The sequence below is a fragment of the Flavobacterium sp. N2270 genome (assembly GCF_025947225.1).
Classification (GTDB): domain Bacteria; phylum Bacteroidota; class Bacteroidia; order Flavobacteriales; family Flavobacteriaceae; genus Flavobacterium.
Genome location: NZ_CP110005.1, coordinates 922,744 through 980,414, shown reverse-complemented (window position 1 = coordinate 980,414; position 57,671 = coordinate 922,744). Strand labels below are relative to the sequence as shown.

General features: G+C 30.4%; 54 protein-coding genes and 1 pseudogene (2 of these 55 only partly in view). 31 read left to right on the top strand and 24 right to left on the bottom strand.

Annotated features, from left to right (window positions below):
* On the top strand, positions 1 to 209 hold the 3' end of the coding sequence (locus OLM55_RS04495; RefSeq protein ID WP_264560223.1) for a UDP-2,3-diacylglucosamine diphosphatase. Its footprint begins 610 nt before the window's first position; the window shows 209 of its 819 coding nt (coding positions 611-819); its start codon lies beyond the left edge, outside the window; it ends in the stop codon at positions 207 to 209.
* Positions 210 to 230: 21 nt separating this feature from the next.
* Positions 231 to 1,274 carry a glycosyltransferase gene (locus tag OLM55_RS04490; protein WP_264560222.1) on the top strand — a complete coding sequence of 348 codons (1,044 nt, stop codon included), beginning with the start codon at positions 231 to 233 and terminating at the stop codon, positions 1,272 to 1,274.
* On the opposite strand, the gene OLM55_RS04485 is transcribed toward OLM55_RS04490, so the two are convergent.
* Both OLM55_RS04485 and OLM55_RS04480 read right to left on the bottom strand, forming a co-directional pair.
* The gene (locus OLM55_RS04485) at positions 1,257 to 2,300 is read right to left on the bottom strand and encodes a sensor histidine kinase (protein WP_264560221.1); all 1,044 of its coding nucleotides are present in this window, start codon (positions 2,298 to 2,300) and stop codon (positions 1,257 to 1,259) included. The two genes, OLM55_RS04490 and OLM55_RS04485, sit on opposite strands and share 18 nt — an antisense overlap.
* Positions 2,300 to 2,983, bottom strand: coding sequence for a response regulator transcription factor (locus OLM55_RS04480; RefSeq protein ID WP_264560220.1), 684 nt, complete (start codon positions 2,981 to 2,983; stop codon positions 2,300 to 2,302). Before OLM55_RS04480 ends, OLM55_RS04485 begins: the two co-directional genes overlap by 1 nt.
* A gap of 178 nt (positions 2,984 to 3,161) precedes the next feature.
* Here OLM55_RS04480 and OLM55_RS04475 point away from each other — a divergent pair, with 178 nt between their 5' ends.
* From OLM55_RS04475 to OLM55_RS04455, 5 genes are all read left to right on the top strand, one after another.
* Positions 3,162 to 5,921, top strand: coding sequence for a TonB-dependent receptor (locus tag OLM55_RS04475; protein ID WP_264560219.1), 2,760 nt, complete (start codon positions 3,162 to 3,164; stop codon positions 5,919 to 5,921).
* A 27-nt stretch (positions 5,922 to 5,948) separates the two neighbouring features.
* Complete coding sequence (locus tag OLM55_RS04470) at positions 5,949 to 7,109, top strand: hypothetical protein (RefSeq protein ID WP_264560218.1); 1,161 nt, start codon at positions 5,949 to 5,951, stop codon at positions 7,107 to 7,109.
* A gap of 112 nt (positions 7,110 to 7,221) precedes the next feature.
* A complete protein-coding gene (locus tag OLM55_RS04465; protein WP_264560217.1) occupies positions 7,222 to 7,545 on the top strand; it encodes a T9SS type A sorting domain-containing protein in 324 nt (107 codons plus the stop codon).
* A 103-nt stretch (positions 7,546 to 7,648) separates the two neighbouring features.
* Complete coding sequence (locus tag OLM55_RS04460) at positions 7,649 to 9,538, top strand: T9SS type A sorting domain-containing protein (RefSeq protein ID WP_264560216.1); 1,890 nt, start codon at positions 7,649 to 7,651, stop codon at positions 9,536 to 9,538.
* A gap of 102 nt (positions 9,539 to 9,640) precedes the next feature.
* Positions 9,641 to 10,621, top strand: coding sequence for an acyl transferase (locus OLM55_RS04455; protein ID WP_264560215.1), 981 nt, complete (start codon positions 9,641 to 9,643; stop codon positions 10,619 to 10,621).
* On the opposite strand, the gene tyrS is transcribed toward OLM55_RS04455, so the two are convergent.
* A complete protein-coding gene (tyrS, locus tag OLM55_RS04450) occupies positions 10,622 to 11,929 on the bottom strand; it encodes a tyrosine--tRNA ligase (protein ID WP_264560214.1) in 1,308 nt (435 codons plus the stop codon). It lies immediately after the preceding gene.
* Between the two features lie 106 nt (positions 11,930 to 12,035).
* Here tyrS and OLM55_RS04445 point away from each other — a divergent pair, with 106 nt between their 5' ends.
* On the top strand, positions 12,036 to 13,034 hold the full coding sequence (locus OLM55_RS04445) for an NAD-dependent epimerase/dehydratase family protein (protein WP_264560213.1): 999 nt from the start codon (positions 12,036 to 12,038) through the stop codon (positions 13,032 to 13,034).
* On the opposite strand, the gene OLM55_RS04440 is transcribed toward OLM55_RS04445, so the two are convergent.
* From OLM55_RS04440 to OLM55_RS04430, 3 genes are read right to left on the bottom strand one after another with little or no spacing between them, the layout of a single operon-like run.
* The gene (locus tag OLM55_RS04440) at positions 13,006 to 13,404 is read right to left on the bottom strand and encodes a DUF4296 domain-containing protein (protein WP_264560212.1); all 399 of its coding nucleotides are present in this window, start codon (positions 13,402 to 13,404) and stop codon (positions 13,006 to 13,008) included. The genes OLM55_RS04445 and OLM55_RS04440 overlap by 29 nt on opposite strands.
* A 23-nt stretch (positions 13,405 to 13,427) precedes the next feature.
* Positions 13,428 to 14,771 (bottom strand): dihydroorotase, encoded by a 1,344-nt coding sequence (locus OLM55_RS04435; RefSeq protein WP_264560211.1) that lies wholly within the window; start codon positions 14,769 to 14,771, stop codon positions 13,428 to 13,430.
* On the bottom strand, positions 14,771 to 15,493 hold the full coding sequence (locus OLM55_RS04430) for a polyprenol monophosphomannose synthase (RefSeq protein ID WP_264560210.1): 723 nt from the start codon (positions 15,491 to 15,493) through the stop codon (positions 14,771 to 14,773). Before OLM55_RS04430 ends, OLM55_RS04435 begins: the two co-directional genes overlap by 1 nt.
* Before the next feature lie 107 nt (positions 15,494 to 15,600).
* Here OLM55_RS04430 and OLM55_RS04425 point away from each other — a divergent pair, with 107 nt between their 5' ends.
* Positions 15,601 to 16,263: a DUF4271 domain-containing protein gene (locus OLM55_RS04425; RefSeq protein ID WP_264560209.1), complete on the top strand. Its 663-nt coding sequence runs from the start codon at positions 15,601 to 15,603 to the stop codon at positions 16,261 to 16,263.
* An 18-nt stretch (positions 16,264 to 16,281) separates the two neighbouring features.
* Positions 16,282 to 17,031 carry a uroporphyrinogen-III synthase gene (locus OLM55_RS04420; RefSeq protein ID WP_264560591.1) on the top strand — a complete coding sequence of 250 codons (750 nt, stop codon included), beginning with the start codon at positions 16,282 to 16,284 and terminating at the stop codon, positions 17,029 to 17,031.
* Positions 17,032 to 17,104: 73 nt separating this feature from the next.
* Here OLM55_RS04420 and pckA read toward each other — a convergent pair whose 3' ends face one another.
* Positions 17,105 to 18,730 carry a phosphoenolpyruvate carboxykinase (ATP) gene (gene pckA / locus OLM55_RS04415; RefSeq protein ID WP_264560208.1) on the bottom strand — a complete coding sequence of 542 codons (1,626 nt, stop codon included), beginning with the start codon at positions 18,728 to 18,730 and terminating at the stop codon, positions 17,105 to 17,107.
* Between the two features lie 69 nt (positions 18,731 to 18,799).
* Positions 18,800 to 19,189, bottom strand: coding sequence for a DUF423 domain-containing protein (locus OLM55_RS04410; RefSeq protein ID WP_264560207.1), 390 nt, complete (start codon positions 19,187 to 19,189; stop codon positions 18,800 to 18,802).
* A gap of 123 nt (positions 19,190 to 19,312) precedes the next feature.
* On the opposite strand from OLM55_RS04410, the gene OLM55_RS04405 reads away from it, so the two are divergent.
* Positions 19,313 to 20,683: a saccharopine dehydrogenase family protein gene (locus OLM55_RS04405; protein WP_264560206.1), complete on the top strand. Its 1,371-nt coding sequence runs from the start codon at positions 19,313 to 19,315 to the stop codon at positions 20,681 to 20,683.
* 97 nt (positions 20,684 to 20,780) lie between these two features.
* Positions 20,781 to 21,251 (top strand): Lrp/AsnC family transcriptional regulator, encoded by a 471-nt coding sequence (locus OLM55_RS04400; RefSeq protein WP_264560205.1) that lies wholly within the window; start codon positions 20,781 to 20,783, stop codon positions 21,249 to 21,251.
* Between the two features lie 51 nt (positions 21,252 to 21,302).
* Here OLM55_RS04400 and OLM55_RS04395 read toward each other — a convergent pair whose 3' ends face one another.
* The 3 genes and pseudogenes from OLM55_RS04395 to OLM55_RS04385 all read right to left on the bottom strand — a co-directional run bounded on the left by OLM55_RS04395 (position 21,303) and on the right by OLM55_RS04385 (position 25,581).
* On the bottom strand, positions 21,303 to 21,983 hold the full coding sequence (locus tag OLM55_RS04395; RefSeq protein WP_264560204.1) for a zinc metallopeptidase: 681 nt from the start codon (positions 21,981 to 21,983) through the stop codon (positions 21,303 to 21,305).
* 81 nt (positions 21,984 to 22,064) lie between these two features.
* Positions 22,065 to 22,478, bottom strand: coding sequence for a hypothetical protein (locus tag OLM55_RS04390; RefSeq protein ID WP_264560203.1), 414 nt, complete (start codon positions 22,476 to 22,478; stop codon positions 22,065 to 22,067).
* Positions 22,479 to 22,591: 113 nt separating this feature from the next.
* Positions 22,592 to 25,581: pseudogene (locus OLM55_RS04385) on the bottom strand (leucine--tRNA ligase).
* A gap of 190 nt (positions 25,582 to 25,771) precedes the next feature.
* On the opposite strand from OLM55_RS04385, the gene OLM55_RS04380 reads away from it, so the two are divergent.
* Genes OLM55_RS04380 through OLM55_RS04360 form a run of 5 tightly spaced genes read left to right on the top strand, consistent with a single transcriptional unit; the run spans position 25,772 to position 29,034 of the window.
* A complete protein-coding gene (locus OLM55_RS04380; protein WP_264560202.1) occupies positions 25,772 to 26,647 on the top strand; it encodes a cell division protein FtsX in 876 nt (291 codons plus the stop codon).
* A 57-nt stretch (positions 26,648 to 26,704) separates the two neighbouring features.
* Positions 26,705 to 26,944 carry a DUF3098 domain-containing protein gene (locus OLM55_RS04375; RefSeq protein WP_264560201.1) on the top strand — a complete coding sequence of 80 codons (240 nt, stop codon included), beginning with the start codon at positions 26,705 to 26,707 and terminating at the stop codon, positions 26,942 to 26,944.
* Positions 26,944 to 27,729: an undecaprenyl-diphosphate phosphatase gene (locus tag OLM55_RS04370; RefSeq protein ID WP_264560200.1), complete on the top strand. Its 786-nt coding sequence runs from the start codon at positions 26,944 to 26,946 to the stop codon at positions 27,727 to 27,729. Before OLM55_RS04375 ends, OLM55_RS04370 begins: the two co-directional genes overlap by 1 nt.
* Complete coding sequence (gene truB / locus OLM55_RS04365) at positions 27,729 to 28,427, top strand: tRNA pseudouridine(55) synthase TruB (protein WP_264560199.1); 699 nt, start codon at positions 27,729 to 27,731, stop codon at positions 28,425 to 28,427. Before OLM55_RS04370 ends, truB begins: the two co-directional genes overlap by 1 nt.
* A complete protein-coding gene (locus tag OLM55_RS04360; protein ID WP_264560198.1) occupies positions 28,417 to 29,034 on the top strand; it encodes a YiiX/YebB-like N1pC/P60 family cysteine hydrolase in 618 nt (205 codons plus the stop codon). Before truB ends, OLM55_RS04360 begins: the two co-directional genes overlap by 11 nt.
* Here the strand turns inward: OLM55_RS04360 and OLM55_RS04355 are convergent.
* Positions 29,026 to 29,634 carry a thioredoxin family protein gene (locus OLM55_RS04355; RefSeq protein WP_319800104.1) on the bottom strand — a complete coding sequence of 203 codons (609 nt, stop codon included), beginning with the start codon at positions 29,632 to 29,634 and terminating at the stop codon, positions 29,026 to 29,028. The two genes, OLM55_RS04360 and OLM55_RS04355, sit on opposite strands and share 9 nt — an antisense overlap.
* Positions 29,635 to 29,711: 77 nt before the next feature.
* On the opposite strand from OLM55_RS04355, the gene OLM55_RS04350 reads away from it, so the two are divergent.
* The 8 genes from OLM55_RS04350 (at position 29,712) to OLM55_RS04315 (ending at position 40,625) form a co-directional block, all read left to right on the top strand.
* A complete protein-coding gene (locus OLM55_RS04350) occupies positions 29,712 to 30,491 on the top strand; it encodes a patatin-like phospholipase family protein (RefSeq protein WP_264560197.1) in 780 nt (259 codons plus the stop codon).
* Between the two features lie 65 nt (positions 30,492 to 30,556).
* Positions 30,557 to 31,264: a UMP kinase gene (pyrH, locus tag OLM55_RS04345; protein WP_264560196.1), complete on the top strand. Its 708-nt coding sequence runs from the start codon at positions 30,557 to 30,559 to the stop codon at positions 31,262 to 31,264.
* Between the two features lie 80 nt (positions 31,265 to 31,344).
* Complete coding sequence (frr, locus tag OLM55_RS04340; RefSeq protein WP_264560195.1) at positions 31,345 to 31,908, top strand: ribosome recycling factor; 564 nt, start codon at positions 31,345 to 31,347, stop codon at positions 31,906 to 31,908.
* Positions 31,909 to 31,980: 72 nt separating this feature from the next.
* Positions 31,981 to 34,464, top strand: a complete 2,484-nt coding sequence (locus tag OLM55_RS04335) for a DUF5686 family protein (RefSeq protein WP_264560194.1) — start codon at positions 31,981 to 31,983, stop codon at positions 34,462 to 34,464.
* A 73-nt stretch (positions 34,465 to 34,537) separates the two neighbouring features.
* The gene (locus OLM55_RS04330; RefSeq protein WP_264560193.1) at positions 34,538 to 36,943 is read left to right on the top strand and encodes an efflux RND transporter permease subunit; all 2,406 of its coding nucleotides are present in this window, start codon (positions 34,538 to 34,540) and stop codon (positions 36,941 to 36,943) included.
* Positions 36,944 to 37,009: 66 nt separating this feature from the next.
* On the top strand, positions 37,010 to 38,455 hold the full coding sequence (asnS, locus tag OLM55_RS04325) for an asparagine--tRNA ligase (protein ID WP_264560192.1): 1,446 nt from the start codon (positions 37,010 to 37,012) through the stop codon (positions 38,453 to 38,455).
* Between the two features lie 81 nt (positions 38,456 to 38,536).
* Positions 38,537 to 40,000, top strand: a complete 1,464-nt coding sequence (gene rpoN, locus OLM55_RS04320; protein ID WP_264560191.1) for an RNA polymerase factor sigma-54 — start codon at positions 38,537 to 38,539, stop codon at positions 39,998 to 40,000.
* A 1-nt stretch (position 40,001) separates the two neighbouring features.
* Positions 40,002 to 40,625: a hypothetical protein gene (locus OLM55_RS04315; protein ID WP_264560190.1), complete on the top strand. Its 624-nt coding sequence runs from the start codon at positions 40,002 to 40,004 to the stop codon at positions 40,623 to 40,625.
* On the opposite strand, the gene OLM55_RS04310 is transcribed toward OLM55_RS04315, so the two are convergent.
* The 8 genes from OLM55_RS04310 to OLM55_RS04275 form a co-directional block, all read right to left on the bottom strand.
* The gene (locus OLM55_RS04310) at positions 40,620 to 41,300 is read right to left on the bottom strand and encodes a porin family protein (RefSeq protein WP_264560189.1); all 681 of its coding nucleotides are present in this window, start codon (positions 41,298 to 41,300) and stop codon (positions 40,620 to 40,622) included. The genes OLM55_RS04315 and OLM55_RS04310 overlap by 6 nt on opposite strands.
* Positions 41,301 to 41,373: 73 nt before the next feature.
* Positions 41,374 to 41,847 carry an ExbD/TolR family protein gene (locus OLM55_RS04305; RefSeq protein ID WP_264560188.1) on the bottom strand — a complete coding sequence of 158 codons (474 nt, stop codon included), beginning with the start codon at positions 41,845 to 41,847 and terminating at the stop codon, positions 41,374 to 41,376.
* Positions 41,848 to 41,865: 18 nt separating this feature from the next.
* Entirely contained in the window at positions 41,866 to 42,480 is a 615-nt protein-coding gene (locus tag OLM55_RS04300; protein ID WP_264560187.1) for an ExbD/TolR family protein, read from the bottom strand.
* 2 nt (positions 42,481 to 42,482) lie between these two features.
* Positions 42,483 to 42,902, bottom strand: coding sequence for a hypothetical protein (locus OLM55_RS04295; RefSeq protein WP_264560186.1), 420 nt, complete (start codon positions 42,900 to 42,902; stop codon positions 42,483 to 42,485).
* Positions 42,903 to 42,927: 25 nt separating this feature from the next.
* Positions 42,928 to 43,719 (bottom strand): MotA/TolQ/ExbB proton channel family protein, encoded by a 792-nt coding sequence (locus OLM55_RS04290; RefSeq protein ID WP_264560185.1) that lies wholly within the window; start codon positions 43,717 to 43,719, stop codon positions 42,928 to 42,930.
* Between the two features lie 245 nt (positions 43,720 to 43,964).
* The gene (locus OLM55_RS04285) at positions 43,965 to 44,996 is read right to left on the bottom strand and encodes an asparaginase (protein WP_264560184.1); all 1,032 of its coding nucleotides are present in this window, start codon (positions 44,994 to 44,996) and stop codon (positions 43,965 to 43,967) included.
* The gene (locus OLM55_RS04280; protein ID WP_264560183.1) at positions 44,983 to 46,122 is read right to left on the bottom strand and encodes a 1-acyl-sn-glycerol-3-phosphate acyltransferase; all 1,140 of its coding nucleotides are present in this window, start codon (positions 46,120 to 46,122) and stop codon (positions 44,983 to 44,985) included. The genes OLM55_RS04285 and OLM55_RS04280 overlap by 14 nt, the downstream gene beginning before the upstream one ends.
* A gap of 65 nt (positions 46,123 to 46,187) precedes the next feature.
* Positions 46,188 to 46,967 (bottom strand): TatD family hydrolase, encoded by a 780-nt coding sequence (locus tag OLM55_RS04275; protein WP_264560182.1) that lies wholly within the window; start codon positions 46,965 to 46,967, stop codon positions 46,188 to 46,190.
* 72 nt (positions 46,968 to 47,039) lie between these two features.
* Between OLM55_RS04275 and OLM55_RS04270 the strand changes: the two genes are divergently transcribed.
* The gene (locus tag OLM55_RS04270; protein ID WP_264560181.1) at positions 47,040 to 47,477 is read left to right on the top strand and encodes a retropepsin-like aspartic protease; all 438 of its coding nucleotides are present in this window, start codon (positions 47,040 to 47,042) and stop codon (positions 47,475 to 47,477) included.
* A 212-nt stretch (positions 47,478 to 47,689) separates the two neighbouring features.
* Here OLM55_RS04270 and odhB read toward each other — a convergent pair whose 3' ends face one another.
* A complete protein-coding gene (odhB, locus tag OLM55_RS04265) occupies positions 47,690 to 48,904 on the bottom strand; it encodes a 2-oxoglutarate dehydrogenase complex dihydrolipoyllysine-residue succinyltransferase (RefSeq protein ID WP_264560180.1) in 1,215 nt (404 codons plus the stop codon).
* Positions 48,905 to 48,967: 63 nt separating this feature from the next.
* Entirely contained in the window at positions 48,968 to 51,739 is a 2,772-nt protein-coding gene (locus tag OLM55_RS04260; RefSeq protein WP_264560179.1) for a 2-oxoglutarate dehydrogenase E1 component, read from the bottom strand.
* 113 nt (positions 51,740 to 51,852) lie between these two features.
* Here OLM55_RS04260 and OLM55_RS04255 point away from each other — a divergent pair, with 113 nt between their 5' ends.
* A complete protein-coding gene (locus tag OLM55_RS04255) occupies positions 51,853 to 52,398 on the top strand; it encodes a hypothetical protein (RefSeq protein WP_264560178.1) in 546 nt (181 codons plus the stop codon).
* Here the strand turns inward: OLM55_RS04255 and OLM55_RS04250 are convergent.
* Together OLM55_RS04250 and OLM55_RS04245 are read right to left on the bottom strand one after the other, a co-directional pair.
* Positions 52,382 to 52,732, bottom strand: a complete 351-nt coding sequence (locus OLM55_RS04250; protein ID WP_264560177.1) for a hypothetical protein — start codon at positions 52,730 to 52,732, stop codon at positions 52,382 to 52,384. The genes OLM55_RS04255 and OLM55_RS04250 overlap by 17 nt on opposite strands.
* A complete protein-coding gene (locus OLM55_RS04245) occupies positions 52,725 to 53,699 on the bottom strand; it encodes a polyprenyl synthetase family protein (RefSeq protein ID WP_264560176.1) in 975 nt (324 codons plus the stop codon). Before OLM55_RS04245 ends, OLM55_RS04250 begins: the two co-directional genes overlap by 8 nt.
* A 177-nt stretch (positions 53,700 to 53,876) precedes the next feature.
* Between OLM55_RS04245 and OLM55_RS04240 the strand changes: the two genes are divergently transcribed.
* The 4 genes in view from OLM55_RS04240 to OLM55_RS04225 are tightly spaced (at most 16 nt apart) and all read left to right on the top strand, a layout consistent with a single transcriptional unit that may run on beyond the window.
* Positions 53,877 to 54,479, top strand: coding sequence for a TetR/AcrR family transcriptional regulator (locus OLM55_RS04240; RefSeq protein WP_264560175.1), 603 nt, complete (start codon positions 53,877 to 53,879; stop codon positions 54,477 to 54,479).
* Between the two features lie 3 nt (positions 54,480 to 54,482).
* Positions 54,483 to 55,826 (top strand): TolC family protein, encoded by a 1,344-nt coding sequence (locus tag OLM55_RS04235; RefSeq protein ID WP_264560174.1) that lies wholly within the window; start codon positions 54,483 to 54,485, stop codon positions 55,824 to 55,826.
* A 16-nt stretch (positions 55,827 to 55,842) separates the two neighbouring features.
* Complete coding sequence (locus tag OLM55_RS04230) at positions 55,843 to 57,009, top strand: efflux RND transporter periplasmic adaptor subunit (RefSeq protein ID WP_319800103.1); 1,167 nt, start codon at positions 55,843 to 55,845, stop codon at positions 57,007 to 57,009.
* Between the two features lie 8 nt (positions 57,010 to 57,017).
* Positions 57,018 to 57,671 carry the 5' end (the start) of an efflux RND transporter permease subunit gene (locus tag OLM55_RS04225; protein WP_264560173.1) on the top strand. Its footprint extends 2,826 nt past the window's final position, so the window shows 654 of its 3,480 coding nt (coding positions 1-654); it begins with the start codon at positions 57,018 to 57,020; its stop codon lies beyond the right edge, outside the window.

Here is a 57,671-nt window from a genome sequence, read left to right as displayed (position 1 = left end):
AACCAAAAATGGAAGTTGTAGAAAATGATAAAGGGAAAACATTATATTTAAATTCTGGTGACTGGATTGAAAATTTAACCGCCCTTGAATACAATAACAAAAAATGGAAGCTGTATAAACATGAATTACATAAAGTAGAAGCGGAAGAAGAAACTTTTGAATATGAAAATAAATTAGCGGAACAATTTATTTCTGTTTTAAAGAATTAATTTTGTAAAGAACTCCAATACATGAAAAAAATATTAGTTGCTCCTTTAAACTGGGGACTTGGTCATGCCACAAGATGCATTCCTATAATTAATGGGTTAATTGATAATGGTTTTGAACCTGTAATTGCATCTGATGGAGTTGCTTTAGAATTATTAAAAAAAGAATTCCCAAAACTAATTTCATTTGAACTTCCTTCCTATAACATTCAATATGCTCAAAAAGGAAGAAATTTTAAATGGAAAATGATTGCTCAAATTCCTAAAATTATTTCAGCAATTCAGAACGAGCAAAAAACAGTAGCTAAAATAATAAGCGCTTATCATTTTGACGGAATTATTTCTGATAATAGATTAGGTGTTTTTTCAAAAGAAGTTCCTTCTGTGTTTATTACGCATCAGTTAAATGTTTTAACAGGAAGTACTTCATGGCTAACTACAATATTGCACAAGAAATACATTCAAAAATTCGATGAATGCTGGGTTCCTGATGTAGAAACCAGCCCCAATTTATCAGGAAAACTTGGCCATCCTACAGAATTGATTAAAAATGTAAAATACATTGGCCCTTTAAGTAGATTATGCAAAAAACCAATGCCAACTGTTTATGATTTAATGGTTTTATTATCTGGTCCAGAACCTCAACGAACCATTTTAGAAGAAAAAATAATTTTAGAATTAGAAAAATACCCTAAAAAAGTAATTTTCATTAAAGGGGTAGTTGAAAAAAAACAAATTAAAGAAGTTAAAAACAACATTACTTACTACAACTTCATGAACAGCAGAGAATTACAAACCACTTTTAATGAAAGTAATCATATATTATGTCGTTCTGGTTACACTACTGTTATGGACTTAGCAAAACTAAATAAGAAAGCATTTTTCATTGCAACCCCTGGGCAATATGAACAAGAATATTTAGCTAAAAAATTCAAAAAAGAAGGAATTATACCTTCTTGCAAACAAGAAGATTTTACAATTAAAAAATTAGATGAAATTGAATTATACAAAGGTTTTACAAATTATAGTAAAAAAATAACTTGGAAAGAATTATTTGACCTTTTCTAAAGTAAATGAAAACTCAGAACCTACTCCAAATTCACTTTCTATGTAAATTTTCTCATTATGTCCTTCTACAATATGTTTTACAATAGCTAATCCAAGTCCTGAACCACCTTCGCTTCTTGCTCCACTTTTATCTACTCTATAAAAGCGTTCAAAAAGTCTTGAAATATGTTTCTTTTCAATTCCTTCCCCATTATCAGTAATCCTAACGATAACCTTATTATTTACTAAATTTTCAACACTAACTTCTGTAGTACCTTTTTCTTTACCATATTTAATAGAGTTCATAACCAAATTAGTAACCACTTGTTGAATTTTTTCTTGATCTGCAAAAACCACTATTTTTTCTTTATATTTAGTATCAAAAGTAAGTGTGATATTTTTTTTAGCAGCTCTCATTTCGAGTAAATCAAAAACATTTTGAATGACTTCAATAATATCAAATTCAGAAAGATCAAGGTTTAAATCGCCTGTTTCTAACTTTGTTATCATATCTAAGTCTTTTACAATATAAATAAGCCTTTCTACACCTTTTTCTGCTCTTTGTAAATATTTTTTTCGAATGTTTTTATCGTCCATTGCTCCATCTAACAATGTTAATAAATAGCCCTGAACTGTAAATAAAGGAGTTTTTAATTCATGAGAAACATTTCCTAAAAACTCTCTTCTATACTCTTCTCGAATTTTCAACGTTTCTATTTCGAGTTTTTTATCTTTTGCAAACTTTTGAACCTCTTTAGTTAAAGTTGCCATATCCGTGGTTATAGATTGATTTCTAAAAGAGCTTGTTTCTAATAAAGAAACATCATCGTATATTTTTTTTACTCTTTGATATATAAATTTTTCAACTCTATACTGAAGAGCAAAAAAAGAAAAAATAAACGATGAAAAAACAATAAAAAAGATAAGATGAAAGCTTATTTCTGCAATAAAAAAATGAAAAAACAAAAATAAGATTAATAAAAACAAGCTAATGAAAATAGCTGAAAAAGTAGCGAATTTATATGATTTTTTAAAATTAAAACTCATTAAAATTCAATTTTATAACCTACTCCTTTTATGGTTTTAAAAAACTCATCTCCAATTTTCTCTCTAAGCTTTCTAATATGAACATCAATAGTTCTTCCTCCCACAATAACTTCATTGCCCCAAACTTTATCTAAAATTTCTTCTCTTGTAAAAACCTTTCCTGGTTTTGTTGCTAGTAAGTAGAATAATTCAAACTCTTTTCTTGGCAAAGAAATTTCTTCACCTTCCTTTACAATTTTATATTCTTCTCTATTTATTTCTATTCCGCCAACATTTAAAATATCCGAAACTTCAGCATTATCCTTGACTCTTCTCAATAACGCTTTTACTTTACTAACTAAAATTCTTGGCTTGATAGGTTTTGAGATATAATCATCAGCTCCTGCATCAAACCCTGCCATTTGAGAATAATCTTCTGAACGAGCTGTTAAAAAAGTAATGATTGTATTTTGTAACTCGGGAACTTGTCTAATTTTTTCACAAGCTTCTATACCGTCCATTTCTGGCATCATTACATCCATAATTATTAATTGTGGAGTTTCTTTTTTTGCAGTTGAAACAGCCTCTTTACCATTTGAAGCTGTAATAATCTTATAACCTTCTTGAGATAAATTATAACCTACAATTTCTAATATATCTGGTTCATCATCTACTAATAAAATCGTAATTTCTTGATTATTCATTTCTTTAAATTAAGTTTCAGTTAGTAAAGATAAAACAAAATATAAGTAAATAATTCACTTAACAATTATTTAATGTCATAACATTTTAATAACACTTTTTACATACAAGCATAACACGACGTTAACAGTCTGTTAATTTTCTCGCGGTTTCTTTGCATCAAAATTAGAACAACACAACATGAAATTCAATTCGTTACTATTATTTTTATTATTTAGTCTAATAGGGTTTTCTCAAAATGGTAGAGTAACCGGAACTATTTTAGACAAAGAATATGACAATGAACCTTTAGTTTTTGCAAACGTTCTTATTAAAGGAACAACTATAGGGACTTCTACAGATGATTTTGGAAAATACTCAATATCACTTAAACCAGGAAGCTATACTTTAATTGTAAACTATCTTGGTTATGAAACTAAAGAGTTCCCTTTTACGTTAAAAGCAAATCAAACTGTAACCATTAACCATACTCTTGAAGCAAGTGGTGTTCAATTAAATGATGTGGTGGTGGTACATACCGTTTCTAAAGAAAGTGAATCTGCTTTATTAAATGAACAACAAAAATCTGTTGAAATTAAACAAAGTATTGGAGCACAGGAACTTTCTAAAAAAGGAGTTAGTGACGTTGCAGCAGCAGTAACAAAAACAACAGGAATCTCAAAACAAGAAGGTTCTGGAAGTATTTATGTTAGAGGTCTTGGAGATAGATACAATTCTACTTCTATGAATGGACTTCCTATTCCTTCAAACGACCCTGAAAAAAAGAATATAGATTTAGGTATTTTCTCTACAGATATTGTTGAATACGTTTCTATTGACAAAGTATATAACAGTAGAATGTATGGTGATTTTGCAGGTGGAAACATAGACATAATGTCTAAAGATTATAATGGCTCAGGATTTTTAGCATTTGGATTAAAATCTGCCATTAACACAAATGCAGTATCAAATAAAAATTTCAGATTACAAGACGGCCCTTCATTTTTAGGCTTTCACAATTCAAGTGTACCTTCAAATGTATTATCAAGTTATAATTTTGAGAATAGTTTAAATCCACATAAAGAATCTCCATGGGCTTCTGGTTTAAGCTTAGCTGGAGGAAAACGGTTTAATTTAGGGGAAGTTAGTAGATTAAGTTTATTTGCTTCTGTTTCATTTGACAATGAATATACTGCAATTAAAAACGGAATAGCAAGATCTGTAAACGCTGAAGGAGTTGCTACTAAAGATTTTAACAAATATGAATCTTTTGGTTACAATACTAATACTACAGGTTTATTTAATTTAGGATTTAAAATTAACAACAATCATAAAATAAAATACAATAGTGTATTTATCAATTCATCATCTCAATCACTAAAAGAATACAATGGTTTTGTTGCCGATGTTACTCAAGAAGATGGTTTTATAAGAAGAAATGAATACATTAAAAACTCTATTTTTATAAACCAATTGCTTGGTGAGCACAAATATAAAGATAGATATTCTGCAAACTGGGGAATCTCATACAACCAAGTAAAAGGAGATATGCCAGATAGAACTACAAACACTCTTAAAAGAAATAGCACAAATGACTTTGTAATTGCTAATAACTCTGCTTCAGATAATCAAAGATATTACCAGAAGCTAACTGAAGACGAATATGCCGTAAGCCTTTCTGGAGATTATAAATTTGCGAAAAAAGAAGATGAATTTAAAGGAAAAATAACTATTGGTTATAATGGAAAATATAAATCTAGAGATTTTGAAGCTACTCAGTTTAACTTTAAAATTAATGCTTTAACTCCTGGCGCAACTACAACAATCATAGACCCAAATAATATTGATGCCTATTTCAACGAAACAAACTTTAATAACGGATACTTTACAATTAATACTTATAATGGAGGTGTTAATAGTCCAAACGCTTTAAATCCACAAACTTATTCAGGGCTACAATTTATAAGTAGTGCTTTTGGATCTGTAGAATATCAATTTTCAAAAAAATTCTTCGCTGTAGTTGGACTTCGTTCTGATCAAATTTACCAAAGCGTAGAATGGCAAACTCAAGTAGATCCTATTGGCGATAAAAACTACTTTACAAAAGTAGGAGTGTTACCAAATGTTACTGCAAAATATGAACTTAACGACAAACAAAACTTAAGATTTGGCGCAAGTAAAACTTATACTTTACCTCAATTTAAAGAAACAGCTCCATTTATCTACGAAGAAATAAACCAACAAAAAATTGGTAATAAAGATTTATATCCTTCAGATGATTACAACTTTGACTTAAAATGGGAATATTTTCCTAAAAATGAAGAAGTAATTGCAATAACTGGTTTTGGTAAATATATTCAAAACCCTATGAACGAAGTTACTATTGCATCATCAAGTAATGATATTTCTTATGTAAACACTGGAGATTGGGGTTACGCAGCAGGAATTGAATTTGAAGGTAAAAAAATACTTTATAACAGAAGTAATGAAACTATCAACAATAACATTTCTGGAGGATTAAACATTTCATACATGTACACTAATCAGGAATTAGATAATGAAAAAGTAGCAAACGAAACTGCATTTAATACCACTTTTACTGAAAAAAACACATCGTTTTCTGGAGCTTCAGATTTATTAATAAATGCGGATGTTACTTTTCTTAAAGAATGGAAAAAAACAGAAACTAACTTAATGGCTACAATTGCTTACTCTACTTATTCAGATAAAATTTACGCAATTGGAACTCAAGGAAGAGGAAATATTGTTGAAAAATCTATTGGTTCTCTTGACTTTATCTTAAAATCTAAATTGACTAAAAACCTAGGTATTGGGTTATCTGCTAAAAACTTATTAAATCCTGATTTTAAAATGGTTCAGGAAAACCCAAACAGCGATATTACAATTCAATCCTTTAAAAAAGGTATAAACACAAGCTTATCACTTAATTATAAATTTTAACATTACCACAACTAAAAAACAACTAAAATGAAAAAAATTGTAAAATTATTTAGCTTTATAGTAATGACAGCATTACTTGCTACAAGTTGTATTACAGTAGAAGAAGGAGACAACGTTTCTGGAAACAACAGCAATACAAGCACAATTGATCCAAATGATTTTCAAGGAAATATTTTTACCAATGTTTCTTTACAAGCAAACACAATTTACAAATTAACAGGTCCTTTAACTATTCAAGAAGATGCAAGTTTAACTATTCCTGCAGGAACAAGAATTGAAGCTACAGGCGGAACATCAGCTTATATCGTTGTTGCTCAAGGCGGAAAAATATATGTAAACGGAACTTCTACTGATCCTGTAGTTATGACAAGTGCAAACGGAAGCCCAGCACCAGGTGACTGGGGAGGATTAGTAATTTGTGGTAAAGCACCTATAAACAGTGCTACTTCTGCTTCTGCTGAGGTTTCAGGCTTAACTTATGGAGGAACAAATCCAAACGACAATTCAGGAACTATCAGATATTTAAGAATTGAATATTCTGGAGCAATATACAATGCTAATAAAGAATTTAATGCGCTTTCATTATTTGGTGTAGGTTCTGGAACTATTATAGAATATGTTCAGTTTTACAGAAGTTCAGATGATGGTGTTGAGTTTTTTGGCGGAACAGTAAACACATCTTATATTGTATCAACTTATAACGAAGATGACCAGTTTGACTGGACTGAAGGATGGTCTGGAACTAACAATTACTGGTATGGCAAATTAGGAAACAACATTGGAAACAGAGGAATTGAAGCCGACAACTTAGAAGCAAATTTTGATGCTACTCCAATTGCTAATCCTACAATAAACAACATGACATTAATTGGTCTTGGAAATCAAGGAAGCGAACCAGATGCAATTAAATTAAGAAGAGGAACTAAATCAATCATGTCAAACGTTGTATTAGACAACTTTCTTACAGGACTAAATATTGAGCATGACCAAACAATCGCGTTTATCCCAACAGATTTAAAAGTAACTAATGTAACTTTTAGCAATATTACAAATCTTTCAAAAGGTAAAAATACTGCTGGAGCAACTGTAGATGTTACAAATGCTTATACAGAAACTACAACTGCAACTGGAGCTGGAAACGGAACAGGAGTGCCTACATGGGCACAAGGCTGGACAACAGGTTTATAAAAACATATAATTTTCAACAAAAAAGCCCTAATTCGTTAGGGTTTTTTTATTGGTATCATTTTTGCAATTATATTTAAAAAAAATATTACCTTTACAACATATAACTATGCGAATGATAAAAAAATACTTTTATACTATTTTAATTTTTTCAGTTTTATTTGCTTTTGAAGGATATTCACAAGTAAATAAATCGCAGGAACCTACTATTGAAGGATTAACAATTTACCCAAATCCTGTAAATTCTGGGAAAATTTATATTACCTCTAAATCTTCATTAGACAAGAAGGTAGAAATTTTTGATGTATTAGGTAAGAAAGTTTTAGAAACTACTACTTCTAATAAAGAAGTAAACATTTCTAACCTTACTGCCGGAATCTACATTATTAAAATTAAAGAAGGAGACAATTCAGCAACACGAAAGCTGATTGTTAACTAGTTACACTTAATCCCCAAATTAAAATTAACCTTTAAATAACATTTTCACTATGCTAGCATAATGAATAATTATTATCTTTGTACAATATTTAAAACACGAAAAAATGAAAAAAAATTACTTTTTATTTATGTTGTTAGTAGGTACTTTGTCTTTTGGACAAGTTATTCTGCAAGACGATTTTAACTACACAGACGGCGGATTATTAACAGATAATTCATGGACATCAGTTAGTGGAGGAACAACAAATCCAATAGCCGTTGGAACATCGAATGGACTATCTTACACTGGGTATTCTGGTCTGACTGGAATATTAGCTTCAAATGTTGGTAACGCTGCAATAATAAACAATACAGGTCAAGATGTAGCAAAAACATTTACTGCAACTACTACTGGTTCTGTCTATATGTCATTTATGCTTAATATAGTAAATGCAACTTCTGGATATTATATAGGCCTTGGAAATGGAGGAACAACCTATACCGCTAGAGTTTTTGTACAACCAGGTAGTACAGGAACAACATTCAACCTAGGGGTATCCAACTCTAGTACTGCAACTTATTCTTCAACTCCAACAGATTTTAACTTAGGTCAAACATACTTGGTTATTGTAAAATACAATATCTCTTCACAAACTGCTACTCTTTGGTGTAAATCAACTGGGGTTCCTGCAGATGAAGTTGCTGCTGGAACAGCAGAAGTAACATCAACAGGAGGAGGTCTTACAGCAATATCATCAGCATTTATTAGACAATATAGTGCTTCTCAACACCAAATAGTTGATGGACTATTAATTGCATCATCATGGATGGGATCTACACCATGTCCACTTACTTTAGGATCACAAGTTGCAACTTGTGATGCTACAACTCTTGCTTTAGATACTTATAATGTTACTATCCCTTTCACAGGAGGAGCAACTGGTACGTATAATTTATCAACTACTTCTGGAACTATTGGTGGAGATAATCCAACATCTACTGCATCTGGTAATATCACAATTTCAGGCGTAACAGAAGGAACAAATGTAACATTAACAATTAGTGGTTCTTGTAGTCTAAATAGCGTTATAAGTGCACCTGAATGTAAACCGGTAAACGCTTTACCTTACCATGAGCCATTTAACTATACTGTAGGTCAAGGTTTAGGAAGTCAACAAATGTGGACAAATGTTAATTCTGGTGACGATGTTTCAGTAAAATCAGGTAACTTAACTTATGGTTCTACAACTGGGACAGGAAATTCTGTAGAATTTAGCGGTTCTGGAATTGACCCATTCTCTCCTTTCACAGCCACAACTAGCGGAACAATTTATGCAGGTTTTATGATGAAAGTTTCAGACTTGACTAATGTTACTGATGGAAACGAAGATTATTTTGCAATATTAACAGACGCAAACAAAAGTTTTAGAGCAAGATTTTTTGTTAAAAAAACTGGTACTCAATACCAATTAGGTTTTGATTCATCTGGTACAACAACAACTAATTATGACGCTACTTTAAGAAACACAGGAGATGTCGTTTATGTAATATTAGGTTATGACTTTACAACAAATATGCTTAAAGCTTGGTTAAATCCAAATTTAAATACTTTTAGCGCTGCTACAGCTGCTACTTTAACTGTAGACGTTACTGCTTCGCCAATTACAGAAATAGGTGGCTTTATGATAAGACAAGGAGGAAATTCAAACACGCCAACTATTGAAATAGATGAATTAAAAATTTCAACAGCTACTACATACTTAGGCTCTACTTCTTTTAATGCAATTGAAGGGTTTACAATGTATCCAAATCCATCTAATGGAAATACATTATACTTCTCAACTGTTGCAAATGCTGAATTAGATGTTCAAGTATACGATATGTTAGGAAAGCAAGTAATCAATTCTAAAGTATCTAATAATGCTTTAAATATCTCAGGTTTAAACCAAGGGATTTACATTGTTAAAGTTACTGAAGAAGGAAAAACAGCTACTAGAAAATTAGTAGTTAGATAATCACTCTTCAATTTATATAAAGAAAGCATCAACATAACGTTGGTGCTTTTTTATTTTATATTTTTGCACATATTCTAGCCTTGTTTTTAGAACATTAATATTATGATTCATTCTAACGATATATTTACCATTGCATCAAAAAAAGAATTTGAGAAAATCGCTTTAAAGGTTTTCCGATTTCAATTTGACAACAATTTGGTATATCATAAATTTTGTACTCTTCTAAATAAGAATAAAGAAAATGTAAAATCATTAATAGAAATTCCATTTTTACCCATTCAGTTTTTCAAAAGCCACAAAGTATTAAGTTCTTCAGAAACTATTCAAGCGACCTTTACAAGCAGCGGAACAACAGGAATGATTACTAGTAAACATTTAGTTACTGATATTTCCTTATACGAAAAAAGTTATCGAAATGCATTTTCTCAATTTTATGGAAATATCGAAGATTATTGTGTTTTAGCTTTGCTTCCATCGTATTTAGAACGCGAAGGTTCTTCCTTAATTCATATGGTTGATGATTTAATTGAAAGCAGCAATCATCCAGATTCTGGCTTTTATTTAAACAATTATAATGAGCTTATCTCAAAGTTAATTGAACTTGATAATTCTGGGCAAAATGTAATTTTAATTGGTGTGACTTACGCTTTATTAGACTTAATTGAACTACATCAATTTCAATTAAAAAACACCATTATTATGGAAACTGGAGGAATGAAAGGCAAAAGAAAAGAAATGATCCGTGAAGAATTACACAAAATTCTATGCGAAGGTTTTGGCGTTCCCGTAATTAATTCTGAATACGGAATGACCGAATTATTATCTCAAGCTTATTCTTTAGGAAATGGGGTATTTGAATGCCCTAATTGGATGCAAATCTTAATTAGAGACACAGAAGATGCTTTGTCTTATGTAAAAGAAGGAAAAACGGGTGGAATTAATGTAATTGACTTAGCCAATATTAATTCGTGTTCGTTTATTGCAACGCAAGATTTAGGTAAAAAAAATCCCAACTATTCTTTCGAAGTGCTGGGACGTTTTGATAATTCTGATATACGTGGTTGCAATCTTATGGTCTTATAATTATTTTACCCTAATTACATAATAGTTTTTCTTTCCTTTTTGTAAAAGTAAAAATTCATTATTAATCAAATCTTCATTTGTAATTACTCTATCTTCTGAAACTTTTTCCTTATTTAAGGAAATAGAATTTTGTTTCAATTCGCGACGTGCTTCGCCATTAGATCCTAAGAAATTTGTTTTTGCAGCCATAGCTCCAATCATGTCTAAACCTTCTTCTATATCTAACCTAGAAACCTCAGCAAAAGGAATTCCTTCAAAAACAGCTTCTAATTCTTTAACTGATAATGTTTTTAAATTAGTCATGTCTTTACTAAAAAAAGCTGCTGATGAAAAGATAGCTCTATCTAAATCTTCTTGAGAGTGAACTAATAACATTAATTCTTCAGCCAAACGTTTTTGTAAAGTTTTAGCACCTCTATCCTCATTATGTTCTGCAATTAAAGCATCAATAGTTGGTTTGTCTAAAAATGTAAATATTTTAATGTATTTCTCAGCATCTTCATCAGTAGTATTAATCCAAAATTGGTAAAATTTATATGGCGATGTCTTATCAGCACTTAACCATACATTTCCCCCTTCTGATTTTCCAAATTTAGAACCATCTGCCTTTGTAATTAAAGGGCATGTCATAGCGTAAGCTTTAGAACGCTCTTCATTGTCAACATTCATCCTACGAACCAATTCAGTTCCGGTAGTAATGTTTCCCCATTGATCACTTCCTCCCATTTGAAGCAAACAATTGTATTCTTTATTTAAATGATAAAAATCATAGCCCTGAATTAATTGGTATGTAAATTCAGTAAAACTCATTCCTTCCGAACCATCTTCTCCACTCAAACGCTTCTTTACAGAATCTTTTGCCATCATGTAATTAACGGTAATTCTCTTACCAACTTCACGAGCAAAATCAATGAATGAAAACTGTTTCATCCAATCGTAGTTATTAACTAAAATAGGAGCAGCAGCATCAGTAGCATCGAAATCTAAGAATTTAGAAAGGACACTTTTAATTCCATCTACATTATGATTTAATGTTTCTTCATCTAAAAGATTTCTTTCGTTTGATTTTCCAGAAGGATCACCTATCATACCCGTTGCACCACCAACTAAAGCAATTGGTCTGTGTCCATAATTACGAATGTGTTTTAATAATATAATTGGCACTAAACTACCAATATGCAATGAGTCTGAAGTTGGATCAAAACCTATATAAACAGCTGTTGGCTCTTTTAATAGTTGTTCTTCTGTTCCTGGCATAATATCATGCACAAGTCCTCTCCATTGTAATTCTTCAATTAAATTTTTCATCTCTATTATTAAATTTCGACAAAGATAAGAAATACAATAGCAATGGCAATAAGCAAATTCAATGTCAATTTTAAATTTTAATTAAAAATCTATTTATCTTTACGAAATGATATTAGTTACAGGAGCAACAGGTTTAGTAGGTTCACATTTACTTGTAAAATTACTTCAAGAAGAAAATGAAGTAAAGGCGTTATATAGAAATGAGAAAGGTATCGAAGCTGTAAAAAATGTATTCAAGTATAAAAATGCAATTGATTTATTTGAAAAAATTATTTGGGTAAAAGGAGATATTACAGATATTCCTTCTTTAAATAGTGCATTTGAAAATATTACAAATGTTTATCATTGTGCTGCCTTAATTTCATTTGACCCAAATGACGAAGAACTACTTAGAAAAACTAATATAGAAGGAACTGCTAATGTTGTCAATTGCTGTATTGACTTTGGAGTAAAGAAAATTTGCCACGTAAGTTCAATTGCTGCACTTGGAGACACGAAAGAAAACGAATATTTAATTACTGAAGAAACAGAATGGAATCCTGAAAAACTACATGGTGATTATGCTATTTCTAAATTTGGTGCAGAAACCGAAGTTTGGAGAGCACAACAAGAAGGAATTGAAGTCGTCATTGTAAACCCTGGTGTAATTTTTGGTTATGGGTTTCCAAATCAAGGTAGTGGTTTAATCATAAATAGAGTTAAAAATGGTTTACTTTTTTACACCAAAGGGAAAACCGGAATTGTTGCTGTTGAAGATGTGACAAATTGTATGATTTTATTAATGAATAACTATACAAATGGGGAACGATTTACTGTAGTTGCAGAAAATATACATTTCAACATCCTATTATCAATAATTTCAAAAGGTTTAAATGTAAAATCACCTAAACTATATGCAAATAAGTGGATTACTAATATAGGATGGAGATTAGATTGGTTGTTTTCAAAAATCTTATTTAAAGAAAGAAAATTTACTAGAGCAACAGCAATTTCATCGCATAGCCTTGACATATACAAAAACACAAAAATTGTAACTAAATTAAAATATAATTTTATTAGAATGGATGAATATATAGTTAATCTTCTACAAGAATATCATCAATAGCTTTAGACGAACTTTCAACACCCTCAATTGTTAGGTTTTTAACTTCTAATTTCTTTTTTTTAGAATTTATTCTATCAATGACTTCTGTGTACATTTTTTTATACTTTTTTACATCTGCAGCATAGTATTTATGATTTTGATAATAGGTAACACTATCTATTTCATACTTATCATAAATAAAACTATTTGAATTTATGTTGTTTGAATTAAGCAATTCAGGAACATAACCTTCAGCCGCCTGTAAAATAGCAATATCATATAAAATATCTATCATTACTTCTTCACCCAATAATTTGTCTGGATTTTCTACTGGATTTTCATTACAAGCAGAGAATAAAAATAAAATAAAAATAAAAAGGATATTTTTCATAAAACTAATTTTTTGAATATAAGTTATTCTCTTTCGAAAAGTAATCTTTTTCCTGCTTTTACGCTTTTTACTTTTCCATTTGTGTAAACTAGATTTCCATTTACAAATGTATGCATAACTCGCGACTTAAAGTTAGTTCCTTCAAAAGGAGACCAACCACATTTATACAAAATATTATCTTTATTTACATTCCAAGGTTGATGAGTGTTTACAATAGCTAAATCTGCAAAATAACCTTCTTTTAAAAAACCTCTTTTTTCAATTTTGAATATTTTAGCAGGATTATGACACATTTTTTCTACTAATTTTTCAACTGAAATTTTACCATTTAAATGTGCTTCAAACATTGCCACTAAAGCATGTTGAACTAATGGGCCACCTGAAGGGCAATTTACATAGCTGTTTTTCTTTTCTTCTAAAGTATGTGGTGCATGATCAGTTGCAATAACATCAATTTTGTCGTTCAATAAAGCTTCCCATAATGCATTTTTATCAGCCTCAGTTTTTACAGCGGGATTCCATTTTATAAAAGCTCCTTTTGTATCGTAATCTTTATCGGTAAACCAAAGATGATGCACACACACCTCTGCTGTGATTTGTTTTTCTTCTAATGGAATTTTATTGGTAAACAGTTCCATTTCTTTTGCTGTTGACAAATGAAATACATGCAACCTTGCTCCCGTTTTCTTTGCCAACTCAATCGCTTTAGACGACGAAATATAACATGCTTCAACACTTCTTATCAAATGATGTTTATTCATAGGAATATCATCACCAAATTCTTGTTTATATTTTTCTAAATTTGCTTTAATCGTTGCCTCATCTTCACAATGAACAGCAATTAGCATTTTTGTAGAAGAAAATATTTTTTCTAAAACCTCTTGATTATCTACCAACATATTTCCTGTTGATGAACCTAAAAATAATTTTATCCCAGCAACATTTCGAGGATTTGTTTTTAAAACCTCTTCTAAATTGTCATTTGTTCCTCCCATCATGAAAGAATAATTGGCATAAGAAGTTTTGCTAGCAATAACGTATTTATCTTCTAAAAGTTCTTGTGTTACAGCATTTGGAACCGTATTTGGTTGTTCAATAAAACTGGTAATTCCTCCAGCAACAGCTGCTCTACTTTCAGATTCTATATTCCCTTTATGTGTTAAACCTGGCTCTCTAAAATGAACTTGATCATCAATAACACCTGGAATAAGATAATTTCCTTCTGCATCAATAACAGTACAATCGGAAGACTTCAAGCTAATTGATTCGGCAATTTCTTTAATAAAATCATTTTCAATTAATACGTCGCCTTCAAAAATTACTCCTTCATTTACAATTTTTGCATTCTTTATTAAAAACTTACCCATTATAATGTATTAAATATTTTTTTTATTCTTAATAATATTACTCCAAAAATGGCTTCTTTAATTATAGAACCACTCATTTTTGACTGTCCCTTTGTTCTATCAGTAAAAATAATAGGCACTTCAACTATATTAAATTCTTTTACAAATGCTCTGTATTTCATTTCTATTTGAAATGCATATCCAATAAATTTTATTTTATCTAACTGAATGGTTTCTAAAACCGATCTTTTATAACAAATAAAACCAGCAGTCGCATCATGAATTTTCATACCAGTTATTAACTTTACATAAACCGAAGCAAAATAAGACAATAAAACCCTGCTTAAAGGCCAGTTCACAACATTTACACCAGTAGAATATCTAGAACCTATTGCAACATCTGCGCCATTTTTACAGGCTTTGTATAACTTTACTAAATCTTTAGGGTTATGAGAAAAATCGGCATCCATTTCAAAAATGTATTCATATTCTCTTTCTAGAGCCCATTTAAAACCATGAACATAAGCAGTTCCTAATCCAGCTTTTTTTTGACGAACCTCTATAAAAAGTTTGTTTTCAAATAGCTTTTGCAACTCATTAACTCTTTGAGATGTTCCGTCAGGAGAATTATCATCAACAATAAGAATGTGAAATTCTGTCTTTAACGAAAAAACAGCATTGATTATCTCTTCGATATTTTCAATTTCATTATACGTTGGAATTACAACTACTCCTTTTGACATTTTTTTACTTTTAATAGCTACAAAAATAATCTTTTTAGACGGTTTATATCTTAATAAAATTATAATAATAGTTATGTATAGATTTTTTGTAATTTTGTTGCATAATTATGGAAATAAATTATCACGAAAGAATTATAAATTATACAGACTGGGCGACTTTAATGTTTGTTCTAAGTGTGTTTATTATTGCGCTAAATAGATCAGTATTTCAAGTTAGATTCATAGAATTTATGCGCTTAGGAGTTTCTGACAAATACACTAAAATATATAAAGATAGTACTAACATGAACAGCGGCTTTACAATGTCGTTATTTCTTGTACAATTAATTTCCTTTTCTTTTTTTGTTTTACTTAGTTTAAGCCATTACAAGCTTACAACAAAGGAAAATATTATTGTTTTTATTCAAGTAATAACTTTTTTAGGTGTTTTTATACTCTCAAAATACTTAATAGAAAAAATTATTGCAACAACTTTTAAGATTGAGGAGTTTGTAGAGCAATTTAATTTACTAAAAGTAAGTTATAGAACATATTTTGGTGTTTTATTATTACCAATAAACATTATTTTATATTACAATTCTTTTAATGAAAACTGGATTTACTTATCATTATTACTTATTTTAGTAGTGATTAATGTGATTACTTACTTCATTACATTAAAAGTTTATCAAAATATAATTCTAGGTAAAATATTTTATTTTATTTTGTATCTTTGCACTCTTGAAATAGCACCGTACTATTTTATATATAAATGGATTATAAAAAACTAAAGGAAGAATATGTCAAATTTGAAAGTGAAAACAATATTAGTTTCACAACCAGAGCCTAAAGTAGAAAATTCTCCTTATTTTGAACTTCAAAACAAATTGAAGGTTAAAGTTGACTTTAGAACGTTTATTCACGTAGAAGGAATTTCTGCAAAAGAAGTAAGAGCTCAAAAAATAGATTTAAGTAAGTTTTCTGCAATAATTCTAACAAGCAGAAATTCAGTAGACCATTTTTTTAGAGTTGCTGAAGAAATGAGATATAAAATACCTGAGGATTTAAAATATTTTTGCCAATCTGAAGCAGTTGCTTTTTATCTTCAACGTTATGTAGTTTATAGAAAAAGGAAAATTTATGTTGGTCAAAAAGATTTTATTGATTTAGCACCACTAATTAAAAAATATAAAGACGAAGCTTTTTTATTAGTTGCTTCAGACCAATTAAACGCTGATGTTCCTTCAACTTTAAACGATTTAAAAGTGAATTGGACAGAAGGTGTTTTTTACAAAACTGTGGTTAGTGATTTATCTGATTTAAAAGATGTTTATTACGATATATTAGCTTTCTTTAGCCCTTCTGGAATAAAATCATTATTTCAAAACTTTCCAGATTTTGTTCAAAACAACACTAGAATTGCTGTTTTTGGAACAACAACTCAAAAAGAAGCTATTGATGCTGGACTAAGAGTTGATATTATGGCTCCATCTCCTGGAACACCGTCAATGACCGGTGCATTAGAAAAATATATATTAGAAGCTAATAAAGGGAAGTAATTCTTTTTAAAAAAATTACAAAATAAAAAAGCTCTGCAATTGCAGAGCTTTTTTATTTTGTAATTTTATATTTTTATGAATTCGGACCCGCTTTTACCAAGCCTTTACCTTCTTCATTGTCTGTATACTGTTCAAAATTAGCAACAAAAAGCTTTGCTAAATCTTTTGCTTTTGCCTCCCATTCAGTTGCATCTGTATAGGTGTCTCTAGGATCTAAAATTTCTGAATTTACTTCATTTAAAGAAGTAGGGACTTCAAAATTAAATACTGGAATAACTTTAGTTTCAGCTTTTTCAATAGAACCATCTAAAATTCTATCAATAATAGCTCTAGTGTCTTTGATAGAAATACGCTTGCCCGTTCCATTCCAACCCGTATTTACCATATAAGCTGTAGCATTATTTTGTTCCATTTTCTTCACTAATTCTTCACCATATTTTGTAGGATGAAGAGATAAAAATGCCTTTCCAAAACATGCTGAGAATGTTGGTTGTGGTTCAGTTACTCCCCTTTCTGTACCCGCTAATTTAGCAGTAAATCCAGACAAGAAATAATATTTTGTTTGCTCAGGCGTTAACTTAGAAACTGGAGGCATAACTCCAAATGCATCAGCAGTTAAGAAAATTACCTTAGTTGCATGGCCTGCTTTTGAAACTGGCTTAACAATATTATGAATATGGTTAATTGGATATGAAACCCTTGTATTTTGAGTTGCGGAACCATCTGAAAAATCAATTTTACCATTTGCATCAACCGATACGTTTTCTAATAACGCATCTTTTTTGATTGCTCCATAAATGTCTGGTTCATTTTCTTTACTTAAGTCAATTGTTTTAGCATAGCAACCCCCTTCAAAGTTAAAGACTCCATCATTATCCCAACCGTGTTCATCATCTCCAATTAATTCACGCTTCGGATCAGTAGATAAAGTAGTTTTTCCTGTTCCAGATAAACCAAAGAAAACAGCAACATCACCATCTTTACCTTTGTTTGCAGAACAATGCATTGATGCTATTCCTTGTAATGGTAAATAATAGTTCATCATTGAAAACAATCCTTTCTTCATTTCACCACCATACCAAGTACCACCAATTAATTGAACTTTTTCAGTTAAATTAAATGCTATGTATACTTCAGAATTCAAATTATGCTTTTTAAAATCTTTAAAAGACGTTTTTGAACCATTCATTACAACAAAATCAGGTTCTCCAAAATTTTCTAATTCTTCTGCTGATGGCTGAATAAACATGTTTTTTACAAAATGAGCTTGCCAAGCCACCTCCATTATAAAACGAACTTTTAATCTTGTGTTTTCATTAGCTCCACAAAATGCATCAACAACAAATAATCTTTTTCCAGACAACTGAGACACTGTTGTTTCTTTTAAATCATTCCAAGTTTCAGTTGAAATTGGCTTATTGTCATTTACCGCTTTATCTGAAGTCCACCAAATTGTATCTTTAGTAACATCATCTTCAACAATATATTTATCTTTAGGAGAACGACCTGTATAAATTCCTGTCTTTACATTTACAGCACCTAGTTCAGTTAATTGACCTCTTTCAAATCCCTGTAAATCTGAGCTCAACTCTTCATTATAAAGAAAGTCATATGATGGATTATAAACCACTTCAATAACATCTTTAATTCCATATTTCTCTAACGATATTGTATTCGTTTTTTGAGTGTGATTATTCATACTATTTTTAGTTATGTTGTTTGTGTATTATTAAACGCAAAATTATAAATTAAATTTTAGAAAGCATTGTTAATTAGTGTTTTTTACTAATGCAATATAAAATAAATATACCCAAGAAATAATTAAAAACATCCCACCTAAAGGTGTCAAGGGACCTAAAATAGATGTTTTTATTTTTGTAACTGTACTTGTAGAAAGCATATAAATTGATCCTGAAAATAAAACAACCCCAACAATTACCAAATACAAAATAGTTGTTTTTTCCTTAAGTGTAAGAAAATTTAAGTTTGCAATTAATAATAAAAAGAGTGCATGATACATTTGATATCTAACACCAACCTCAAACGTATTAAGTTGCGGATCAGTTAAAACTTTTTTTAAGGCATGAGCACCAAATGCTCCTAAAACAATTGCTACTGCACCCATTATAGCCGCAGTTAAAATCAATTTTTTTTCCATTTTTCATGATTATAAAACAAATATACTATTTTCTTTTTATGTTAAAAACTAGAATAGATTTAAAATTACTTTTAATAAATATAACAATTCATTACCTTCGTGTTATATTTACAACTAACCATAATGAGAAACATATTAGTAATAGGAGCAGGTAGATCAGCCTCTTCTTTAATAAAATATTTACTTGATAAATCTACTGTTGAAGATTTAAAAATCGTTATTGCCGACTTATCTATTGAATTAGCCCAAAAGAAAACAAACAACCACCCTAATGCTAACGCAATTGCATTTGATATTTTTAATCCTGAGCAAAGAAAAGCAGAAATTCAAAAAGCAGACATCGTTGTTTCAATGTTGCCAGCACACATGCATATTGAAGTAGCAAAAGACTGTATTGTTTATAAAAAACACATGGTAACAGCATCTTACATTAGTAGTGCAATGCAAGAACTTAATGAAGCCGCAAAAGAGAACAACCTTGTTTTTATGAACGAAATTGGTCTTGACCCCGGAATTGACCATATGAGTGCAATGAAAGTGATTGATGAAATTCGTGAAAAAGGGGGCAAAATGATTTTATTTGAATCTTTTTGTGGTGGATTAGTCGCACCAGAAAGTGACACCAATCTTTGGAATTACAAATTTACCTGGAACCCAAGAAATGTAGTTTTGGCAGGCCAAGGCGGTGCCGCAAAATTTATTCAAGAAGGAACTTACAAATATATTCCTTATAATAAATTATTTAGGCGTACTGAATTTTTAGACGTTGAAGGTTACGGTAGATTTGAAGCTTATGCTAATAGAGATTCCTTAAAATACAGAAGTGTTTACGGACTTGATAATGCGTTAACAGTTTACAGAGGAACCATTAGAAAAGTGGGGTTTTCTAGAGCCTGGGACATCTTAGTTCAATTAGGAATGACTGATGATTCTTACACAATTGATGATTCAGAGAACATGTCTTACCGTGATTTTACAAACTCTTTTTTACCTTATCACCCAACAGATATCGTAGAAATTAAACTACGTCATGCTCAAAAAATTGATCAAGATGATGTTATTTGGGACAAATTAGTAGAGTTAGATTTATTTAATCCTAACAAAAAAGTAGAACTTAAAAAAGCTACTCCTGCTCAAATTTTAGAAAAAATATTAGCAGAAAAATGGGTTTTAAAAGAAGACGATAAAGATATGATTGTTATGTATCATAAATTTGGATATACTTTAAATGGTGAAAATAGACAAATTGACGCTACTATGGTTTGCAAAGGAGATGACCAAACCTATACTTCAATGGCGAAAACAGTAGGTTTACCTGTTGCTATTGCAACATTAAAAATATTAAATGGAGAAATTAAAACTCCTGGTGTTCAATTGCCAATTACTAAAGAAGTTTACAGTCCTATTTTAAAAGAATTAGAAGATTATGGTGTAATTTTCAATGAATATGAAACACCTTATCTAGGTTACAATCCTGATAATGTAAGCGGTTAAAAATAGAAGAACAAAAGTTTAAAGCCTTGCAATACGCAAGGCTTTTTTGTTTATTTTTAAAACCAAAATAAGTATATTTACTTCAAAATAAAACCTTATGAAGATAAATCAGTTACAAATTGAAATAGATGGGATTGACAAAGAAATTTTGCGCGACTTAATGGAAGATGCTCGAAAACCAATACTTCAAATTGCGAATAAAATTGGAATTTCAGGGGCTGCCATTCATCAGCGTTTAAAAAAACTAGAGCAAGCTGGCGTTATTTCTGGTTCAAAATTTGTTGTTGACATCAAAGTATTGGGCTACTCTACTATGGCATTTGTAGGTGTTTATTTAGACAAAGCCATGAGCAACCCAGAAGCCGTAAGAGAACTAAAAAAAATTCCAGAAGTTTTAGAATGTCATTACACCACAGGAAACTGGAGCATCTTTATAAAAATTATCTGTAAAGATAACGAGCACTTAATGCAGTTGCTTAACAAAAAAATTCAAGCCATAAAAGGTGTTTCTCGTACGGAAACTTTTATTTCACTAGACCAACAAATTGATAGACAAATTCAACTATAAAAAAAGCCGTTTGACAACATCAAACGGCTTTTTGCATCTATTTATAATAAATTATCTTCTATTCATGTAAATCATTACATAATACAACAACGTCCCAATAGAACCTAAAGCAGCAACAACATAAGTCCTTGCAGCCCATTTTAAAGCATCTTTTGCACCATCGTGTTCTTGTTGAGTTAACATTCTTTTGTTTTCTAACCAAGCTAACGCCCTATTACTTGCATCATATTCTACAGGTAAAGTAATTACCGAAAAAAGAGTTGTAGCAGCAAAAATAACAATTCCAACTAATAATAATTGAGGAAAAGTATTGATTAATAAAATTCCTGCTAATAAAATCCATTGCACAAAACTAGAAGCTACTTGTACAACAGGCACTAATTTTGAACGCATTGTTAACCAACTATATGCCTGAGCATGTTGCACTGCGTGTCCCACCTCATGAGCAGCAACAGCAGCTGCAGCAGCATTTCTTTGATTATAAACCGCCTCACTTAAATTTACCGTTTTATCTGCAGGATTATAATGATCTGTTAAACGTCCTGGTGTAGATATTACCCTAACATCTCTTATTCCATTATCGGCAAGCATTTTTTCGGCAATTTCCGCACCACTCATTCCGTTTTGCAAATGCAATTTTGAATAATGTTCAAACTTGCTTTTTAGCCTACTGCTAACCAACCAACTGGCCAACATAATAGCACCAGCCAAAATCATATAACTCATTCCCATATTTTCTAAATTTTGAATTTAAATTTAATAAATAAACATCAAATTACATTCCATTTTTTTAAAATGACATTTTGACGCTTACTAATTTGAATTTGGTTTCATACCTTTATTTACATCCATAACTGGTAGCAAACCATTTGAAGGAACATAAATAATTTGTGGTAAATCTCCTTTATCTGCAATTTTTTCAAGGGTTCTGATAAACAAATACTGATTGTAAGTTTCACTTAATGTACCGTTTTCTAACTTCATAGCTTCAGCCATTCCTTTGGCTCTCTCAATTTCTGCTTGAGCGTTTAGTTTTTCTGCTTCTAACTTCGCTTTAGCTTCTTCTACTAAAATTCTTCTATTTTGTTCTGCTTTTGCCATTTCAGCTTTTCCTGCCATTTCTTGCTGCCAAACATTATATCTTGGTAAACCAAACATCATTGAAGCAATTAAAATAAAAACAAAAATTACAATTCCAAATATTAAACCTGTATAGTTTCTTCTCATTACAAATTATTTAAATTATACTTATTATACGTAAAATTTTAAAAAAGTTACAAAAAAACCCAAACTCTTATTTGAATTTGGGTTTTTAGTGATGTTATTTCGATAAAAAGGCTTTATCCTACCAAGTTAATAATCTTACCTGGCACAATAATTACTTTATTTGGTGTTCTGCCCTGTAATTGTGCTTGTGTTCTTTCGTCAGCCATTACAATTTCTTCGATTTGTTCTTTGGTTAAATCTAAAGGCAATTTCATTGTAAAACGCATTTTTCCGTTAAAAGAAACTGGATATTCTTTTTCACTTTCAACTAAATATTTTTCTTCAAAAATTGGAAAATCAACCGTTGCAATTGAGCCTTCGTGACCTAATTGTTTCCATAATTCTTCAGCAATATGTGGTGCATAAGGCGACATTACAATAGCTAATGGTTCTAAAATAGCTCTATGACGACATTTTAATTGCGATAACTCATTTACACAAATCATGAATTGAGAAACCGAAGTGTTGAATGAAAAATTCTCGATATCTTCTGTAACTTTCTTGATGGTTTTGTGTAACGATTTGTACATTTCAGCCGTTGGTTCGTCATTCGTAACAATTGAACCATTATCATCAAAATACAATCTCCATAATTTTTTTAAGAAACCGAAAACCCCTGTAATACCAGCAGTATTCCATGGTTTTGCTTGTTCTAATGGTCCTAAAAACATTTCATACAAACGTAAAGTATCAGCTCCATATTCATTACAAATTTCATCTGGATTGACTACGTTGTATTTTGATTTAGACATTTTTTCTACTTCACGACCAACGATGTATTTTCCATCTTCTAAAATGAATTCCGCATCTTTATAATCAACATATAAAGGATGTTTTTTGAATTTTTCTACATCTAACTCATTAGTCACATCATTAATTACAGCTAAGTCTACATGAATTGGGGTAAAATATTTCCATTTTAAAGGTGAACTTCCTAAATCTTTATGAAAAGAAAGAAGTTTTGAATGAGTTTCATTAGCTTGATCATTTAGTTCGTCAAACATTAAACCTTCCTTAATACCCTTTTCAATTAAGTTTTTAGAAACAAAAACGACTTTTCTTTTTGATTCTCATCTCCCATCCCAAATCCATACTCGTATCTATAAACAAAAGCACTCATCCCCAAAATCATTCCTTGGTTAATCAACTTTTTAAAAGGTTCTTCTGTGGGTGCAAAACCTCTATCTTTTAAGAATTTGTTCCAAAAACGAGCATACAATAAATGTCCGGTTGCGTGTTCGCTTCCACCAATATATAAATCTACATTTTGCCAATAGTCTAATGCTGCTGCCGATGCAAAATCTTCTTCATTGTGCGCATCCATATAACGCATCCAATACCAAGAAGAACCAGCCCAACCAGGCATCGTATTTAATTCTAGAGGATGAATAGTTTTGTTATCAATCAAATCATTGCTAACAACTTCATTGGTTTCTGTATTCCAAGCCCAAACTGTTGCGTTCCCTAAAGGTGGCAATCCATCTTCTGTTGGCAAATACTTTTCAACTTCTGGCAAAGCAATTGGTAAATATTTTTTGTCAATCATTTGTGGTAAACCGTTCACATAATACACAGGAAAAGGTTCACCCCAATATCTTTGTCTTGAAAAAACAGCATCACGCAAACGGTAATTTGTTTTTCCGTTACCTTGTTTTATGTTTTCTAAAGCTTCAATCGCTTTTTTTGTTCCTTCTTTATAACCTAAACCGTTTAAGAAATCAGATTCTACTAATTTAAAACCTTCTTTTGCTCCAAATGCCTCTTCCGAAATATCTTGGTCGAAAATGTTTTTAATTTCAGGCATTCCGTTCGTTCCTTTGAAGAAATTCGCGAAAGCATAATCACGTTCATCACCACAAGGAACTGCCATAACAGCACCTGTTCCGTAACCTGCTAAAACGTAATCGCCAATCCAAACTGGAACTGGTTCTTTGGTAAAAGGATGTTCGGCATAAGCACCAGTAAAAACTCCAGAAATGGTTTTAACATCGGCCATTCTTTCTCTTTCCGAACGTTTTGCAGTTGCATGAACATAAGCTTCAACGGCTTCTTTTTGTTCTGGTGTTGTGATTTTAGCTACCAAATCGTGCTCTGGTGCTAAAGTCATAAATGTTACTCCGAAAATGGTATCAGGTCGAGTTGTGAAAACATCGATTTGATGAGAACTTCCCTCGACTGCGCTCGGGATGACATTAAAAGAAACCATTGCTCCAACTGATTTTCCAATCCAATTACGTTGCGATTCTTTTAGCGATTCTGTCCAATCGATTTCATTTAAACCTTGTAACAAACGTTCTGCGTAAGCTGAAATTCGCATCGACCATTGTGTCATTTTTTTACGAATCACAGGATGACCACCACGTTCTGAAACTCCGTTTACGATTTCATCATTGGCTAAAACGGTTCCTAATCCTGGACACCAGTTTACTTCAGTTTCTGCTAAATAGGTTAATCTATATTGTAATAATATTTTTTGTTGTTCTTCAGTTGAAAAAGTCTTCCATTCATCAGCTGAAAAAGTAACGATATTATCATCACAAACTGCATTTACATTGGCATTCCCATTCTTTTCAAATTCTTGAATTAAAGTGCAAATGCTTTCTGCTTTATCTGAATTGTTATTGTACCAAGATTCGAATAATTGAATGAAAATCCATTGTGTATGCTTGTAATAATCAGCATTTGAAGTTCGAACTTCTCTGCTCCAATCAAATGAAAATCCGATTTTATCTAATTGTTCTCTATAGCGAGCAATATTTTCTTTGGTAGTTTTATCTGGATGTTGCCCTGTTTGAATGGCATATTGTTCAGCAGGCAAGCCAAATGAATCATACCCTTGTGGATGCAATACATTAAATCCTTTGTGACGTTTGTATCGAGCTACAATGTCAGAAGCAATATAACCTAGTGGGTGACCCACATGCAAACCTGCTCCAGAAGGATAAGGGAACATATCAAGTACATAGTATTTAGGTTTTTCTGATTTATTAGCAGCAGCAAATGTTTGGTTTTTTGACCAATATTGTTGCCAATTGGCTTCGATTTCGTTTGGATTGTATTTCATTCGTCTATATTATTTTGCCTAAGGTCTCATGCTTTCGCAAGCTCAAGTCATCAATTAAGTTACAAAGTGCGTTTGTTAAAAAAATCAGTTGCAAATTTACATTTTATAATACTAAAGTTAAAACTTTGTTGTTATATTCTGTGTAAACAAAATATCTTTAGTATTTTTACAGCTTAATTAATTGTACACTATGGCATCATCGTTTGAAAATTACAACAAGAGAAGACTTGTTTCTTCTTATTTTTCTGTAGTTTTAAGTATTTTCTTAGTCTTGTTTCTTTTAGGAACTTTAGGGTTATTTGTAATTAATTCTAAAAAAATAACGAATGATTTTAAGGAAAATATTCCTATGACAGTTTTCTTTAAAAACGAAGCAAAAGATAGCGCTTTAGCTGCTTTTGATACTGAATTAAAAAATTCTCGTTTCATTAAAGAATATACTTTTGTACATAAAGACAGTGCTGCAAAGAAAAATGTTGATATTGTAGGTAAAGATTTTATGGAATTTTTAGGATTTAATCCGTTACAAAATTCTTTTGACATTAATTTAAAAGGTGACTATGTAGTTGCTGATAGTATAAAAATTATTGAAACTGATATTAAGAAAAATGAAATGGTTTCGGAAATCATTTACGACAAACAATTAGTAGATTTAGTAAACGATAACATTAAAAAAATAAGTTTTTGGATTTTAGTAATCAGTGGATTTTTTGCAGTAATTGCAATGTTATTAATTAATAGCTCGTTAAGACTTTCTATTTATTCACACCGTTTCACTATTAAAACGATGCAAATGGTTGGCGCTACTAAATCGTTTATCAGAAAACCTTTTATTTGGAGAAGTATTAAACTTGGTCTTTTAGGCTCTGGATTAGCTATTGTTGCCATTTTAGGTGTGGTTTATTATGTTGATGGCCTTTTTCCCAATATTGGCATCGCTAAAGATTATGTTTCTATTGGAATTGTAATTACTGGTGTATTAGTTGTAGGAATTGTAATAACTTGGATAAGTACTTTCTTTGCCACACAACGCTTTTTAAATTTAAAAACAGACGACCTTTACTAAGGTTTATTTGTTGGTTCATTTATTTGTTAAACTGAATCTAAAAAAAATATAAAACACATGAAAAACGAAAACAAACCTCAATTTTTATTTGATAAGGTTAATTATAAATTTCTTTTAATTGGACTTGGCATAATTGCTCTAGGCTTTATATTAATGAGTGGCGGCGGAAGTGATGATCCAAATGTTTTTAATGAAGATATTTTTAATTTTAGACGTATTCGTTTGGCTCCAACTGTTGTTCTTGCAGGGTTTGGAGTTGTGATTTATTCGATTTTTAAGAAAGAGAAAAACAAATAATGAATATATTTCAAGCCATTATTCTTGCCATTATTGAAGGGATTACAGAGTTTTTACCAGTCTCTTCAACTGGACACATGATTATTGCCTCTTCTTTTTTTGGAATTGCAGGCGATGATTTTACCAAACTTTTTACCATTGTAATTCAACTTGGAACAATACTTTCTGTAGTGGTTTTGTATTTTAAGCGCTTTTTTCAAAGTATGGATTTTTACTTTAAATTATTTGTAGCGTTTATTCCTGCAGTAGTTTTTGGTCTTTTATTAAATGATTTTATTGACAGTTTACTAGAAAGTCCAATAGTTGTGGCTATTTCACTTATTATTGGTGGAGTTTTACTTTTAAAAGTAGACGAATGGTTTGGAAATTCTGAAAATACAGAAATATCATATTTAACTGCTCTAAAAATTGGTTTTTTCCAATGTTTAGCAATGATTCCCGGCGTTTCTAGAAGTGGTGCAAGTATTGTTGGAGGAATGAGCCAGAAATTATCTCGAACTTCAGCAGCAGAATTTTCTTTTTTCTTAGCTATTCCTACCATGTTAGGCGCAACTGTAAAAAAATTATATGATTATTATAAAGCAGGTTTTGAAATAACAGACCACCAATTCAATTTATTAATAATTGGAAACGTTGTTGGATTTATTGTTGCTTTAATTGCTATAAAATCATTCATTGGTTACCTTACAAAGCACGGATTTAAAATGTTTGGTTATTATAGAATTATAGCCGGAATTGCAATTTTATTCATTCACTTTTTTGTGCAGAAATTAACTATCATTTAATGACTAAAGAATCTCTTTTAGAAGGACAAGTTTTATTAATTGACAAACCGTTGACATGGTCATCATTTCAGGCTGTTAATAAATTAAAGTATGCTTTAAAAAGGCATTATGATTTGCCAAAAAAATTTAAAATTGGTCATGCTGGAACTTTAGACCCTTTAGCAACAGGTTTACTAATTATTTGTACAGGAAAGTTTACCAAAAGAATTACCGAAATTCAGGCGCAAGCCAAAGAATATACAGGAACCATTACTGTTGGAGCTACAACTCCATCTTACGATTTAGAAACAGAAGTTGATGCAACTTTTCCAACAGAACATATTACCGAAGATTTAATTCAAGAAACAATCAAGCAATTTTTAGGAGAAATTGATCAAAAACCACCTGTTTTTTCAGCTATTAAAAAAGACGGAAAACGCTTATATGAACATGCTCGTGCTGGAGAAGAAGTTGAAATTAAAGCTCGAAAAACAACTATTCACGAATTTGAAATTACTCGAATTGCATTGCCTGAAATTGATTTCAGAATAAAATGCAGTAAAGGAACCTACATTCGTTCTATTGCTTATGATTTTGGTTTAGCACTTCAATCTGGTGGACATTTAACCGCTTTACGAAGAACAAAAATTGGAGATTATTCTGTTGAAAATTCAGTTACACCCGAGGTTTTTGAAAAGAATATGCTAAATGAAATTTAGTGCTTTTATTTTAATTCTAATATCACAACTTAGTTTTGCTCAAAATGTAAAACTTAAAACAGGTGATCTTATTTTTCAGTCTATGAACTGTGGTCCATTATGTGATGCGATTAATCAAGTTACGGAAGGCTATAAAGGAAAAGACTTTAGTCATCTTGGATTGGTTTACATTCAAAACGATTCCATTTATATTATTGAAGCAGCCGGAAATGCTGTTCAACTAACTCCATTGGAAAAATTCAAATCTTACACAAAGGAAACCATGTTTGTAGGAAGATTGAAAAGAAAGTTTAGAAAATATATTCCAGAAGCAATTACGTTTTCATTAAATCAAATGGGCGTTCCTTATGATGAAGCTTATTTATACAATAATGGGAGTTATTACTGTTCAGAATTAATTTATGATGCTTTCTTAGACGCATACAAAAAACCTTTTTTCGAATTACAAGCCATGACTTTTAAAGCGCCAAATTCTGATACGTATTTTGAAGTATGGCAAGAATATTACGATAAATTAGAAATAGAAATTCCAGAAGGAAAACTAGGTTGTAACCCTGGAGGAATTTCTACTTCAAACAAATTAAAAATTATTGGAACTCTAGACTAAAACCTCTTTAGTCATTAATGCCATTATTTCATTTTGAGTTGTAATGCCTTTATCGTGTAAATACCATTTTTGCAATTCAATTTTAACTGGCTCATCTACTACTCCATTTGCAGCTTTATAATCGGCAATAAGTCTTCTTGCAGGTTCTGGTCTCGGCCCCCAATCGGCAATCACATTATTATTTTCATCCAAAATTATTAACTTAGGAATAGCTTTGCCTCCATTAGTTAAAAACTGACTCATTAACTCATCATTATCATCTCTTAGCACAATTTTTAAATCAATAAAACTTGAAATTTCTGCCATTTTATTAATTATAGGTAAAATTTGAGCAGCATCTCCACACCAACCTTCTGCAATAACCAACCAAATGTGCTTTTTAGATAAATTGCTTAATTGATTTTCAATTTCCGGAACTACTTTTATTGTTTTATCAAGACGTTTTAATCTTGATTCATTTAATTCAGAATAATGCAACAAATCTTCTGATTGTGTGTGTCCTGTAGATTTTCCTTCTTGTATTAATTTTGAAACATGTTCTCTGTACGATATGTAAGAAAAACTGTTTTCTAAAGCCTTTTCAATTAAATTTTTCATCATAATTATATTTACTTGACAAAATTAATTCTAATTTTGAAAACAGAATGTAAGTTTTATTACATAACTCAAAATTTATCATGGATTTAAATTCTAAAAATGTTGGATTAGTATTATCAGGAGGAGGTTCAAAAGGAATTGCTCATGCTGGAGTTATTAAATTTTTAGAAGAAGAAAAAATTAAACCTTCAATAATTAGCGGCACGAGTGCAGGTGCAATAATTGCAGCTTTATATGCATTTGGCAAAACACCAAATGAAATTCTTTCCTTTTTTAAATCCATTTACTTCTTTCATTGGAGTCATTTTACTTTAAAAAAAGCCGGTATAGTTGACTCAGAATCATTTAAAGATTATTTTGATAAAATTTTTGGGGAAACAAAAATTGGCGATTTAGAAATTCCAATTATAATTACCGCAACTGATATGGTAAAAGGAAAATTAAAAATTTTTAAACCCGACACAAAATTATCAGAAGCTGTATTAGCATCTTCAGCATTTCCAGGAATAATATCGCCGTATAAAATAAATAAAAATTTATATAGTGATGGTGGAATTTTAAACCATTTTCCTACCGATTTAATTCAAGGAAGATGCGATAGTGTAATTGGAGTTTATGTAAGTCCTATTCAAGATATTGTAGAAAAAGATTTAAATTCAATTAAAGCAGTAACAACTAGAGCTTTCGATTTACTTTCTGCACATGGAAACTATCAAAAATTTAGTTTATGCGATTTAGTTATTGAACCAAAAGAACTTTCTAAATTTAGTACTTTTGAAACAAATAAAGTAAAAATGGATGCTATTTTTAAAATTGGTTACGATGAAGCAAAAAATGCATTTAGTGATTTAGAAGTATAATTTAAACTACATTTTTTTTGCAATAGATATATATTTATATTTGCACTGTAAAAATAACAAAACAAATGAAATACAAAAGAATTCTTCTTAAACTGAGTGGTGAAGCTTTAATGGGCGATAGACAATATGGAATTGATCCTATGAGACTTGCTGAGTACGCGCAAGAAATAAAGCAAATTCACGACAAAGGTATAGAAATTGCTATTGTTATAGGAGGAGGGAATATTTTTAGAGGTGTTGCTGGAGCAAGTAATGGAATGGACAGAGTTCAAGGAGATTATATGGGAATGCTTGCAACTGTAATTAACGGAATGGCACTACAAGGTGCTCTTGAAGAAGCAGGAATGCAAACAAGATTACAAACTGCACTAAAAATTGAAGCAATTGCCGAACCTTATATTAAAAGAAAAGCAACTCGTCATTTAGAAAAAGGACGAATTGTCATTTTTGGAGCAGGAACAGGAAATCCTTATTTCACAACAGATACTGCAGCTGTTTTAAGAGGAGTTGAAGTTGGCGCAGATGTTATCTTAAAAGGAACTAGAGTAGATGGTGTTTATAATGCAGATCCTGAAAAAGATAAATCAGCTATAAAATTTGACTTCATTTCATTTGAAGACGTTTTAGCCAAAGGATTAAATGTAATGGACACAACAGCTTTTACTTTAAGTCAAGAAAATAAATTACCTATTATTGTCTTTGACATGAATAAAGACGGTAACTTATTAAAAGTTTGTGAAGGAGAAACAATAGGAACAACAGTAACAATATAAGTAGAAAAATAGATATAAAGAATTTTAGAATGTCAGGATAGGCTTGTCTAAAAATCTAAAAAATCCAAAAATCTAAAAAAATGACTGAAGAAATTAATTTTATAATAGACGAAGCAAAAGAATCAATGAATGGATCTATTGCTCATTTAGAAAAAGAATTTTTAAACATTAGAGCAGGAAAAGCTTCTCCTCAAATGTTAGGTGGAGTATTTGTAGACTATTATGGCTCTCAAACTCCATTGTCTCAAGTTGCAAATATTAATGCTGCAGACGCAAGAACATTAACAGTTACGCCTTGGGAAAAACCTATGTTACAAGCTATTGAAAAAGCAATTATGATTGCTAATTTAGGCTTAAACCCAATGAATAATGGAGATAATATTATTATTAATATTCCACCATTAACTGAGGAAAGAAGGAAAGATTTAGCTAAACAAGCTAAAGCTGAAGCTGAAGATGCAAAAATAGGCATTAGAAATGCTCGTAAAGATGCCAATAACGATATTAAAAAAGAAGAGAAAAACGGAACTTCTGAAGACATTTGTAAATCTGCTGAAGAAGAAATCCAAAAGCTAACAGACGCTTATATCAAAAAAATAGACGAAGTTCTTTCTGTAAAAGAAGCGGAAATAATGAAAGTTTAATTACATTAAAATCCCGATTTACTCGGGATTTTTTATTTAAAAAATAGTACTTTAGCATTTCAAATTCATTGAATGAAACAGATTCTAATTTTAGTAATTTTCTTTCTTAGTAATTTTTTAGTGGCACAAACTAAAATAAATGGCCAAGTAGTTGATTTTGACACAACTATACCTGTTGCATTTGCTAAAATAACTTATGAAAGCAAAACTTTTATGACAGATTGGGAAGGAAAGTTTTCATTAGTTGTATCTGATTTTAAAAAACCTGTTTATGTTACCTACAAAGGATATTATGAAAAATCATGCTATCCTGTAAACAACGAAAAATTATTTGTTGTTAAAATGATAACTAACATCAATATTAAAAACAATGAAATTTATTCTGATCAAAAAGTAAATCTTATTGTTAAAAAAGTTTACGACAATCAAAGTAAAAATGATCCTGAAAAAGTATTTTTAAACTTTGAATATAAAAATTACGAATACCTTCAAATTAGTGCAAATCCTGATAGCATTTCAGGAAAAATTGATACCATCCACAAAAAATCAATTTTTGGAAAACACAAAATAAAATTAGATTCATCGAACTACAGATTTAAAAAGTTAGTAGAGAAAAATCACATTTATCAAACTGAAAAAGTAAATTTAATTCAACAAAATAAAGGCACACAAAAAGAAACTATTCTCGCTACAAGAATGGCTGGTTTCAAAGAACCTATTTATGAATATTTAGGATTAAAATTATTATCCTATTCGGTTTATGAAAACCCTTTTGAAATTTTAGAAACACCTTTACAAAACCCTATTTCTAATATAGGAAGAAGGTTATATGTCTATAACTTAATAGACAGTATTCAACATCAAGGAAGAAAAACATATCGTGTTTATTTTCAACCTAAAAAAATTCGTTCAAATAGATTAAGAGGTCTTTTATATATTGATGCAGAAAGTTATGCTATCTCTAAAGCACAATTTAGAATTTACGGAATTGTAAATATAGAAGCAACTTATACTTTTGATTATTTAAAAGAACATAAAATTTGGTTTCCTAAAAAGAGAATGTTTTATGTAAAAAAAGGAACGAATAATCAAGATTTAAAAATTTTAGGAAGCACCATTAAATTTAACTCAAGTTCTGAAGAAAAAATTAGTAAAAATGCGAGCGACAGAGCCTATTTAACTATCGAATCAACACCTTTCGATTTAGAAATTGGTAAAGAAATTGTAATAAATGAACCAAAAATTAAAATTGAATTACCAAAAAGTAGTTTTAATAAAGATGAAAAATATTGGGCAGGATTTGCTAAAGATTCTATTGATAAAAGAAAATTAAAAACTTATGTGTCATTAGACAGTTTATCTACTGCAAACAAAATTGAACACAGGTTATTTTTAGGTAAAAAAATAATTAACGGTTACGTACCAATAAATATAATTGATTTAGACTTAAGAACAATAGTTAAATACAACAACTATGAAGGGTTTAGACTTGGACTCGGCGGAGTAACAAATTCAAAATTATCAGAAAAATATAAGGTTGGTTTTTATGGAGCTTACGGATTAAAAGACAATCAATTTAAATACGGAATAACACCTTCATACTTATTAAATAATAAAAGTGAAACCTGGCTAAGTGCCTCATATTCTGATGATGTAAGTGAACTCGCACAAACTAGTTTTGTTACCGATTCTAGAAAATTTAGGCTATATGATCCTCGACCAATTAATATTTCAACTTTTTACAACATTAAAACTGCTGCAGTAATTTTAGAAAGTAAAGTTTTACCAAAATTAAGCAGCTATTTCTCTATTTCACAAAATGAAATTCAACCCTTATTTGATTATACTTTTGTTAATAACGGGATGAATTATACTCAATATTCCATTTCGTCTGTATTACTTGGCTTACAATGGAATCCGTTTAGCAATTACATGAGTACTCCTCTAGGAGTAATTGAAATTGAAAAACGTCACCCAAAATTTTCATTACAATACACGCAAACTATTCCTGATGTTCTAGGAAATGATTTTACTTTTTCGAAAATTGACTTCAAAACATTCTATGAATTACCATATTTATCTGGGCAAAAAAGTTCAATTGTATTTCAAGGAGGAATAGCTTTTGGCGATGTTCCATTGACTCATTTATATAGTGTTGCCCCAAACAACATTAACAAAGATGCCATTTTGGAAAGACTAACATTTGCTGGCAAAAACAGCTTTGAAACCATGTATTACAACGAGTTCTTTTCAAATAAATATACATCACTACAGCTTAAACATACTTTTAATAAAATAGATTTAGGTTACAAAATAACACCCGAGTTTTCTATTGTAACTAGAATGGCTTGGGGAGAAATTGACGATATAAACAAACACCTTGGTTTAGCTTTTAAATCATTAGAAAAAGGATTCTTCGAAAGTGGAATTGAAGCGAATAAAATATATAAAGGTTTAGGACTAACTGCATTTTACAGATATGGTCCTAATCAATTAGCTCGTTTTGACGACAATTTATCTATTAAAATTTCTTATTTCATAGATTTAGGACTATAAACCTCTCTTTCTTTAGCTTGAAATTTAGCTAATTAAGCAATATTCCTTACCTTTGCGCTCTAAAATTTTTAACATGTTAAAGTGGTTAAGCACTAGCTTCTGGGATTTTATTGCACGATTTATTTTAAGAAACAGAATAATATTATTAATAACATTAGTACTATTTACTGTTTTTATGGCTTTCCAATGGAAAAACATGCGATTTACTTATACCGAAGCGAATCTATTGCCAGACGATCATATCATTAATCAAGAATACAATTCATTTCTAGATAAATTTGGAGAAGAAGGAAATCTAGTAGTGATAGGCTTTAAAGATTCTACTTTTTTTACCGAAAAAAATATTTTACTTTGGGAAGACTTTATTGGGGAAATAAAAAAAGACAAAGCCGTTGATTTTACCTTATCAATTGAAGATTTAAAAGTATTAAAAAAAGACACCTTAAATCAAAAATTTAAACTTGTTCCTTTTATCAATAAAGAGGATTTTAGTCCTGAATATTTGAAAGAAAAAGAACATGAATTCTACAACAATCTTCCGTTCTACGAAGGAATGTTGTTCAATAAAGAAACAGGTTCTGTTCGATTTGCAATTTACATGAACAAAAAAATTGTAAACACTGCTGCACGTAAAGATTTTATATTAAAATATCTAAGCAAAGAAAAAGTTGCTAAATTTGAAAAAGAAAGCGGAATAGATTTACGAATTTCAGGAATGCCTTACATCCGTACTTTAAACTCTCAAAGCATAATTAGTGAAATTGGACTGTTTGTATTTGCTGCGTTATTTATTACTTCATTGTTATTTTTCTTTTTCTTTAGAAGTTTTAGAGCCACTTTAATATCAATGTGTATTGTAATTATTGGCGTAATGTGGTCATTTGGAACACTGGGTTTATTAAATTACGAAATAACAGTGCTTACAGCAATAATTCCGCCGCTAATCATTGTAATTGGTATTCCAAATTGTATTTTCTTAATCAATAAGTACCAACAAGAAATAAAAAAACACGGTAATAAAGCAAAATCATTACAACGTGTAATTTCTAAAGTTGGAAACGCAACTTTAATGACTAATTTAACTACTGCAGCTGGCTTTGCTACTTTCATAGCTACTGATAGCGAATTACTTACCGAATTTGGTATTGTTGCTTCATTAAACATCATCTTTTTATTTTTCTTGTGTTTAATTATTATTCCTATCATATACAGTTACATGCCACTTCCAAAAGAAAAGCATTTAGCTCACTTAGGAAAAAACTATATTAAGTCTTTCGTTGATTGGACAGAAAATATAGTAAAAAATCATACTGTTAAAGTGTATAGCACTGCAATTGTATTGTTAGTACTTGGTATTATTGGTATGTATCAAATAAAAATTTCGGGAAGTATCATTGAAGATATGCCTAAGAAAACAGGTTTTTTTGATGATATTTTATTTTATGAAAATGAATTCGATGGTGTAATGCCACTTGAAATAATGATTGACACAAAAAGAAAAAAAGGTGCATTAAAATCTGTCACATTAAAAAGAATAAACGAACTTCAAGAAACAATTGAAGAAATTCCTGAATTATCTAAACCTGTTTCTATTGTTAATTTAGTAAAATACTCAAAGCAAGCATATTATAATGGCAATCCTGAATATTATGAATTACCTACAAAACAAGAAGAAGCCTTTATTTTATCATACATTAAAAAGTCTACAAACGGCAATCAAAATATGATGAAAAGCTATGTAGATAGCACAGGGCAATATGCAAGAGTAACCACTTTTATGAGAGACATAGGTACTGATAAAATGGAAAAAATTGAAGAACGTTTACAAGAAAAAATTAACAAACTTTTCCCAAGTGAACGGTATATAGTTACAATGACAGGTAAAGCCTACGTTTTTGAAAAAGGAACCCATTATCTTGTTAAAAATCTAGTTCTATCATTGTTATTTGCTATTGTATTGATATCATTATTAATGGCATATTTATTCAGATCGTTTAAAATGATTGTTGTTTCATTAGTTCCAAACTTACTACCATTAATCATCACAGCTGGATTAATGGGCTTTTTAGGAGTACCAATTAAACCATCAACAATATTAGTTTTTAGTATTGCATTTGGTATATCAGTTGATGACACCATTCACTTTTTGGCAAAATACCGTCAAGAATTAATTGCTAATAATTGGAGAATTAAACGTTCAGTTTTCAGCACTATGAAAGAAGCTGGTGTAAGTATGTTTTACACTTCGGTAGTATTGTTTTTTGGGTTTTCGGTATTTACACTTTCTAGTTTTGGTGGAACCGTAGCTTTAGGAGGATTAGTAGCCGCAACATTACTTTTTGCTATGCTTTCTAATTTAATATTATTACCCGCATTGTTACTTTCATTAGAAAAAACAATAGCCAATAAAGAAGAATTTTTAGAGCCTACTATAGATATTCTAGCAGATGATTCAGATGATGAAATCTCAACAAATTAATAATTATATTTGCATTCATTATACAGTACGATTTGAGCATATCAAATCAAAAAAATAAATAGAAAGATGAAACATATTAAAGTTAAAGACCTTTTAAATAGTACAAAAACATTACAAGAAGTAACTGCTAAAGGTTGGGTAAGAACATTTAGAAACAATCAATTTATTGCATTAAATGACGGTTCTACCATTCATAATATTCAGTGTGTTGTTGATTTCGAAAACACACCTGATGAAACTTTAAAAAGAATAACTACTGGTGCTGCAGTTTGTGTAAAAGGAACATTACAGGAGAGTCAAGGAAAAGGACAATCTGTAGAAATTCAGGTTTCACAAATAGAAATTTTAGGAGATAGCGATGCTGAAAAATTTCCAATGCAACCTAAAAAACACTCTTTAGAGTTTTTGAGAGAAAATGCTCATTTAAGGGTAAGAACTAATACATTTAGCGCAATTATGAGAGTTCGTTCTACACTTTCATTTGCAGTACATCAATATTTTCAAGAAAATGGTTTTTTCTATGTAAACACACCTATTATTACAGGAAGTGATGCGGAAGGAGCTGGTGAAATGTTTAAAGTAACTGCTTTACCATTTGACAAAACTCCAAGAACTGAAGAAGGAAAAGTAAATTACAAAGAAGATTTCTTTGGTAAAGAAACTAACTTAACCGTTTCTGGACAATTAGAAGCTGAAACCTATGCAATGGCCTTAGGTCAAGTATATACTTTCGGACCAACATTTAGAGCTGAAAACTCAAACACATCTCGCCACTTGGCAGAGTTTTGGATGATTGAACCAGAGGTTGCTTTTAATGATTTAGACGCTAACATGGATTTAGCGGAAGATTTTATCAAAAATGTTATCAAATACACACTTAATAAATGTGAGGACGACTTGAACTTCTTAAATGACCGTTTACTTCAAGAAGAAAAAACAAAACCTCAGGCTGAAAGAAGCGAAATGAGTTTACTTGAAAAATTAAACTTCATTACCGAAAATAATTTCAAACGCGTTTCTTATACTGAGGCTATTGATATTTTAAAAAATTCAACTCCAAACAAAAAGAAAAAATTCAATTATATTATTGAAGAATGGGGGGCTGATTTACAAAGTGAGCACGAACGTTTCTTAGTTGAAAAACACTTTAAATGTCCGGTAATTTTATTTGATTATCCTGCAAAAATCAAAGCATTTTACATGCGTTTGAACGACAATACTGAACCAGGAAAAGAAACCGTAAGAGCAATGGATATATTATTCCCTGGAATTGGTGAAATTGTTGGTGGTTCTCAACGTGAAGAGCGTTTAGATATCTTAATAGAAAAAATGAAAGCTTTAGGAATTGAAGAAGAAGAACTTTGGTGGTACTTAGACACTAGAAAATTTGGTTCTGCGGTTCATTCAGGATTTGGATTAGGATTTGAAAGATTGGTTTTATTCGTAACAGGAATGTCTAACATTCGCGATGTAATACCTTTCCCAAGAACACCACAAAACGCCGAATTTTAAAATAAATTGTTAATTCGTTAATTTGGTTATTTGTTCTTAACTTTACAAATAACCAAATTAACAAATACACAAATAAAATTAATGTTAAAGCATAGTTTACAATTCAAATTATCACAAAAACTATCTCCTCAGCAAATTCAGTTGATGAAGTTAATTCAATTGCCTACACAAGCTTTTGAACAACGTCTTCAAGAAGAATTAGTTGAAAACCCTGCATTAGAAAACGGTAAAGAGGAAACTTCTGAACTAGACGATTATAATGATACTGATGATTATAATAATGATGATTATGACAACGAAAGAATTGACACTGAAGACATTAACATTGACGAATATTTAAGTAACGACGAAACTCCCGATTATAAATATCAATCTAATAATTACAGTGATGATGACGAAGAAAAATCAATGCCTCATGCTGCGGTTATCAGTTTTCATCAAGACCTGCTTAATCAATTAAATACTTTTATTTTAAATGATGAAGAACGAGTTATAGCTGAATTTTTAGTAGGAAGCATTGATGACATGGGCTACATTAGAAGAACCATTCAAGATATTGTAGATGATTTAGCTTTCACTCAAGGCGTTTATTCAGACAATGAAACAGTAGAGCGTATTTTACTAATTGTACAAGAACTTGAACCTGCCGGTGTGGGCGCAAGAGATTTACAAGAATGTTTATTATTACAATTAAAACACAAAACTCCTTCAGAAGCAGTTGAATTAGCTATTGACATTATTGAGAATCAATTTGACGCATTTACCAAAAAGCATTATGAAAAATTGATTCAGAAATATGATATTTCTAAAGAACAGTTAAGAAAGGGAATTGAAGAAATTGAAAAACTAAACCCAAAACCAGGAGGTGCTTTTGACAGCAATTTAAAACCAATTGAGCACGTTATTCCAGATTTTACAATAAGAATAGTTGAGGATGAACTTGAACTACTTTTAAACGGAAGAAACGCGCCAGAACTTCACATTTCAAAAGATTATCAAGAAATGCTAAGAAGTTATAAAGACACTAGCGAAAAAAGTAATTCTCAAAAAGATGCAGTTCAGTTTATCAAACAAAAATTAGATGCTGCAAAATGGTTTATAGACGCTATTAAACAACGTCAAGAAACCTTATATGTTACCATGAATGCAATTATGCATTATCAAATGGAATATTTTTTAGAAGGAGATGAAACTAAGTTAAAACCAATGATTTTAAAAGACATTGCTGATTTAGTAGGTTTAGATATTTCTACAGTTTCTAGAGTTGCGAATAGTAAATATGTAGATACTCCTTACGGAACAAAACTGATTAAAGAGTTTTTTAGCGAAGCAATGAAAAACGATCAAGGTGAAGATGTTTCTACAATCGAAATAAAAAATATCCTTCAAAAAATAATTGAAACAGAGGACAAAAGAAAACCTTTCCCAGACGATAAACTTGCTGAAGAATTAAAAGAAAAAGGATATCCTATTGCCAGAAGAACTATTGCAAAATATAGAGAGCAATTAGATATTCCGGTGGCTCGTTTACGAAAAAAAATATAGTATGTCAGCTTTAAAGAAAGTACTTCCGTTATTTTCATACATATATCATCCAATATTTATTTCAATTTATGGAACACTATTTTATTTTTTAGTTTCTCCTAGTTATGAATATATTCCACTAAACAAGGTTTATTTAATATTAATACAAGTTGCAATACTAACATTATTACTTCCGCTATCACTTTATTTTTTATTTGTTTCTATAGGTGTAATTTCATCATTTACTGAAGCTAATTTAAAAGAAAGACGAATACCTATAACTATTCAGGCGTTACTGCTGTTTTTTTTATTAAATTTTAGTGTTTCATTAGATGAATTACCTGAGTTATATTACTTTTTCCTTGGTGGGTTTTTAAGTAGTGTATTGGCATTAATTTCTGTATTATTGAAATTTAAAGCAAGTCTTCATATGATTGGAATTAGTTCATTAGCGACTTTTATTTACAGTTTAGCAACATTATACGAATTACCATTAGTCAATAGCGTTGCTTTATCTATTATATGCATTGGATTAGTTGCTTCCTCAAGATTATACATGAAATCACATACTAATTTGGAATTATTAGTAGGCTTGATAATAGGAATAATTTCTCAGGTAGGTTTGTGGTATTTTTGGTTATTATAGTATATAAAAGATAAAACCAATATTAAAATTATTTAATTTTAAATCTTCACCGTTTGATAATTTAGTGTCTTTAAAAAGAGAATTCAATCCGTAATAAGCATAGAAGTTAATGGTATTATAACCCCAGCTTAGGTAAGGTCCATATTGAATTTTATTTAAATCCTTATTATTTCTGATTAAATCATCACTTCCGTTAATCGTATAAACAGATTTGCTAGCAAATAAATAACTTACCTTAAAACCTGTATATATACGCCAAAATTTATGCGAATTGACAGTAGAATTTCGCCATCTTATTTCTAATGGAACTTCTAAATAATGTAAAACTAATTTGTTTTTACTGTAATTACTGTTAACATTATACTGTATATCTGTACTATTTTCTTCAATAATTAAATTATGCTTTATATTATTATAAGAGTAGCCAAAACCAGTCCCAAAAGCCCAGTGTCTATTTTTAGAAATTGGGAAATCTCTAATAAAACCAATAGACAAACCGGTAGAAAAAGAATATTGATTATAACCTGAAGGTTTATTTTGTACTAAATTATAATTTAAAGAAGCATAAAACTGATCTTCCCTATATAGAGAATCAGGAACTTTATTTACAGCAACATCTTGTGCAAAAATGAAACTACAAATTAAAAATGTCGATAAAGTAAAAAAAGGTTTCATTAATATTTTTTTATAAAAATAATAAAAAAAGGTACGCAAATGCGTACCTTTTTAAAATATACTTAATAAGTGACTACTCTACAGGGTTTCCTTGAGCAGTAGTATAATTCACTTTTAATTGATCTACTTTTCTTAATTCTTGCTTGATGTCTTGAACCAATCCCATCTTAACATTCTTGTCAATTTTTAGAGATGCAGTTAAATATTTTTCATCTTCTGAATTACGAGATGCTCTTTCATTAATAACAAAATTTCTAACTTCTGAAACCGGTGCTATTTTATCTGCCATTTGAACACGATCAGAAGCACCTAAAGTGTTTCTATATCGTTCACTTGGTTTACCAGCATAAATATACATTACATATTGTTTTTTATGCAACTTTGCAGTTTGGTTAGCCTTTGGCAACTTGTTTTCAATCTTTAAGTCGCTATCTTTCATTGTTGTAGCAGTCATAAAGAAGAACAATAGCATAAATACAATATCCGGTAAAGATGCTGTAGAAATTGCAGGAATTCCTCCTGATTTTTTCTTTTTAAACTTAGACATGTTTCTAAAATTTAAAGGTTAAAAGTTCTTTTTTGGTTCTGCTTCAGAAAGTCTCATAGGAAACATATCTTGAATCAACTTTACTTTAGGCTCTAAATCTTCGATTAAACCTTCGGTTGCTTTTGAAGCAGGATCATTGTAAATATATTCCATTTCAGAAAAAGACATGTTGTATCTTCTTTTACATTCTCTATCTCTTAAGAAAGTATAAGCTGCAACTAATTCGTTTTGAACAGCGATATAAGTTCCATAAGATGTTAAACCATCATTTGATAAAGATATAACAGCTTTGTCTGGATGGTCAGAAGAATTTGGATTCTTTTTCCCTGTGAAACAGTAATTACAATTACCTTCACCATTGTTTTCTAAGAAATCAATGGCAGTTTGTCTCAATTCTTTAATATCAATTACCTTTTCATTAACTAACAATTGATTGTCTTTGTTAACTAATACAGGTAAAATATTTCTTTCATTTATTGGAGGTACTGGAGGGTTCTCTTCATACCTAGGCAAAAGTCGATTGATTCCCTGATCTACTCCAATGGTAGTAGTAACCAAAAAGAAGATCAAAAGCAGGAAAGCAATATCTGCCATAGAACCGGCATTTACCTCTGGTGCTTCTCTTTTTGCCATAATTATTTTTTAAATTTATTAAGTCCTGTCCAAACCATTGTTCCAATAGAAACAAAAGCTAAAATATAAAACATCCATAGACCAGTACTTACTAATTTAGAAGTCATTCCTGTAACAACTTCATCTCCAACTTTTACATCAGATCCATCAGCTAATATAAAAGAAACAAGAACTACTGCTAAAAACAATCCTACAGAAACCATAGTTTTCTTTAGATTTTCTTTGTTAGAGAACAAGTTTTTAAGTACATATACTAATACTATTGCAACACAAGCTGCTAGCACAAAATATGACATATATATTAGTGGAGAAATCCAACTGTTATTTGCATCATCGTCACCTGCCATAAGTCCTGCTAAGAAAACAATACTTAAAACTGAAATGACAATAGCTGCTATTTTTGTTAACTTATGTAAGTTCATAATAGTTACTATTATTTATGAGTTATTATTTTTTGTAATCAGACAATACATCAATTAAGCTAATTGAAGCGTCTTCCATATCATTAACGATAGAATCGATTTTAGCGATAATATAATTATAGAAAATTTGTAAAATAATAGCAACAATAAGTCCAAATACAGTAGTTAATAAGGCAACTTTAATACCTCCAGCAACTAATGATGGCTCCATAGAACCTGCAGATTGAATTTGGTCAAATGCTTCAATCATACCAATTACTGTTCCCATGAATCCTAACATCGGAGCTAATGCGATAAATAAAGAAATCCAAGAAACGTTTTTCTCTAATTGTCCCATTTGAACACCACCGTAAGCAACAACCGCTTTTTCAGCAGATTCAATACCATGTGAATGTCTATCTAAACCTTGGTAAAAGATAGAAGCTACAGGTCCAGCTGTATTTCTACAAACTTCTTTAGCTGCATCAACACCTCCAGATTTTAACGCATCTTCTACGTCAGAGATTAATTTTTTTGTATTTGTAGTAGAAAGATTTAAATAAATAATTCTTTCAATAGCAATTGCTAATCCTAAAATTAAACAGATTAATACAATTCCCATAAATGCTGGTCCACCTTCAATGAAACGTGTTTTCATTTTTTGTGTAAAAGTTGGTTCTGCAGCAGCTTCTTCTGTAGCTACAGCAGCTGTTTCATCAGCAGCAGTTTCTTGTACTTGTTCTGTTGCTACTTCCTCAGTTTGAGTAGAATCTTGTGCCTGAACATTTCCGAAAGTCATAAGCCCAGTGATTGCTAAAATAGAAAATAATCTTTTCATTGCTTTTGTTCTTAAATTTTAATTAGTTAATTGGGTTAAAGGTATAAAAATATTTATGAAACTTAAAAATAATATTTACAACTAAAAAAATAAAATAAAATAACGCTTTTTATAAATAGCGTTAAACCTTTTCTTGCCTGATTTAAACAAACAAACAATCATTTATTAACTGTAAAAAAATATCTAATTTTTCAAGGTGCTAAATAACATAAAAAAAATGATGTACAAAAGTTAAAACTCTCTTTTTAATGCATTTCTCCTCTTAATGATGTCTCAAAAATAGTTTTAAAGACTGAACTAGAAACATTTTTACCTAATAAATACATTAATTTTGTAATTGCAGCCTCAGTCGTTATGTTAAAGCCCGATATAACACCTATGTTTTTTAGCTTTGTACTGGTCTCATATTGCCCCATTGAAACGGTACCCCCACTACATTGTGTTACATTAATAACGTGAATATTATTATTTATTGCTTTTTGTAATATATCTACAAACCATTTTTCACTTAATGCATTTCCAGAACCATACGTTTCGAGGACAATTCCTTTTATATTTTTAATATTAATTATTGCTTCTAGTGCATTCTTATTAATTCCTGGAAATAATTTTAAAATAAAAACATTGTCGTCTAGCCCTTTATTTACAATTAATTTCTTGTTGTGCTGCTGCTTTATAATAACAGTATCATTTACTCTTAAGTGAACGCCAGATTCAGCTAATTCAGGAAAGTTTGGAGACATAAAAGCATTAAAATGTTCAGCAGATATTTTAGTTGTTCTATTTCCACGATATAATTTGTACTCAAAATACAAACAAACTTCTTGAATTATAGGCTTTCCTTTTTTTTGCAATGAAGCTATTTGAATTGCTGTAATTAAATTTTCTTTTGCATCAGTTCTCAAATCTCCTATGGGTAATTGAGAACCTGTAAAAACAACAGGCTTTCCAAGGTTTTCTAGCATAAAACTTAACGCAGAAGCACTATATGACATAGTATCTGAACCATGAAGCACAACAAATCCATCATAAGAACTGTAATTTTCTTCAATTATAGAAGCAATACTTTGCCAGTGCTCAATATTCATGTTTGATGAATCAATAGGTTCATTAAAAGAAACAGTAGCAACATTACAATCTAAAAGGTTAATTTCTGGTATATTATCCAACAACTCTTTAAAATCAAAAGCTTTTAAAGCTCCAGTTAATGAATCTTTAATCATACCAATTGTTCCGCCGGTATAAATCAATAAAATTGTTGGTTTAACTAATTGCATTTATGTACTTTAACTTATTAACCACCGGATTAGCATACATTGCTAAAAAACCCTCTTTTAAAGTATCATTATCTGAATTTATTCTCAACTCCAAACGTCTTTCAAAAAGTTGTTTTTCTTTTTCAGTATATAAATTAGAAAATGTAGATGAGTTATTTAAAATATCATATGCAATATAATTTGTTGGCCACAATTTATACGATTGCAAAATAGAATCATCAATTAACTGCGCAACTGCTTGAATTTGTTTATTAGTATTATCATTTCCAAATGCTATTTCATCTAGTTCGTTATCCAAAACATCACCTACATGAATATGAATTCTTTTCTTTTGCCCTATTATTCCACTTAACAAAGTAATAAAATCCTCATTTTTATCTTTTATATATACTTCATCTTTAGCTTGAGCTAATAATTGAGGCATTTTTAAAGCATCAGTAGGGTCATATTCATAAGAAATAGAAACGGGTACAATTTTAATTTTCTTAAAATAATCGATACAATTTTTCTCATCAGAAGCCATTGCTAACATTTTCAAAACGCCAGGATGAGTTGCATCATTACCGTCTTTTGTTCTTCCTTCTCGTTGTGCAATCCAAACCGAACGATTTTCTTTTGAAAGTAAATGATACATATATTCTGACATTAATTTAGAACTCTGTAACAACTCTCTGGGAGACAAACCTCTTTGCACTAAAAAATTTCGATTTAACTTAGAAAGTTTTAAAACAAACTCTTTTTTTACCAAGTTATCTCCAATGGCTGAAGCAGTCATAACTAAACCATGATCATATAATGAAACATTCAACAATGAAGTGTCTAAAATTATGTCTCTATGGTTTGAAATAAATAAATAAGAAGTATTAGGTTCTAATTTTTCGAATCCAGATGTAGTTAATCCTTCTGAAGTTGTTTCTAAAACTTTCTTTATTGATTTATAAACGAAGTTAATCTGAAAATCTCTAATTGAATGTGTTCTTTTTAATTGTTCCTTCCAAACTTCATCATCGACATTAGGAAAAGTAAACTGCATCATTGCTTTCATCATAGGATGATTCAACGAAGTACAAAGCGCTTCATTTACTTCAGAATCATAATAGGGACGAATAGTATCGAATTTTAACATATTTAATTTTAAAAAGTCAATCTACAAATGAACAAAAATTTTAGGAAACGAATGCTTTTAAATCGTTAAATTCCGAAAATTTTCTTTGAATTCTCTGTTGTAACGCTAGCAATTTCCTCAATAGCAACATTATATATTGTTGCCAATTTTTCTGCAACTAAAAATGTATATGAACTTTCATTACGTTTTCCTCTATATGGAACTGGCGCCAAATAAGGAGAATCGGTTTCTAAAACAATATTTTGCAAATCAATTTCATTTAAAAACTGATCTATTTTCCCATTCTTAAAAGTTGAAACACCACCAATTCCTAATTTCATTCCTAAAGAAATTGCTCTTTGAGCTTGATCCAAATCACCTGTAAAACAATGAAAAATACCGAACAAATCTTCTGCTTTTTCACTTTCTAAAACTTCAAAAACTTCATCAAAAGCATCTCGACAATGAATATTAATTCCTAAATTATATTTTTTAGCCAATTGAATTTGATGTTGAAAAGCATGTTGCTGTTGCTTTAAAAAAGTTTTATCCCAATACAAATCAATCCCAATTTCTCCAATGGCTTGAAATTTTCGCTTTTCTAATTCTCTTTCAACATGAGCCAATTCTTCTAAATAGTTTTCTTTAACATAGGTTGGATGCAAGCCCATCATAAGAAAAACGTTTTCAGGAAATTGATTTTCTAAATCATACATTTTTTGGGTATATGAAGAATCTATCGAAGGAACGAAAAAGCGAGAAACTCCTTTTTGAATTGCCCGTTCTATCATTTCATTTCTATCTGCATCAAATTCTTCCGAATATAAATGCGTATGTGTATCGGTTAAACCAAGTTTAAAGTCCAAAGTTTAAAGTTTAAAGTTTGTATTATGCAAAAGTAAGAAGATTGATTAAGATTTTTGCTTTACTTTTGATTTATGGAAGACTTACAAGACTTTTTAAAAGGAAAAAAATATAAAAAAATAAAATTTACGGTTTTAAAAACCCAACATTTAATGATTAAAGCTAAATTAAATTCATTTAGCGGAAATTTCATTTTAGATACTGGAGCAAGCAATAGCTGTGTTGGGATTGAAGGAATTGAAAAATTTGAATTATTTGCTGAATTTTCAGAAACAAAAGCAGCTGGTGCTGGAGCAACCGGAATGGAAACTCAAATTTCTAAAAGTAACAAACTTCAGTTAGGCAGATGGAAATACGAAAATCTAAATTTAGTTGTTTTTGATATGAGTCACGTTAACGAAGCGTTGAAAAGTTATAAAACCAAACCCGTAGACGGTATTATTGGCGCAGATATTTTACTTAACGGAAAAGCAATTATTGATTATTACAATCATTATTTATATTTGAAATAATTTTTGGGCAATTACTAAAGCACCACGTTTTCCGTTGTATCTTTTTTATAAAAAAAGGATATCACTTCAACCGTTATTGCAAAGCGAATAAAACAGAAAACCCCAAAATCTTATTTGAATTTGGGGTTTTTGGTTTATCAATCTGAATTTACTTCAGATACTAATCATAATTTGAGATGCTGAAACTAGTTCAGTATAACAAATTCAGTATATTATAGTTCTAATGCTTTCTTAGGATTGTTATCCATTAATAATTCCATTGGATTTTCTAAAGCTTCTTTAACAGCCACTAAGAAACCAACAGACTCACGACCATCAATAATTCTGTGGTCATAAGATAAAGCTACATACATCATTGGATGAATTTCAACTTTACCATCCACTGCAATTGGACGTTCAATAATATTATGCATGCCTAAAATTCCAGATTGTGGAGGATTGATAATTGGTGTAGACAACATACTTCCAAAAACACCACCATTTGTAATAGTAAATGTTCCACCAGTCATATCATCAACAGTAATTTGTCCGTCACGAGCTCTTAAAGCTAAACGCTTAATTTCAGCCTCAACACCTCTAAAGGTTAAGTTTTCTGCATTTCTAACAACAGGAACCATTAAACCTTTTGGTCCAGAAACAGCAATTGAAATATCAGCAAAATCATAAGCTACTTTATAATCACCATCCATCATTGAGTTCACATCTGGATATAATTGTAAAGCTCTTGTAACTGCTTTTGTAAAAAATGACATATATCCTAAACCAACACCATTGTGTTTTGCTTTGAATTCGTCTTTATATTGGTTACGAATGTTATTAATTGGTGTCATGTTAACTTCGTTAAAAGTTGTTAACATAGCTGTTTCGTTTTTAGCAGCCACTAAACGTTCAGCCACTTTTCTACGTAACATTGATAATTTAGTTCTTTCAGAACTACGAGAACCACCTGTAGGAGTTCCCATTGAAGGCACAGCATTTACTGCATCATCTTTAGTGATTCTTCCATCTTTTCCTGTTCCAACAATATCAGAAGGTTGAATGTTTTTTTCGTCTAAAATCTTTCTAGCTGCAGGAGAAGGAGTTTGAGAAGCATATGTTTTTTCTGCTACTGGCGCAGCTTTAGGAGCTTCTACTTTCTTTTCTTCAACTTTAGCTTCCGTTTTTGTAGGTGCATCACCAGCTGGTTTTGCTGCGCTTGTATCAATTAAACAAACAACTGCTCCAACTGCTACTGCATCACCTTCTTCAGCTTTAAGTGTAATAATTCCACTTTCTTCCGCAGGTAATTCTAATGTAGCTTTGTCTGAATCTACCTCAGCAATAGCTTGATCTTTTTCTACATAATCTCCATCTTGAACTAACCAAGTTGCGATTTCTACTTCTGTAATTGATTCACCCGGTGAAGGGACTTTCATTTCTAAAATCATATCTTAATAATTTTAATCTTTTAAGGACTTATCTATTTGTGTTACTACTTTAAAGTAGTTGTTTTATTGAAATAATGTTTTATCAAAAACCATCGCAATAGCATTTTTTTGACGTTTTTTAGAACGTTCATAACTTCCTGCTGCAGGTGCACTGTACGCTTTTGGCGATGCTAAACGCAATTTAACCAAATCAAAATTCATTAACATGAAACCATAAGCACCCATATTTTTTGGTTCTTCTTGTGCCCATACGTAATCATCAACATTTGGATAACTTGCAATAATTTCTTTAATCTGTTCTGTTGCCAATGGAAATATTTGCTCTAAACGAACTACTGCAACATCATTTCTTTCTAATTCTTCTCTTTTTGCAATAATATCATAATATACTTTACCTGTACAGAAAACCAATGATTTTATTGCTTTTTTATCTGTAACATTTGGATCGTCTAGTATTTCTTGGAATTGACCATTTGTTAAATCTTCAATTTTAGAAACCGCTTGTGGATGACGCAATAAACTCTTTGGCGTAAACACAATTAACGGTTTACGGAAAGTTGTTTTCATTTGTCTTCTTAGCAAGTGGAAGAAGTTTGCTGGTGTAGTACAATCAGCAACGAACATATTGTGTTTTGCACACATCTGCAAATAACGTTCCATACGTGCTGATGAATGCTCCGCTCCTTGATTTTCATAACCATGAGGTAATAAGAAAACTAATCCGTTTTGATTGTTCCACTTATCTTCTCCTGCAGAAATGTATTGGTCAATCATAATTTGAGCTCCATTTGAAAAATCCCCAAATTGTGCTTCCCAGATTGTTAATGTATTTGGAGACGCTAATGCATAACCGTATTCAAAACCAACAACTCCGTATTCTGACAAGTGTGAATTGTAGATATAAAAATTTCCTTTTTTATCTTTAATATCGTTAAGCAAAACAACTTCTTCTTCCGAATCTTCCACTTTAACAACAGCGTGACGATGAGAGAATGTTCCTCTTTCTACGTCTTGTCCTGAAATACGAACATCGTATCCTTCTTTTAGAAGTGTACCATAAGCTAGTAATTCACCCATTGCCCAGTCTAAATTATCAGATTCGAAATACATGTTATTTCTATCCTTGATAATTTTTGTGATTTTACTGATGAATTTTTTGCCGGAAGGTAATTCGCAAATTGTTTTTGCAATTTCTGTTAATTCATTTTTATCAAAAGTAGTATCGAATTTTTGCAACATTGTGTCGTCTGATACTTGTTCGAAACCTTTCCAAACATTTTGCATAAAAGGCGTAATAACCGTTAAATCTTTTTTACGAGATTCTTCAAGATTTTCATCTAGTTTTGCTTTATATTTAGCCTCTAACTCCTTTACATAGCCAGCGTCAATAACACCACTTTGTTTTAATTTTTCTGCATAAATATCACGAGGATTTTTATGTTTTGAAATTAACTTATATAATTTAGGTTGAGTAAAACGAGGTTCGTCACCTTCGTTATGACCATATTTTCTATATCCTAATAAATCGATAAATACATCTCCCCCAAATTCCATTCTATAATCTAAGGCAAATAACATGGCATGAACTACAGCTTCTGGGTCATCTGCATTTACGTGTATTACCGGCGATAGTGTTACTTTTGCAATATCCGTACAATAAGTAGATGAACGCGCATCTAAATAATTGGTTGTAAAACCAACCTGATTGTTAATTACCAAGTGAATTGTTCCACCCGTTTTATAACCATCTAATTTTGCCATTTGAATAATTTCATAAACAATACCTTGTCCTGCAATTGCAGCATCACCATGAACGGCAATAGGTAAAACTTTTGAAATATCATTTGGATGATTTCTATCTTGTTTTGCTCTTGCAATACCTTCAATAACAGCACCAACTGTTTCAAGATGCGAAGGATTTGGAGCTAAATTTAAATTTATTTTTTTTCCTGAATCTGTTAACCTATCTGAAGTTAAACCTAAATGATATTTCACATCTCCATCAAAATGCATATCATCATCATAGTCTTTTCCGTCAAATTCTGAGAAAATATTTTGAGTGTTTTTACCAAAAATATTAGCCAAAACATTTAAACGACCACGATGAGCCATTCCCATTACAAATTGCTCCACACCTTTTTCGGCAGCAGCTTCAATTAATGCATCTAAAGCAGGAATTGCAGCTTCACAACCTTCTAACGAGAAACGTTTTTGACCCACATATTTTGCATGAAGAAATGTTTCAAAAGAAACAGCCTCATTTAATTTTCTAAGTATATTTTTCTTTTGATCTTGATTAAAGTTTGGTTGATTATCATTAACATCTAACCTGTTTTTTATCCAATTGATAACCTCTGGTTCACGAATATACATATACTCAATTCCCATAGATTGACAATAAACACTTTCTAAATGTTTAATAATCTCAGCCAAAGTACTTGGTTTCATATTAACCATTTTAGCAGCATCAAAAACAGTATTCAAATCTGCATTTGATAAATCAAAATTTTCTAAGGCTAATGTTGGCGAATATGTTCTTCTGTCTCTAACAGGGTTTGTTTTTGTAAACAAATGACCTCTTGTTCTATAACCATCAATTAGTCGAAGAACGTTGAATTCTTTTTGCGTTTTTTCGGCAACATGATCGCATGAAAAATTACCATCTGTAATTTGTTGAGCTACTTCATCAGAGTTAAAACTAGCCTGTCCAAAGTCAAATCCTTGGAAAAAACTCCTCCAACTTGGCTCTACGCTATCTGGGTTTTGTAAATATTGTTCGTATAAATCGGCAAAGAAAGCCGTATGTGCAGCATTTAAAAAGGAAAACCTATCCATATTTTTGTCTAAATAGACGTTTTGATTAAACAATTGTACAAAAGTAAAACATTTCTGATAATCTTTTAAAGATTTTTGTATTTTTATAACATATATTTTTTAGAAAAGGTTTTATGGAAAAGAATACTTCAATAAATTTAACATTTATACTGTGTTTTATGTTTTTAATATGCAATGTAATTAACATAAATGCGCAAGATTTAAACAAAACTAAAACAAAAAGTGAATTTTGGGAACACGTTCAACTAGGAGGAGGACTTGGACTAGGTTTTGGTAGTGGTTATACAAATATTACTATTGCACCTAGTGCAATTTATAATTTTAACGAAAAAACTGCTTTGGGTTTAGGAACACAATATAGTTATGTTTATCAAAAAGGTTTTTATAAATCTCATATTTACGGAGGAAGTATTATAGGTTTATTTAACCCAATTCAGCAGATTCAACTTTCGGCTGAACTAGAACAACTTAGAGTAAATAATAGTTATGAAACCACAGGCAATGATTTTAAAGATGATTTTTGGAACACTGCATTATTCATAGGCGCTGGTTATAGATCGCAAAGCGTTACAATTGGTTTGCGATATAATGTTTTGCACAAAGACAAAAACAATGTTTATGTAGATGCATTAATGCCTTTTATTAGAATTTATTTCTAAACCACACTTTTTGCCACTCTCTTTTTAAGATTAAAAAAGTTACTTGTTCTGATAACTCTACAACATCAGAACCGTCTAGTTTTTTAATTTGTTCTTCTGAAACATCAATTATATAAAGCAAGTTTAAATATTCTGCAAACTTATTTTGTATGAGTTTGTATATTTTTTCTTGAACACGTTCTTTAAAATGTAAAGGAAAAACATCTAAAGGAATGTCAATTGCTTCATTTGCTAGAGCAAAATCTTTGTTGGTTTGTTCTACTAATTTAAAGTACAAATGTTCTTCTTCGGCTTGCGAAATCAACAAATCAATATTTGCTGGTGCCTTATACATTTCTACTCATAAGTTGTTCTCCAAAAGCTCTTAAAACCGCTTTTTTATCTTCTGAAATTTCAATTTTAGATAGTGTTTCAAATGCTTTTTGTGTATAGTTTAAAATAGCATCTTGTGTTGCTTTACTTGAACCCGATTCATTAAAAATAGTTTTCACCGATAAAATTTTATCACTATTATCTGAAGGCTGAATTGAAAATAAGTGCGACAACATTTCTTTATTTTGTGCTGAAGAAAACTCCATTGCTTTTAAATAAAGATATGTTTTTTTATTTTCAATAATATCACCACCTATTTGTTTACCAAAAGTTTCTGGATCACCAAATGCATCTAAATAATCGTCTTGTAATTGAAAAGCAATACCTAAGTTAATTCCAAATTCATAAATTAAATTAGCGTTTTCTTCCGTAGTTTCTGCCACAATTGCCCCCATTTTCATAGCTGCACCAACCAAAACTGCGGTTTTATATTCAATCATTTTTAAATATTCGGGAATCGTAACATCGTCACGTGTTTCAAAGTCCACATCATATTGTTGTCCCTCACAAACTTCAAGAGCAGTTTTACTAAACAACTTTGCAAGTTTCTGAAAAATTACTGGCTCATAATCTTCAAAATATTGGTAAGCCAAAATAAGCATTGCATCTCCAGAAAGAATCCCTGTATTTAAATTCCATTTTTCATGAACTGTTTCCTTTCCTCTTCTTAACGGAGCATCATCCATTATATCATCATGAATTAAAGAAAAATTATGAAAAACTTCAATTGCAGTAGCAGCATTTATTGCCTTTTTATAATCTACATCAAAAACCTCAGTAGTCATTAGCGTTAAAACCGGGCGCAATCTTTTTCCTCCTAACGATAAAATATAAGTTATTGGTTCGTATAAACCTTTAGGCTCTTTTGGTATTGAAATAGAATTAAAATAGCTAGAAACAATGTCTTGGTATTGAGCAATTGAATGCATAAAAACAAAGATTTAAATATGAAATACAAATTACGTTAAAAAAAAAGGAATACGGAAACATGAGATTAGATATTTGAAATGTTAAAATTTCTTAAAAACTTTGGAAACTATTTTTGTATTAAGAGTTTCCGTCGTAGGTTTGCACCATAATTAAAAACTGAATTAATTCAGAAAAATATGAAAGACCAAATTCTACAAAAAGCAACAGACATGTTTCTTACACTTGGGTTTAAAAGTGTAACGATGGACGATATTGCTTCTGAAATGGGAATTTCTAAAAAGACCATTTATCAACATTATTCTAGTAAAGACGCACTAGTTAAAGCCTCCACAACAAATTTATTTGAAACCATTTCATGTGGAATTGATGAAATTATTTTAAGTAATAAAAATCCTATTGAAGAACTCTTTAGTATTAAGGAATTTGTAATGAAAAATTTAAAAGATGAAAACACATCTCCTATTTATCAATTACAAAAATATTATCCTAAAATACACAAAAGCCTTACTTTAAAACAGTTTGAAAAAATGGGATGTTGTGTTATAGATAATTTACAAAAAGGAATTGATCTAGGACTTTTTAGAAACGAAATTAACAAAGAGCTAATTAGTCGTTTTTATTTTGCCGGAATGACAAGTATTAAAGATGCTGAAATTTTTAATCCTGAAATTTTTAAAAGCAAGGTAGTACAATCAACTTATTTAGAATACCATTTAAGAGCAATATGCACCCCAAAAGGAATTAACAAACTTGAACAATTATTAAAAACAAATAGTTAAAAAATGAAACATAGTATACTAGTTACTTTATTACTGTTTATCAGTTTTTCAAATGCCCAAGAGAAAAATGAAAGTTATTCTTTTACTCTAAACCAAGCAATTGAACATGCATTAAAAAATAATTACGATGCAATAAATGCTGCTAAAGACATAAACGCTGCTAAAGCAAAAAAATGGGAGACAACTGCAATTGGATTGCCACAAATTAATGGAAATGTATCTTATTTAAACAATCTCGATTTCACTGAGCAAGGTATTACTGGCGGCGGTGCTTTTGGCGGAGCATCAGGAAGTGTATCAACAATTACATTTGGAACTAAACATAGTATGGATGCAAGAGCTACTTTATCTCAATTAATATTTGACGGTTCTTATATCGTTGGTTTACAATCTGCAAAAGTATATTTACAAATTTCTAAAAATGCCAAAGAAAAAACCGATTTAGAAGTTCGAGAAATGGTAACCAATGCTTATGGGAACGTTTTATTAGCTAGAGAAAATATATTAATTCTTGAAAAAAATAAAAAATCACTAGAACAAACTCTTTTTGAAACAACTGAAACTTACAAAAACGGATTAGTTGAAGAAGAAAATGTTGAACAACTTCAAATTACATTAAATCAAATAAACAGTACACTTTCTAATGCAACTAAACGAAGTGATATTGCTTTACAATTGTTTAAAATTGCTTTAGGAATTGATATAAAAGAAGAAGTTACTCTTACAGAAAACTTAAACGATATTGCAAAAAACAGTATCAACTTAGCATTATTTAATGAAGATTTTAATGTAAATAATAATCTTGATTATAAAATTAGTCAAAACAACGAAGAATCTAAAAGACTTTTATTAAAGCTAGAAAAATACAGATCACTTCCCACACTTGCAGCTAATTTAAATTATGGTTTAAATTCATTTGCTAATAAATTTGATTTTCTAGAACAAAGTCAACCATGGTATAACTATTCAAATTTTGGAATTAGTTTAAACGTACCAATATTTAGCAGTTTTAGCTTTGGGGCGAAAAAAGAACAAGCAAAAATTGCTTATGAACAAGCTACAACACAACTAAAGCAAACAGAGCAAAATTTAATTCTTCAATACAAAAGCGCTTTCAACGATTATGAATATAGTATTGAACAATTAGCCACTTCAAAAAGTAATTTAAGTTTAGCTGAAAGAATCGAAAAAAAGCAACAAATTAAATTTAAAGAAGGGCTTTCAAGTAGTTTTGAGTTTACAGAAGCACAAAGACAGCTTTATACAACTCAACAAAACTATCTCCAATCTATGATTGACGTGATTAACAAAAAAACAGCATTAGATAAAATTACAAACATTAAATAATTATAAAATAACCATCATGATAAAAAAAATATACATCATCGTTTTTACATCAATTCTTTTACTTTCTTGTGGAGGAGATCAAAAAAACTCAACAGCTTCAGTTATTGAAAAAGGAACATTAGAGCAGTTAAGAGCTAAGAGAACAGAATTAGTACAACAAGCCGATGCATTAAGCAAAGAATTAGCTTTAATTGATGATGCTATTGGTAAAAAAGACGCTAATCATAAATTAGCATTAATTACTATTATTGCCGCTAAAGACACTGTTTTTAATCATTATTTAGAACTGCAAGCAAATGTTCAAACCAAAGAAAATATTGTTTTAAATGCAGAAATGGGCGGAATTCTTCAACAAGTTTATGTAACCGAAGGACAAAGTGTAACTAAGGGGCAAACTTTAGGAAAAATTGATGATGGCGGATTAAGTTCTCAATTAGCACAAATGGAAACTCAAGCTGCTTTAGCCAAAACAACTTATGAAAGACAACAAAATTTATGGAACCAAAAAATCGGCTCTGAAATTCAATTTTTACAAGCAAAAACAACATATAATGCGCAATTAAAAGCTGTTGCTCAAATGAAAGCGCAATTAGCAAAAACAATAATTAGAGCTCCATTTACAGGAACTATTGATGACGTTATCACTGAAAAAGGAAGCGTAGTAGGTCCTGGAACTCCAATTATGAGAATTGTAAGTCTTAACAATATGTATTTAGATGCTGAAGTCCCAGAAAAAAACATTAGTTCGGTGAAAAAGGGATCAGATGTTATAGTAAATTTTCCGGTTTTAGGAGAATCATTAAATACCAAAGTAACTCAAGTTAGCAACTATATTAATCCAGAAAATCGTTCATTTACAATTCAAGTTGCTGTTCCAAATAAAAATGGAAAAATCAAACCTAATTTAACTTCAAAGATTCAAATAAAAGATTACTCTAATCCAAAAGCTATAACAGTTCCTATTAGTATTATTTCAGAAAATGCTGAAGGAGAACAATATTTATATATTGCTGAAAATGTAGATAAAAACGGAAATGCTATTGCTAAAAAAGTAATCGTAAAAACAGGTCAATCTCAAAATAGTTTAGTAGAAATTATAGAAGGTATTAAAGATGGCGATCTAATTATTAACGAAGGTGCTCGTAGTGTAAAGGACGGACAAAAAGTATCGATAATTAAATAATATAAAACATGAGTACTAACAATACAGAAAAAGAGTTTAAATTATCGTCTTGGGCCATCGAAAACAAGATGACCATTTATGTAACGATGATTATGTTCTTATTTTTAGGATTATCTGCATATTACAATATGCCAAGAGAAGATTTTCCCGAAATTAAAGAAACAAAAATATACATCAGCACCGTTTATCCAGGAAATACTGCAGAGGATATTGAGCGCCTTATAATTGATCCATTAGAAGAAGAAGTTAGAAACGTAAGTAACGTTGTTGAAATCTTATCTACTTCGCAAGAAGATTATGGTATTATTACTGTAGAATTTGACGAAAAAATTACTGTTGATGCCGCAAAACAAAAAATTAAAGACAAAATTGATACTAAAACAGGTGGTGAAGATTGGCCAACATTTAATGGGGCTAAAGTAGAACCTAATGTTTTTGACCTTAATATGTCAGAAGAAGTGCCAATTGCAAACATTAATATTCAAGGAGATTATCCTGTTGATAAATTAAAATTATTTGGTGAATATCTTGAAGATAAAATTGAAGCCTTAGACGAAATTAAACAAGTTGACATTCGCGGAGCTCAAGAAAAAGAAGTTGAAATTGCAGTCGATATTTACAAAATGATGGCTTCAAAAGTAAGTTTTGATGATGTTATTAAT

What these genes read in the sequence shown, in the direction of transcription:
- OLM55_RS04490 (WP_264560222.1), top strand. Translation starts at nt 231, where the DNA reads ATGAAAAAAATATTAGTTGCTCCTTTAAACTGGGGACTTGGTCATGCC.
- OLM55_RS04485 (WP_264560221.1), bottom strand. Translation starts at nt 2,300, where the DNA reads ATGAGTTTTAATTTTAAAAAATCATATAAATTCGCTACTTTTTCAGCT.
- OLM55_RS04480 (WP_264560220.1), bottom strand. Translation starts at nt 2,983, where the DNA reads ATGAATAATCAAGAAATTACGATTTTATTAGTAGATGATGAACCAGAT.
- OLM55_RS04475 (WP_264560219.1), top strand. Translation starts at nt 3,162, where the DNA reads ATGAAATTCAATTCGTTACTATTATTTTTATTATTTAGTCTAATAGGG.
- OLM55_RS04470 (WP_264560218.1), top strand. Translation starts at nt 5,949, where the DNA reads ATGAAAAAAATTGTAAAATTATTTAGCTTTATAGTAATGACAGCATTA.
- OLM55_RS04465 (WP_264560217.1), top strand. Translation starts at nt 7,222, where the DNA reads ATGATAAAAAAATACTTTTATACTATTTTAATTTTTTCAGTTTTATTT.
- OLM55_RS04460 (WP_264560216.1), top strand. Translation starts at nt 7,649, where the DNA reads ATGAAAAAAAATTACTTTTTATTTATGTTGTTAGTAGGTACTTTGTCT.
- OLM55_RS04455 (WP_264560215.1), top strand. Translation starts at nt 9,641, where the DNA reads ATGATTCATTCTAACGATATATTTACCATTGCATCAAAAAAAGAATTT.
- tyrS (WP_264560214.1), bottom strand. Translation starts at nt 11,929, where the DNA reads ATGAAAAATTTAATTGAAGAATTACAATGGAGAGGACTTGTGCATGAT.
- OLM55_RS04445 (WP_264560213.1), top strand. Translation starts at nt 12,036, where the DNA reads ATGATATTAGTTACAGGAGCAACAGGTTTAGTAGGTTCACATTTACTT.
- OLM55_RS04440 (WP_264560212.1), bottom strand. Translation starts at nt 13,404, where the DNA reads ATGAAAAATATCCTTTTTATTTTTATTTTATTTTTATTCTCTGCTTGT.
- OLM55_RS04435 (WP_264560211.1), bottom strand. Translation starts at nt 14,771, where the DNA reads ATGGGTAAGTTTTTAATAAAGAATGCAAAAATTGTAAATGAAGGAGTA.
- OLM55_RS04430 (WP_264560210.1), bottom strand. Translation starts at nt 15,493, where the DNA reads ATGTCAAAAGGAGTAGTTGTAATTCCAACGTATAATGAAATTGAAAAT.
- OLM55_RS04425 (WP_264560209.1), top strand. Translation starts at nt 15,601, where the DNA reads ATGGAAATAAATTATCACGAAAGAATTATAAATTATACAGACTGGGCG.
- pckA (WP_264560208.1), bottom strand. Translation starts at nt 18,730, where the DNA reads ATGAATAATCACACTCAAAAAACGAATACAATATCGTTAGAGAAATAT.
- OLM55_RS04410 (WP_264560207.1), bottom strand. Translation starts at nt 19,189, where the DNA reads ATGGAAAAAAAATTGATTTTAACTGCGGCTATAATGGGTGCAGTAGCA.
- OLM55_RS04405 (WP_264560206.1), top strand. Translation starts at nt 19,313, where the DNA reads ATGAGAAACATATTAGTAATAGGAGCAGGTAGATCAGCCTCTTCTTTA.
- OLM55_RS04400 (WP_264560205.1), top strand. Translation starts at nt 20,781, where the DNA reads ATGAAGATAAATCAGTTACAAATTGAAATAGATGGGATTGACAAAGAA.
- OLM55_RS04395 (WP_264560204.1), bottom strand. Translation starts at nt 21,983, where the DNA reads ATGGGAATGAGTTATATGATTTTGGCTGGTGCTATTATGTTGGCCAGT.
- OLM55_RS04390 (WP_264560203.1), bottom strand. Translation starts at nt 22,478, where the DNA reads ATGAGAAGAAACTATACAGGTTTAATATTTGGAATTGTAATTTTTGTT.
- OLM55_RS04380 (WP_264560202.1), top strand. Translation starts at nt 25,772, where the DNA reads ATGGCATCATCGTTTGAAAATTACAACAAGAGAAGACTTGTTTCTTCT.
- OLM55_RS04375 (WP_264560201.1), top strand. Translation starts at nt 26,705, where the DNA reads ATGAAAAACGAAAACAAACCTCAATTTTTATTTGATAAGGTTAATTAT.
- OLM55_RS04370 (WP_264560200.1), top strand. Translation starts at nt 26,944, where the DNA reads ATGAATATATTTCAAGCCATTATTCTTGCCATTATTGAAGGGATTACA.
- truB (WP_264560199.1), top strand. Translation starts at nt 27,729, where the DNA reads ATGACTAAAGAATCTCTTTTAGAAGGACAAGTTTTATTAATTGACAAA.
- OLM55_RS04360 (WP_264560198.1), top strand. Translation starts at nt 28,417, where the DNA reads ATGAAATTTAGTGCTTTTATTTTAATTCTAATATCACAACTTAGTTTT.
- OLM55_RS04355 (WP_319800104.1), bottom strand. Translation starts at nt 29,634, where the DNA reads ATGATGAAAAATTTAATTGAAAAGGCTTTAGAAAACAGTTTTTCTTAC.
- OLM55_RS04350 (WP_264560197.1), top strand. Translation starts at nt 29,712, where the DNA reads ATGGATTTAAATTCTAAAAATGTTGGATTAGTATTATCAGGAGGAGGT.
- pyrH (WP_264560196.1), top strand. Translation starts at nt 30,557, where the DNA reads ATGAAATACAAAAGAATTCTTCTTAAACTGAGTGGTGAAGCTTTAATG.
- frr (WP_264560195.1), top strand. Translation starts at nt 31,345, where the DNA reads ATGACTGAAGAAATTAATTTTATAATAGACGAAGCAAAAGAATCAATG.
- OLM55_RS04335 (WP_264560194.1), top strand. Translation starts at nt 31,981, where the DNA reads ATGAAACAGATTCTAATTTTAGTAATTTTCTTTCTTAGTAATTTTTTA.
- OLM55_RS04330 (WP_264560193.1), top strand. Translation starts at nt 34,538, where the DNA reads ATGTTAAAGTGGTTAAGCACTAGCTTCTGGGATTTTATTGCACGATTT.
- asnS (WP_264560192.1), top strand. Translation starts at nt 37,010, where the DNA reads ATGAAACATATTAAAGTTAAAGACCTTTTAAATAGTACAAAAACATTA.
- rpoN (WP_264560191.1), top strand. Translation starts at nt 38,537, where the DNA reads ATGTTAAAGCATAGTTTACAATTCAAATTATCACAAAAACTATCTCCT.
- OLM55_RS04315 (WP_264560190.1), top strand. Translation starts at nt 40,002, where the DNA reads ATGTCAGCTTTAAAGAAAGTACTTCCGTTATTTTCATACATATATCAT.
- OLM55_RS04310 (WP_264560189.1), bottom strand. Translation starts at nt 41,300, where the DNA reads ATGAAACCTTTTTTTACTTTATCGACATTTTTAATTTGTAGTTTCATT.
- OLM55_RS04305 (WP_264560188.1), bottom strand. Translation starts at nt 41,847, where the DNA reads ATGTCTAAGTTTAAAAAGAAAAAATCAGGAGGAATTCCTGCAATTTCT.
- OLM55_RS04300 (WP_264560187.1), bottom strand. Translation starts at nt 42,480, where the DNA reads ATGGCAAAAAGAGAAGCACCAGAGGTAAATGCCGGTTCTATGGCAGAT.
- OLM55_RS04295 (WP_264560186.1), bottom strand. Translation starts at nt 42,902, where the DNA reads ATGAACTTACATAAGTTAACAAAAATAGCAGCTATTGTCATTTCAGTT.
- OLM55_RS04290 (WP_264560185.1), bottom strand. Translation starts at nt 43,719, where the DNA reads ATGAAAAGATTATTTTCTATTTTAGCAATCACTGGGCTTATGACTTTC.
- OLM55_RS04285 (WP_264560184.1), bottom strand. Translation starts at nt 44,996, where the DNA reads ATGCAATTAGTTAAACCAACAATTTTATTGATTTATACCGGCGGAACA.
- OLM55_RS04280 (WP_264560183.1), bottom strand. Translation starts at nt 46,122, where the DNA reads ATGTTAAAATTCGATACTATTCGTCCCTATTATGATTCTGAAGTAAAT.
- OLM55_RS04270 (WP_264560181.1), top strand. Translation starts at nt 47,040, where the DNA reads ATGGAAGACTTACAAGACTTTTTAAAAGGAAAAAAATATAAAAAAATA.
- odhB (WP_264560180.1), bottom strand. Translation starts at nt 48,904, where the DNA reads ATGATTTTAGAAATGAAAGTCCCTTCACCGGGTGAATCAATTACAGAA.
- OLM55_RS04260 (WP_264560179.1), bottom strand. Translation starts at nt 51,739, where the DNA reads ATGGATAGGTTTTCCTTTTTAAATGCTGCACATACGGCTTTCTTTGCC.
- OLM55_RS04255 (WP_264560178.1), top strand. Translation starts at nt 51,853, where the DNA reads ATGGAAAAGAATACTTCAATAAATTTAACATTTATACTGTGTTTTATG.
- OLM55_RS04250 (WP_264560177.1), bottom strand. Translation starts at nt 52,732, where the DNA reads ATGTATAAGGCACCAGCAAATATTGATTTGTTGATTTCGCAAGCCGAA.
- OLM55_RS04245 (WP_264560176.1), bottom strand. Translation starts at nt 53,699, where the DNA reads ATGCATTCAATTGCTCAATACCAAGACATTGTTTCTAGCTATTTTAAT.
- OLM55_RS04240 (WP_264560175.1), top strand. Translation starts at nt 53,877, where the DNA reads ATGAAAGACCAAATTCTACAAAAAGCAACAGACATGTTTCTTACACTT.
- OLM55_RS04235 (WP_264560174.1), top strand. Translation starts at nt 54,483, where the DNA reads ATGAAACATAGTATACTAGTTACTTTATTACTGTTTATCAGTTTTTCA.
- OLM55_RS04230 (WP_319800103.1), top strand. Translation starts at nt 55,843, where the DNA reads ATGATAAAAAAAATATACATCATCGTTTTTACATCAATTCTTTTACTT.